This is a genomic window from Flavobacterium bomense (assembly GCF_003970355.1).
In genome coordinates, this window is record NZ_RYDJ01000018.1 from 1 (window position 1) to 55,182 (window position 55,182).

At 36.3% G+C, this 55,182-nt stretch carries 47 protein-coding genes, 5 pseudogenes and 1 riboswitch; of the genes and pseudogenes, 11 read left to right on the forward strand and 41 right to left on the reverse strand.

Going from position 1 to position 55,182, the window contains the following annotated elements; all coding sequences use genetic code 11:
- Nucleotides 1-292: 292 nt before the first annotated feature.
- Nucleotides 293-1,528, reverse strand: coding sequence for an ABC transporter permease (locus EKL98_RS13285; RefSeq protein ID WP_126457400.1), 1,236 nt, complete (start codon nucleotides 1,526-1,528; stop codon nucleotides 293-295).
- A gap of 78 nt (nucleotides 1,529-1,606) precedes the next feature.
- Between EKL98_RS13285 and EKL98_RS13290 the strand changes: the two genes are divergently transcribed.
- Complete coding sequence (locus EKL98_RS13290) at nucleotides 1,607-2,842, forward strand: exo-beta-N-acetylmuramidase NamZ family protein (RefSeq protein ID WP_126562854.1); 1,236 nt, start codon at nucleotides 1,607-1,609, stop codon at nucleotides 2,840-2,842.
- 74 nt (nucleotides 2,843-2,916) lie between these two features.
- Here EKL98_RS13290 and EKL98_RS13295 read toward each other — a convergent pair whose 3' ends face one another.
- Nucleotides 2,917-3,411, reverse strand: a complete 495-nt coding sequence (locus EKL98_RS13295; protein WP_126555029.1) for a YkgJ family cysteine cluster protein — start codon at nucleotides 3,409-3,411, stop codon at nucleotides 2,917-2,919.
- Between the two features lie 74 nt (nucleotides 3,412-3,485).
- On the opposite strand from EKL98_RS13295, the gene EKL98_RS13300 reads away from it, so the two are divergent.
- Both EKL98_RS13300 and EKL98_RS13305 read left to right on the forward strand, forming a co-directional pair.
- A complete protein-coding gene (locus EKL98_RS13300; RefSeq protein ID WP_126457402.1) occupies nucleotides 3,486-4,193 on the forward strand; it encodes a class I SAM-dependent methyltransferase in 708 nt (235 codons plus the stop codon).
- Nucleotides 4,194-4,215: 22 nt separating this feature from the next.
- Nucleotides 4,216-4,758, forward strand: a complete 543-nt coding sequence (locus EKL98_RS13305; RefSeq protein ID WP_126562855.1) for a YfiT family bacillithiol transferase — start codon at nucleotides 4,216-4,218, stop codon at nucleotides 4,756-4,758.
- A 185-nt stretch (nucleotides 4,759-4,943) separates the two neighbouring features.
- Here the strand turns inward: EKL98_RS13305 and EKL98_RS13310 are convergent, their stop codons facing one another.
- The 7 genes from EKL98_RS13310 to EKL98_RS13345 all read right to left on the reverse strand — a co-directional run bounded on the left by EKL98_RS13310 (nucleotide 4,944) and on the right by EKL98_RS13345 (nucleotide 11,545).
- Nucleotides 4,944-5,576, reverse strand: a complete 633-nt coding sequence (locus EKL98_RS13310; protein WP_126562856.1) for a 7-carboxy-7-deazaguanine synthase QueE — start codon at nucleotides 5,574-5,576, stop codon at nucleotides 4,944-4,946.
- 210 nt (nucleotides 5,577-5,786) lie between these two features.
- Nucleotides 5,787-7,463: a tetratricopeptide repeat protein gene (locus tag EKL98_RS13315; protein WP_126459001.1), complete on the reverse strand. Its 1,677-nt coding sequence runs from the start codon at nucleotides 7,461-7,463 to the stop codon at nucleotides 5,787-5,789.
- 16 nt (nucleotides 7,464-7,479) lie between these two features.
- Nucleotides 7,480-8,400 carry a PstS family phosphate ABC transporter substrate-binding protein gene (locus EKL98_RS13320; protein ID WP_126562857.1) on the reverse strand — a complete coding sequence of 307 codons (921 nt, stop codon included), beginning with the start codon at nucleotides 8,398-8,400 and terminating at the stop codon, nucleotides 7,480-7,482.
- A 233-nt stretch (nucleotides 8,401-8,633) separates the two neighbouring features.
- Nucleotides 8,634-9,431, reverse strand: a complete 798-nt coding sequence (locus tag EKL98_RS13330) for an energy transducer TonB (protein ID WP_126562859.1) — start codon at nucleotides 9,429-9,431, stop codon at nucleotides 8,634-8,636.
- 38 nt (nucleotides 9,432-9,469) lie between these two features.
- Nucleotides 9,470-10,018, reverse strand: coding sequence for an ExbD/TolR family protein (locus EKL98_RS13335; protein ID WP_126562860.1), 549 nt, complete (start codon nucleotides 10,016-10,018; stop codon nucleotides 9,470-9,472).
- 19 nt (nucleotides 10,019-10,037) lie between these two features.
- Nucleotides 10,038-10,637 carry an ExbD/TolR family protein gene (locus EKL98_RS13340; protein WP_233589439.1) on the reverse strand — a complete coding sequence of 200 codons (600 nt, stop codon included), beginning with the start codon at nucleotides 10,635-10,637 and terminating at the stop codon, nucleotides 10,038-10,040.
- A gap of 89 nt (nucleotides 10,638-10,726) precedes the next feature.
- The gene (locus EKL98_RS13345) at nucleotides 10,727-11,545 is read right to left on the reverse strand and encodes a MotA/TolQ/ExbB proton channel family protein (RefSeq protein WP_126562862.1); all 819 of its coding nucleotides are present in this window, start codon (nucleotides 11,543-11,545) and stop codon (nucleotides 10,727-10,729) included.
- A gap of 372 nt (nucleotides 11,546-11,917) precedes the next feature.
- Between EKL98_RS13345 and EKL98_RS13350 the strand changes: the two are divergent.
- From EKL98_RS13350 to EKL98_RS13355, 3 genes and pseudogenes are all read left to right on the forward strand, one after another.
- A pseudogene (locus EKL98_RS13350) lies at nucleotides 11,918-12,198 on the forward strand (helicase HerA-like domain-containing protein); the annotation flags it as partial.
- 6 nt (nucleotides 12,199-12,204) lie between these two features.
- A pseudogene (locus EKL98_RS18605) lies at nucleotides 12,205-12,372 on the forward strand (cupin domain-containing protein); the annotation flags it as partial.
- Between the two features lie 42 nt (nucleotides 12,373-12,414).
- Nucleotides 12,415-13,674: an NAD(P)/FAD-dependent oxidoreductase gene (locus tag EKL98_RS13355; RefSeq protein WP_126457408.1), complete on the forward strand. Its 1,260-nt coding sequence runs from the start codon at nucleotides 12,415-12,417 to the stop codon at nucleotides 13,672-13,674.
- Between the two features lie 32 nt (nucleotides 13,675-13,706).
- On the opposite strand, the gene EKL98_RS13360 is transcribed toward EKL98_RS13355, so the two are convergent.
- Together EKL98_RS13360 and EKL98_RS13365 are read right to left on the reverse strand one after the other, a co-directional pair.
- A complete protein-coding gene (locus EKL98_RS13360; protein WP_126457409.1) occupies nucleotides 13,707-15,044 on the reverse strand; it encodes an FAD-dependent oxidoreductase in 1,338 nt (445 codons plus the stop codon).
- A 63-nt stretch (nucleotides 15,045-15,107) separates the two neighbouring features.
- Nucleotides 15,108-17,498, reverse strand: coding sequence for a penicillin acylase family protein (locus tag EKL98_RS13365; RefSeq protein ID WP_126562863.1), 2,391 nt, complete (start codon nucleotides 17,496-17,498; stop codon nucleotides 15,108-15,110).
- Between the two features lie 174 nt (nucleotides 17,499-17,672).
- On the opposite strand from EKL98_RS13365, the gene EKL98_RS13370 reads away from it, so the two are divergent.
- Together EKL98_RS13370 and EKL98_RS13375 are read left to right on the forward strand one after the other, a co-directional pair.
- Nucleotides 17,673-18,314, forward strand: a complete 642-nt coding sequence (locus EKL98_RS13370) for a flavin reductase family protein (RefSeq protein ID WP_126453105.1) — start codon at nucleotides 17,673-17,675, stop codon at nucleotides 18,312-18,314.
- A 2-nt stretch (nucleotides 18,315-18,316) separates the two neighbouring features.
- Nucleotides 18,317-19,849: a cryptochrome/photolyase family protein gene (locus EKL98_RS13375; RefSeq protein ID WP_126562864.1), complete on the forward strand. Its 1,533-nt coding sequence runs from the start codon at nucleotides 18,317-18,319 to the stop codon at nucleotides 19,847-19,849.
- Between the two features lie 78 nt (nucleotides 19,850-19,927).
- Here the strand turns inward: EKL98_RS13375 and EKL98_RS13380 are convergent, their stop codons facing one another.
- Nucleotides 19,928-20,335, reverse strand: a complete 408-nt coding sequence (locus tag EKL98_RS13380; protein WP_126457412.1) for a glycine zipper family protein — start codon at nucleotides 20,333-20,335, stop codon at nucleotides 19,928-19,930.
- A 101-nt stretch (nucleotides 20,336-20,436) separates the two neighbouring features.
- Entirely contained in the window at nucleotides 20,437-21,723 is a 1,287-nt protein-coding gene (kynU, locus tag EKL98_RS13385) for a kynureninase (RefSeq protein ID WP_126562865.1), read from the reverse strand.
- Nucleotides 21,724-21,765: 42 nt separating this feature from the next.
- Here kynU and EKL98_RS13390 point away from each other — a divergent pair, with 42 nt between their 5' ends.
- On the forward strand, nucleotides 21,766-22,002 hold the full coding sequence (locus EKL98_RS13390) for a hypothetical protein (RefSeq protein WP_126562866.1): 237 nt from the start codon (nucleotides 21,766-21,768) through the stop codon (nucleotides 22,000-22,002).
- Nucleotides 22,003-22,529: 527 nt separating this feature from the next.
- Here EKL98_RS13390 and queA read toward each other — a convergent pair.
- The 12 genes from queA to EKL98_RS13450 form a co-directional block, all read right to left on the reverse strand.
- Nucleotides 22,530-23,579: a tRNA preQ1(34) S-adenosylmethionine ribosyltransferase-isomerase QueA gene (queA, locus tag EKL98_RS13395; RefSeq protein ID WP_126453091.1), complete on the reverse strand. Its 1,050-nt coding sequence runs from the start codon at nucleotides 23,577-23,579 to the stop codon at nucleotides 22,530-22,532.
- Nucleotides 23,580-23,778: 199 nt separating this feature from the next.
- Nucleotides 23,779-24,996, reverse strand: a complete 1,218-nt coding sequence (gene aroA, locus EKL98_RS13400) for a 3-phosphoshikimate 1-carboxyvinyltransferase (RefSeq protein WP_126562867.1) — start codon at nucleotides 24,994-24,996, stop codon at nucleotides 23,779-23,781.
- 120 nt (nucleotides 24,997-25,116) lie between these two features.
- On the reverse strand, nucleotides 25,117-25,443 hold the full coding sequence (locus EKL98_RS13405) for a nucleotide pyrophosphohydrolase (RefSeq protein WP_126453086.1): 327 nt from the start codon (nucleotides 25,441-25,443) through the stop codon (nucleotides 25,117-25,119).
- Nucleotides 25,440-26,429, reverse strand: coding sequence for a virulence RhuM family protein (locus EKL98_RS13410; protein ID WP_126562868.1), 990 nt, complete (start codon nucleotides 26,427-26,429; stop codon nucleotides 25,440-25,442). Before EKL98_RS13410 ends, EKL98_RS13405 begins: the two co-directional genes overlap by 4 nt.
- 2 nt (nucleotides 26,430-26,431) lie before the next feature.
- The gene (locus tag EKL98_RS13415; protein ID WP_126562869.1) at nucleotides 26,432-30,238 is read right to left on the reverse strand and encodes a type ISP restriction/modification enzyme; all 3,807 of its coding nucleotides are present in this window, start codon (nucleotides 30,236-30,238) and stop codon (nucleotides 26,432-26,434) included.
- Nucleotides 30,239-30,355: 117 nt separating this feature from the next.
- Nucleotides 30,356-30,808 carry a D-aminoacyl-tRNA deacylase gene (gene dtd / locus EKL98_RS13420; RefSeq protein WP_126562870.1) on the reverse strand — a complete coding sequence of 151 codons (453 nt, stop codon included), beginning with the start codon at nucleotides 30,806-30,808 and terminating at the stop codon, nucleotides 30,356-30,358.
- 45 nt (nucleotides 30,809-30,853) lie between these two features.
- Nucleotides 30,854-31,831, reverse strand: a complete 978-nt coding sequence (gene rsgA, locus EKL98_RS13425) for a ribosome small subunit-dependent GTPase A (protein WP_126562871.1) — start codon at nucleotides 31,829-31,831, stop codon at nucleotides 30,854-30,856.
- 201 nt (nucleotides 31,832-32,032) lie between these two features.
- The gene (locus tag EKL98_RS13430; RefSeq protein WP_126457419.1) at nucleotides 32,033-33,115 is read right to left on the reverse strand and encodes a bifunctional 3-deoxy-7-phosphoheptulonate synthase/chorismate mutase type II; all 1,083 of its coding nucleotides are present in this window, start codon (nucleotides 33,113-33,115) and stop codon (nucleotides 32,033-32,035) included.
- 85 nt (nucleotides 33,116-33,200) lie between these two features.
- On the reverse strand, nucleotides 33,201-34,058 hold the full coding sequence (locus EKL98_RS13435) for a prephenate dehydrogenase (protein WP_126562872.1): 858 nt from the start codon (nucleotides 34,056-34,058) through the stop codon (nucleotides 33,201-33,203).
- A 3-nt stretch (nucleotides 34,059-34,061) separates the two neighbouring features.
- Nucleotides 34,062-35,207: a pyridoxal phosphate-dependent aminotransferase gene (locus EKL98_RS13440; RefSeq protein WP_126457421.1), complete on the reverse strand. Its 1,146-nt coding sequence runs from the start codon at nucleotides 35,205-35,207 to the stop codon at nucleotides 34,062-34,064.
- 70 nt (nucleotides 35,208-35,277) lie between these two features.
- Nucleotides 35,278-36,105, reverse strand: coding sequence for a prephenate dehydratase (locus EKL98_RS13445; protein ID WP_126555003.1), 828 nt, complete (start codon nucleotides 36,103-36,105; stop codon nucleotides 35,278-35,280).
- A 373-nt stretch (nucleotides 36,106-36,478) separates the two neighbouring features.
- A complete protein-coding gene (locus EKL98_RS13450) occupies nucleotides 36,479-37,732 on the reverse strand; it encodes a dicarboxylate/amino acid:cation symporter (RefSeq protein WP_126516157.1) in 1,254 nt (417 codons plus the stop codon).
- A 145-nt stretch (nucleotides 37,733-37,877) separates the two neighbouring features.
- Here EKL98_RS13450 and gldA point away from each other — a divergent pair, with 145 nt between their 5' ends.
- Complete coding sequence (gene gldA, locus EKL98_RS13455) at nucleotides 37,878-38,777, forward strand: gliding motility-associated ABC transporter ATP-binding subunit GldA (RefSeq protein ID WP_126457424.1); 900 nt, start codon at nucleotides 37,878-37,880, stop codon at nucleotides 38,775-38,777.
- Nucleotides 38,778-39,038: 261 nt separating this feature from the next.
- On the opposite strand, the gene metF is transcribed toward gldA, so the two are convergent.
- Nucleotides 39,039-39,995, reverse strand: a complete 957-nt coding sequence (gene metF, locus EKL98_RS13460) for a methylenetetrahydrofolate reductase [NAD(P)H] (protein ID WP_126554996.1) — start codon at nucleotides 39,993-39,995, stop codon at nucleotides 39,039-39,041.
- Nucleotides 39,996-40,105: 110 nt separating this feature from the next.
- Nucleotides 40,106-42,787 carry a methionine synthase gene (gene metH, locus EKL98_RS13465; RefSeq protein WP_126562873.1) on the reverse strand — a complete coding sequence of 894 codons (2,682 nt, stop codon included), beginning with the start codon at nucleotides 42,785-42,787 and terminating at the stop codon, nucleotides 40,106-40,108.
- Nucleotides 42,788-43,043: 256 nt separating this feature from the next.
- Here metH and EKL98_RS18435 point away from each other — a divergent pair, with 256 nt between their 5' ends.
- Nucleotides 43,044-43,169: a hypothetical protein gene (locus EKL98_RS18435; RefSeq protein WP_255416337.1), complete on the forward strand. Its 126-nt coding sequence runs from the start codon at nucleotides 43,044-43,046 to the stop codon at nucleotides 43,167-43,169.
- 319 nt (nucleotides 43,170-43,488) lie between these two features.
- Here EKL98_RS18435 and EKL98_RS13470 read toward each other — a convergent pair whose 3' ends face one another.
- The 14 genes and pseudogenes from EKL98_RS13470 to EKL98_RS13535 form a co-directional block, all read right to left on the reverse strand.
- Nucleotides 43,489-44,490: a homocysteine S-methyltransferase family protein gene (locus EKL98_RS13470; protein WP_126554994.1), complete on the reverse strand. Its 1,002-nt coding sequence runs from the start codon at nucleotides 44,488-44,490 to the stop codon at nucleotides 43,489-43,491.
- Between the two features lie 265 nt (nucleotides 44,491-44,755).
- Nucleotides 44,756-44,875, reverse strand: a riboswitch (SAM riboswitch).
- A gap of 92 nt (nucleotides 44,876-44,967) precedes the next feature.
- Complete coding sequence (locus EKL98_RS13475) at nucleotides 44,968-46,020, reverse strand: NAD(P)/FAD-dependent oxidoreductase (RefSeq protein WP_091204228.1); 1,053 nt, start codon at nucleotides 46,018-46,020, stop codon at nucleotides 44,968-44,970.
- Between the two features lie 107 nt (nucleotides 46,021-46,127).
- Nucleotides 46,128-46,709 (reverse strand): precorrin-2 dehydrogenase/sirohydrochlorin ferrochelatase family protein, encoded by a 582-nt coding sequence (locus EKL98_RS13480; RefSeq protein WP_126554992.1) that lies wholly within the window; start codon nucleotides 46,707-46,709, stop codon nucleotides 46,128-46,130.
- Nucleotides 46,710-46,783: 74 nt separating this feature from the next.
- Nucleotides 46,784-47,557 carry a uroporphyrinogen-III C-methyltransferase gene (gene cobA / locus EKL98_RS13485; RefSeq protein ID WP_126562874.1) on the reverse strand — a complete coding sequence of 258 codons (774 nt, stop codon included), beginning with the start codon at nucleotides 47,555-47,557 and terminating at the stop codon, nucleotides 46,784-46,786.
- Nucleotides 47,550-49,640: a HEPN domain-containing protein gene (locus EKL98_RS13490; RefSeq protein ID WP_126457431.1), complete on the reverse strand. Its 2,091-nt coding sequence runs from the start codon at nucleotides 49,638-49,640 to the stop codon at nucleotides 47,550-47,552. Before EKL98_RS13490 ends, cobA begins: the two co-directional genes overlap by 8 nt.
- 187 nt (nucleotides 49,641-49,827) lie before the next feature.
- Nucleotides 49,828-51,072, reverse strand: coding sequence for a sulfate adenylyltransferase subunit 1 (locus EKL98_RS13495; protein ID WP_126562875.1), 1,245 nt, complete (start codon nucleotides 51,070-51,072; stop codon nucleotides 49,828-49,830).
- A 152-nt stretch (nucleotides 51,073-51,224) separates the two neighbouring features.
- The gene (cysD, locus tag EKL98_RS13500; protein ID WP_126453028.1) at nucleotides 51,225-52,124 is read right to left on the reverse strand and encodes a sulfate adenylyltransferase subunit CysD; all 900 of its coding nucleotides are present in this window, start codon (nucleotides 52,122-52,124) and stop codon (nucleotides 51,225-51,227) included.
- Between the two features lie 65 nt (nucleotides 52,125-52,189).
- Nucleotides 52,190-52,891, reverse strand: coding sequence for a phosphoadenylyl-sulfate reductase (locus EKL98_RS13505; protein WP_126516148.1), 702 nt, complete (start codon nucleotides 52,889-52,891; stop codon nucleotides 52,190-52,192).
- A 15-nt stretch (nucleotides 52,892-52,906) separates the two neighbouring features.
- Entirely contained in the window at nucleotides 52,907-53,812 is a 906-nt protein-coding gene (locus EKL98_RS13510; protein ID WP_231507414.1) for a sulfite exporter TauE/SafE family protein, read from the reverse strand.
- Nucleotides 53,813-53,927: 115 nt separating this feature from the next.
- Entirely contained in the window at nucleotides 53,928-54,338 is a 411-nt protein-coding gene (locus EKL98_RS13515; protein ID WP_126516147.1) for an RrF2 family transcriptional regulator, read from the reverse strand.
- A 168-nt stretch (nucleotides 54,339-54,506) separates the two neighbouring features.
- Nucleotides 54,507-54,608, reverse strand: a pseudogene (locus EKL98_RS13520) (PLP-dependent transferase); the annotation flags it as partial.
- 66 nt (nucleotides 54,609-54,674) lie between these two features.
- Nucleotides 54,675-54,770, reverse strand: a complete 96-nt coding sequence (locus EKL98_RS13525) for a PLP-dependent transferase (RefSeq protein ID WP_126516146.1) — start codon at nucleotides 54,768-54,770, stop codon at nucleotides 54,675-54,677.
- Between the two features lie 72 nt (nucleotides 54,771-54,842).
- Nucleotides 54,843-54,944, reverse strand: a pseudogene (locus EKL98_RS13530) (PLP-dependent transferase); the annotation flags it as partial.
- Nucleotides 54,945-55,010: 66 nt separating this feature from the next.
- Nucleotides 55,011-55,112 (reverse strand): annotated as a pseudogene (locus EKL98_RS13535) (PLP-dependent transferase); the annotation flags it as partial.
- Between the last annotated feature and the right edge of the window lie 70 nt (nucleotides 55,113-55,182).

The window sequence follows — 55,182 nt, forward strand, 5'->3', positions numbered from 1 at the left end:
GCTCAAAAATGACTCTTAAAATACAGATTTACAATAATTTCAAAGAACTTGTTTTATTTTTTAGTGGACACTAGTGATCCTATATATAAGGTGTCATGAGAAACAACTAAATATTCTGGTTTTATTATCTTCGCGTTAGGGATAGTAGTGGAAAGCCCGCAAGAAAGTGGAGTGAAACACAACTTTATGAGGACTTGTAGCGGATAGCCCGACCGTTTATAAAAAAGAGAGGCTACTATCGATATTGATAATAGCCTCTCTTTTTTATAAATGGGAACGCACTAATGATAATCTAATCGAAACGTATGGCTTTGACTGGAGAAATTTTAGTTATTATATAGGACGGAATTAATAATACAAAAAAACAAACGGTCACAGTAAGTAGGTTTAGCACTAGGATATATCCCCAATTTAAATAAACTGGTGCTTGGTTTACATAATAGTTTTCTGGATTCAACTGGATCACGCCAAATTGTTGCTGGAGTAACAATAGTGCTATTCCGATTAAGTTTCCCCAGAAAAGCCCTCTTACGATAAGATAGAAGGCATTATATAGAAATATTTTCCGGACGGACCAATTATTGGCTCCCAACGCTTTTAGGATTCCTATCATTTGGGTTCGTTCGAGAATTAATACTAATAGTGCAACCACCATGTTGATTGTGGCCACAAGAATCATGACAACTAATATAACGATGATATTAAAATCGAATAGCTGAAGCCATTCAAATATATAGCTGTATTTTTCTAGTATGGTTTTACTATCTAATGTAGAAGCTGTTTGTGCATAGACTTGTTCTCCGGTAGCTTCGATAGTATTAAAATCGTCAACAAAAACTTCGAAAGCACCAATTTGATCTGGAGTCCATTTATTGATACGCTGCATGTGACGAATATCTCCTATTATATAGGTTGCATCGAATTCCTGAAAACCGGAATTGAAGATTCCTGTAATTTTAAATCTCCGAATATTGGGCAACTGATTTTGATTTTCTTTGATGAAGAATGTATTGAACAGATCTCCTACTTTCAAATTCAACCTATTGGCAAGGAATTGAGACAATAACACTTCTTGATTCACATTTTTTGAATAATCAGGTAATTTGCCTGAAACCAGATACTCTTTTATATTATCCCATTTGTAATCATTGCCCACTCCCTTGAAAATAATTCCTTCGAAAGCGGTTTCGGTTCTAATAATTCCTGCTTTACTGGCAATGGCTTGAATATGCTCCACTTCAGGAACAGCAGTAAATTTTGGATAAAAATCTTGTTTTTTAGAAATTGGAACTACCGTGACTTCGGATTGATTGTTGTCATAATTGGAAATAACGATGTGTCCGTTGAAAGCCGCAACCTTCTCTCGGATTTTTTGTTGCAGTCCAATTCCTGTCGCTACCGAAATAATCATCATAATCATACCAATTGCAATTGCTGAAATAGCAATTTTTATAATTGGAGCAGATATGCTACTTTTATAATCTTTAGCAGTTATGAGTCTTTTGGCTATGAAATATTCTAAATTCAAAATTTATAGTTTGCAACAAAGATACATAAAGTTTTTTGCCACAGATTAAACAGATTTAAACAGATCAAAAATAGTACTATGAAATATTTTAGCTATACTTACCTCTTATTATTGACATTAGTTGTACAATCCTCTTGTGGAAGTTCTACAAAAAACAATCAGTATAGCAGCAGTACGGATAGCTTGCCAAAAATCCATTTCCAACCATTTTTTAGACCACATCAAATACCAATATTTAAAACGGGAGCCGATAATTACGAAAAATATATTTCTCTGTTAGAAAATAAAACAACAGGAATTGTAACCAACCAAACGGGAATTCTATCTGACAAAACCCATTTTGTTGATTTTTTACTTTCCAAAAATATCAATGTGCAAACTATTTTTGCTCCAGAACATGGTTTTCGTGGCACTGCTGATGCGGGAGAACATGTGGTTGATGGAAAAGATTCTAAAACCGGGCTGCCAATTATTTCTCTATACGGTGATAATAAAAAACCAAAACAAGAACACCTCGCTGGAATCGATATCATGATTTTCGACTTGCAAGATGTAGGCGCACGGTTTTATACTTACATCTCCTCGTTACATTACATCATGGAAGCTTGCGCTGAAAACAACATTCCGCTTTTAGTTCTTGACAGACCAAATCCGAATGGAAGTATAGTCGACGGTCCAATTCTTGAGCCAGAATTTACCAGTTTTGTAGGCATGCATCCAATTCCTTTGTTTCATGGAATGACAATTGGCGAGTATGCTAAAATGATTAATGGAGAGAAATGGCTGAAAAATGGCATTCAATGCAAATTGACCGTTATTCCGTGTATTAATTACAACCGAAAAATGAATTATAGTTTACCTGTAAAACCTTCACCGAATCTTCCAAATGATCAAGCCGTGAATCTTTATGCAAGTTTGTGTCTGTTTGAAGGCACAAATGTAAGTGTGGGTCGTGGAACTGAAAAACAATTTCAGATTTATGGTTCTCCGTATCTACCAAAAAGTGATTTTAGTTTTATACCCAAACCAAATTTTGGCGCACAAAATCCAGTTTACAATGGCGTGAAATGTTATGGGGAAGATTTATCAACACATACAAAGGTCAGTAAACTAGAATTAAAATGGTTGATTCAAGCCTATCAAAGCACAACGGAAAAATCGAAATTCTTCAATCCTTTTTTTACCAAACTTGCAGGAACTAAAAAACTGCAACAGCAAATAGAAAATGGAATTTCCGAAAATGAAATCAGAAAAAGCTGGCAGAAAGGACTTATTGAGTTTAAAGCAATGAGAATGAAATATTTGATATACTAATTCTCACCCCCCTTCCGATCCCGAAGTTTCGGGACGGGACTCTACAAAGCAGAGGGAGACAAAATAGAAAATTTTTAAAGCGGCATTTTCTTTTTCATTTCCTCTACAATATTAAACGCTGCCGGGCATATCGCTACGTTTTTCAGGGTTAAGTCTGTAATTTGTTGGAATTTTTTTCGATCCGTATGCGGGAATTCTCTACACGCTTTTGGACGTACGTCATATATCATGCACGCATTTTCATCATCGAGAAAAGTACAGGGTACACTTTGCAAAACATAATCTCGGTCTTCATCGATTTGAAGGTATTGCTGGATAAACTGTTGTGGCTTTTGGCGTAGGTATTTTGAAACACGCTCAATGTCGGCATCCGTAAATAATGGTCCCGTAGTTTTACAACAATTAGCACACTTTAAACAATCCGTTTTCTTGAATTCAGCATCATGCAAATCTTGCATCACGTAATCCAAATTCTTTGGTGTCTTTTTTTTCAGCTTATCAAAATACTTTTTGTTTTCGATATGCTTATCTTTGGCTTCCTTAGGGAGATTGTTTAAAATATGTTTCAAATTTAAAGTTTAAAGTTGGAACCACAAAAGTAACAAACTTGAATCCTTTAACCTTAAACTTTAAACAAAAAAAGATGAAAGACCTTTTTGGCAAAGCCATACTTGATTTTCAAACCAATAATTCACCCGAAGATTTAATTACGGAAACTACAATATCTGAAGAAGATGAAATGAGCGTTGCCTACTTGTTTCGTTCTTATGATGAAATGCCCCAAATGGAACAAAAAGCGTTACAACTTGCCAAAGGTAAAATCCTGGATGTTGGCTGTGGCGCAGGAAGCCATAGTTTATCTTTGCAAAACGAACGCAATCTAGACGTAACCTCTATTGATATTTCAGCAAATGCTATCCAGGCATGTACCTTGCGTGGATTGAAAAAAGCAAAAGTTCAAGATGTACTGACATTAGAAAATGAAAAGTACGACACCATACTCCTATTGATGAATGGTGCGGGAATGTGCGGTAAACTTAAAAACATCCCGAATTTCCTTTTAAAACTAAAATCATTATTGAATCCCGGCGGACAAATTCTATTAGACAGTTCTGATATAATTTATATGTTTGATGACGATGAAGATGGCGGAAAGTGGATTCCTTCCCAAAAGGAATATTATGGAGAAATCGTTTTTAATATCTCCTACAAAGGCGAGAAAGAAAAACCATTTGACTGGATGTTCATTGATTACAACACTTTGCAAAATGCAGCTTTAGATAATGGACTAAAATGCGAGTTGATTCTTGAAGGCGAACATTTTGATTATTTAGCAAAACTTTCCATTTAGAAAACACATAAAACTACTTAGTATGAGAAATTTAGCGGTGGAAAAATTACGTTATCCTATTGGGAAATTTATCAGACCCGAGATCTATTCAAGTGAATATCTCCATAATAAAATAAAAGAAATCGCAAGTTTTCCAGAACGATTGAAAAACGAAGTCATTCATTTGACAGAGGAACAACTCGAGACACCATACCGTCAGGATGGCTGGACGATTCGTCAAGTCATTCACCATTGCGCCGATAGTCACATGAATTGTTTCGTTAGAATTAAATGGACATTAACTGAAAATAAACCGCTAATAAAAGCGTATCACGAAGATTGTTGGGCAGAATTACATGATAATTTAACGATGCCCATTCAACCCACACTTTCATTTCTTGACGGATTGCATTTTCGTTTGGCATATATAATGAACAGTCTTTCTGAAGCAGATCTTGAAAAATCTTTTATACATCCCGAACATAATACCGTTATTCAATTGAAGGAAATAATTGGAACCTATGCTTGGCATGGAAACCACCACTTAGCGCATATTACCGAATTGAAAAAAGAAAAAGGCTGGTAGTATAAGGAGCTATTTCCAGCTATTCGCTATATCTTTTTTTCTCATTAAAAAAATGAGAAAAAAAGGATGTCGCTACTATCTGGGCTAGGGAATCTGCTAACAAGAAGTAAGCCTTCCGAAAATTAATCAGTATCTGTTTTAATTCAAAACCCCAAACAGCACTTGCTATATGAGGTTTTTAAGTATTAAGGAATATTCAAATATTTATGTGTTTGCAACGAGACACGCCATTTTGGGTTGTTCATTACATAATCAACAATTAACGGAGTCATTTCTTCTTTTTTACTCCATTCCGGTTGAAGAAATAAAATAGCATTCTCATTTACCTTATCAGCTTGCTCTTCGGCAAAAATAAAATCATGTTTATTGTAAATAATCACTTTTAATTCCTGTGCGTTATCATACACCGTTTGAGTTGGTAATTTGTTTTTCTTTGGCGACAAACAAATCCAATCCCAAGTTCCTGTAAGCGGATAAGCCCCAGAAGTTTCTATGTGCACTTTTCTATCACTATCTTTTAGCTTTTGTGTTAGCAAGCTCATGTCCCACATCAATGGTTCACCACCAGTAACCACAACAGTTTCTGAATATTTACTTGCATTGGCAACAATTTGATCAATACTAGTTGGCGGGTGTAGCTCCGCATTCCAGCTTTCTTTAACATCACACCAATGACAACCTACATCACATCCGCCAATTCTAATAAAGTACGCAGCTGTTCCGGTATGGTATCCTTCCCCTTGAATGGTGTAAAATTCTTCCATTAAAGGAAGCATTGCACCTTTATTAACTTCTAACTGTATTTCTTTTGATAACATTCTTTAATTTTAAAGTGCAAAGATAGTTAATTAGAAAAGGAGTCCATTTGCAAACACAGACTAAAATGATAAACTTTCAATAAGCCAAAAAAGGCGTGTATTAAACCGTTTTGAAATAATTAATCCAACTCTGAATACAACGATCCTAAAATAGGAGCACAAAAAAACCGATAGCCAAAGACTATCGGTTTTTGATATTGAGACAAATTCTTATTGTTTCAAAATTTTTATTGACTCTGTCGCATAATTATTAGCAGGGTCTAATGCTAATGTTTTTTTAAAATATTCAATAGCTTTAGGCTTGTCTGTATTAGCAAAACTGGCTGCCATATTATTGTAACATTCAATAAACTTAGTTTTTACTGCAGGTTTTGCTATTTCCTCAGCACCTAATTCCATTGTTTTTAAAAGATAATCTTCATAATTTTTCACCATCAAGTCATCTTTTTCAAGTAATCTATTGGTTCTTGCTTTATACAAGTATGCTTCTAAATAAGTAGGAGAAGCAACTAATACTTTATCAAAAGCAGCATCTGCTTTTGATAAAGCAATTGCATCTACTTTTTCGCCTTCCTTTTTGTTAATATTGGCATAGTAATTCGCTAGACCAAAATAGACGTTGTCATCCAGATAATTAGTAGACTCAGGAGAACTGGCTCCAGATTCAAATACAGCTGCAGATTCTTTGTATAGTTTTTGAGAAAATAATTTTTTACCAATATCACTCAAATCTTGAACCGCTAATGGCTCCATTTCGATTGCTTTTTTAAGACCTTTCATTCCTGAATCAAAAGCAACGGAGTCTATAGCTAATCCATCTTCGCTAGTCCCTTTTTTTATTTTAGTCAAACCTAAATACAAATAATCTTTAGCGATTACTTTATTAGTTGGGGAAGCGATAAAACTTTCCAATGATTTCAATGCTAAATCAACATTTCCATTTTCATAAGCCGCATATCCTAAATAACGATAGATTCTTGGATTAACTTTGTCCAATTCGATCATTTTGTTAGCTTCCGCTTCCAGTGCAACATAATCCTCTATCAAGATTAGAAAATCAGCTCGACGCATTCTAGAGTTAATCGAGTAATCGGTTAAAGCCATATATTTATCGTAATAGCCAATTGCTTTTTTATAATTCACAGCCGCTTGAGAAGGTTTATTACGTGCAATTTTATAATAAGTCTCCGCTAATTCTCTATACACTGGTCCATAGTTAGGATTAATAGCAATAACCTCTTCATAAGCTTTTAAAGCTTCGTCATACGATTTTGCTCCTTTAAGCAAAACACCCAGTTGCATTTTTGCTCTTAGCAAAGAATTATCTGCTTGAAAAGCACTTCTATAAGCTACATAAGCTTCATTTTGTTTGCTATCACCATAGTAAGCATCACCAAGGGCAAGCTGTAACTGTGCATCATCTGCATTTTTTATGGCAGCGCGATTCAAAATAGCGATTGCATTTTTATAATCGGGCTTTTCAGCATTCATATAGGCTCTTGCTTGGTAAACGTACTCTGCAAAATCCTTTCTTTTCATGTCTTTGGTGGCCAATACAAATTTTGCTTGAGCTGCCGCAACATCATTGTTATCTAAATCCATTTGACCTAAGCCAATGTAATTCAAATTAGCTTCATCAGAAGCTGTTAATCCTTTTTGGAAATAAATTTTGGCGGAATCTTCTACATTTTGAGTAAGATATACATTCCCTAAAGTAAAAAAAGCAGCTCCATTAGATGGATTCTCCTTAATAATTGATTTTAAAATTGCCTTCGCACTTTCGAACTGTTCTGCATCGATCGCTTTTTTTGCTTGATCAATATCTTGCGCTTGACTTGCAAATGCCGATGCTAATAATGCAACACTAAACGTTTTTAATTTATTCATTTTCATTGTAGTTAATTTAATTTTTATCATTTTGGCTTTTAGTTATTGTAAATTTCCTCGCAGGAATACGTATAGGTAACAACCCGGATTTTAAAATTATTCTTTGTCCTACATCTCCACCAACGAATGAAGCGAACCCCATTCCTAGGCCAGAATAACCTTGACAATTAATTATATACAAATCACGTGCCAAAGGGTATTTTTTTTCTGCTATATTATTTTGCGATGGCAAGTAGGATTCATTCCCTGCGAGACCCGTTACTCTTAAAGCATTCACATTATCAACATACTTTTGCATCGCTGGCTGTGGCTGAGATAGCCAATTGACACCAACAACACCAATCATATCTGAATTTTCTGAAACATATTTTATCACTTCATCATTCGTTTTAAAGGAGAAAACCCCACTTTTAGGAATACTCTCAATCTCTGCCAGAGATTTCATATAGCGCACCGTACTTGAATTCAAATTGTCAAAAACCAATCCTTTAATTGATGGAGTAGACTTTCCTTGCATAAAACTTACGACCTCTTCAAGAGAGATTATCGAGTCTTGCATATTCTTATTAGCAATAAACGCAATGGCATCTGTAGCAAATGGCGTTATTTTAGGGTTAATTTTTCTGGATTTAAAAATTTTCAATTCCTCCGCTGTCAAATTTCTAGACAAAATCGCTATAGCTCCTTTTTCATTAAATAAAGAGTTTAGGACTTCAGACTCCGATTTTGAAACAAGCTTTATCTTAGCCTCATAATTATTCTCAAATACTGCTACCTGATCTTCTATTATAGGAGACAACGTTTCATCAACAAAGATCGTTGCAGTACCTTTCAAAATAGTCTCCTCTTCCTTTGACGTATTGGATTGATTACAAGAGTAACCTAACACTAGCACTAAGAAAAAAATAAAATATGGAAGTTTAACAAATTTTTTCATAAACTAATTATTATTATCATTAATAATTCGGAAGAATCTAAATGAAGCATAAGCTATAAGTAAGATTCCGAATGCGATTCTATAAGCTGGAGACATATCTAAAGGAAAATTCTTCATGAAGATAATGAATAAACCTAATACCAGATATACCAGAAAAAACAAAATTCCTAAAACGAGAAGAAATCGCTCTTTGAGCGATTTCTTCTGAATATTAATACGTATGCTCTTTAACATTAATTTGCCGTTTGAATTGTAATTGGTAAAGAATACAGCACTCTGACTTTTTTACCGTTTTGTTCACCCGGACTCCATCTAGGAGACTTTTTCAAAACACGAATCGCCTCTTTCCCTGTACCATAACCAATATCTCTAATTACTTTAATATCGGTTAAAGAACCATCTTTCTCTACTACGAAAGTAACATATACTTTACCATTCAACCCGTCTTCTTCAGGAGTTTGATAATTATTACCCACATACTTGTAAAATTTCTCTATCCCACCTGGAAAATCAGGTTTAACCTCAATCCCGGCAGTGTTGTAAATTTGGTTATCTACTTCTTCTACTACTGCAGCAGTTCCAGTGCCTACTGGCTCTACAGTCAATACTGCATCTGGATCTCCTTTGATAGTAACTGCACCTAATTTTTTATCTTTTATTTCGACAGTTTTAGGTGGTTCCTCTGTAACTTCCTCCGCTTTAGCCACGACTGGTTTTACAAACTTCACTTGATCCACTTTTGGAGGTGGCGGTGGAGGTGGTGGGATATTCTTCTTTATCTCTTCCTTTTTAGGGGGCAATTTAATTGTAACAATTTTATTATCTAAAGTTTCATCTGCTTCGGTAGAATCAGGTAGTAAATTTAAAATAAGCGGCATACTGACTGCTAGCGCAAAAACAATTGCACCAAAAATAAGCGCTCTAACTGCAGTCTTGTTATTTGATTTTCTCAGTTCGTAAGCGCCATACGCCTTATTACGTCCCTCGAATACAATATCAAGCCATTGGTTTGTGAATATATCTAATTTCATTTTTCTTAATTATTAGGTTATTGAGTAGTAAGAAAATCTTATTTATCTTCTAACAATTTTAATTCCTCTGGAGAGAAATCATTTACAATTGCATTTGAAGGTACTCCCACAATATTCATCTCATCTAGTATATCTACTAAATTACGGTAGCTTGACTTTTTACTTGGTTTAATAATTACGATTAACCCTTTGTCTTTGTTACCCGTGTATTCAACTACTGATATTTTTCTTTTCAATAATTCTTTACGAATACCCTCTTTACCATAAGATATATCTTTAGGACCAGCAATTGGAGTTGCCAATAAACCCATATAATAAACCATTTTGTCATTATCACCTAACATCACCGTCAACGTACGATTTTCGTCAACTTTAATAGGCTTTTCTTTGATTTTATCATCTTCCTTATCTGGCAAACCCAAGCTCATAGATTGAGGTTTAGACAGGGTCGTGGTAAGCATAAAGAACGTAATCAATAAGAATGCCAAATCCACCATAGCAGTTAAATCTACTTTAGAATTTGCTTTTTTACTTCTTACTTTTCCACCTTTTTTGCCTCCACCGTCGCCGGTATTTAATTCAGCCATTTTAGTGTATGTGTTTTAATTATTTTTCTGTTGCTCTTAGACCAGTAACTAAACTAAAGTTATTGATTTTTTGATCCTGTAAAATATCCATTACTTGTTTAATAGCAGGATACTCTTCTTTTGCATCTCCTTTAATGGCAATTTGCAATTCTTTGTCGTTAACGTCAATATTTGCTATGCGAGAATTGTAGATCCAATCTTTCAGCTGATTGTCCAATGAATCTTTAGGGATCCCAGGTTGCAGCCCCGCTTTATTGCGTTCCGAGGTTTTCATTCCAATCAACTGCTTTAGATTTGTAATTGGAACTCCTACACCTTCCATTAAAGCAAAAGTTTTAGTTTCCTCCTCTGTAAAGGTAACTCCGTATTTTTGACCCATTAATTCAAGTGCTTTTATACGAACTTCTCTTCCTTTTAGGTCAAAGAATACTTTCCCTTTCCCGATAGTTATTGTAGCCAAATCAGTATCTGGCAGCTTGGTTTGAGTAACTGAAGCGGGCGTATCTACTGGCAATGCTTCCGGTATCTTTGCTGTAGCTGTCATTACAAAGAACGACAACAAAAGGAAAGCGACATCACACATTGCAGTCATATCAGTAGACCCTGCTTTCTTTTTCATTTTTATAGCCATTAATATATTTTTTAATATTTACAAGAAAATAGATTCCGTTTTCCAACTATCTATTTTCTTGTAAATTAAATTATTAATTATTTTTGTGTACTTCTGTAGTGTCTGTAAGTATTAACAATTGTGTTACCTGCCTCATCAATAGAGTAAGTCAAATCATCAATTTTAGAAGTAAAAAAGTTGTAAGCTACAATTGCTAAAGCAGAAGTAGAAATACCTGTTGCAGTGTTGATAAGTGCTTCAGAAATACCATTTGCAAGAGCAGCTTGATCCGGTGTACCAGCAGCAGATAATGCACTAAATGCTTTAATCATTCCTGTTACTGTACCTAACAAACCTGCAAGTGTACCCAATGAAACCATTGTAGAAAGCACAGTCATGTGTTTCTCTAACATTGGCATCTCTAATGAGGTAACCTCTTCAATTTCTTTGTGAATAGTTTCTGCAGCAGCTTCGCTATCAAAGCCTTCTCTTTTAACTTCTTGATATTTCAATAAAGCTGATTTTATTGGATTTGCAACAGAACCTTTTTGTTTGTCACATGCAGCGATAGCCGCTTCAATATTACCACTTTTAATATCGTTTTGTACATTTTTCATAAAAAGATCAAGATTTCCTGTACCTGCCGCTTTTGATATTACAGCATAACGTTCAAATGAGAACACAACAACCATTAACAACAAACCTAATAATACTGGTACAATAGGACCTCCTTTGTATACCATTGCCAACATATTACCTGGTAGTGGATGACCTGTATTAACGCCGCCTTCAAAATTAGCACCATTACCCATTATAAAATTCCAAATCAACCATCCTACAAATACACATGCCACAATAATGATTCCTGAAATCATTCCTCCTCCGTTTGCCGCTTTTTCTTTTTTAACGTTTGCCATTTTTTTAATTTTAATAGTTTTAAATAATTTATTTTAGTTATAATAAACTTGTAGTGGAGCAAATTTATATTTTTAGTTCAAATAAAAAAACTTTTTTTAATTTTATTGTCATTAATTTTATTTCAAACAAACATTTAGCAATTTACTCATTGCATATATATCAAAATCTACAAAGAAATCATCCGTTTTACAAAAAAAAAAATACATTTTTAAGAAATATTAACATAAATTTTCAATAACCGTTTAAAAGCAGTCAAAAATATATATTTTTATTATTAAGAGGCAAAAAGCAGGAAAACTGCATTATACCCCATAATTTCCTATTTTAGGATACTAATAGCAGCTTACAAATCCTTTTAATTCAAACTTATCATGACCAGAAAAGAAGATTTTATACAAGACATAACGCGTGGGTACCTTTCAAAAGGAGAGAGTATGACTTTGGAGGAGTACTATTAGGCGGAGAAGCTCTAGCAAATGCACCCATAAAAATTCCCTTAAAAACCTTAAACCGTCATGGGTTAATTGCCGGAGCTACTGGAACGGGGAAAACCAAAACGATCCAAGTTCTTTCATAACAACTATCCTCTTTTGGGATTCCTGTTTTAATGATCGACATAAAAGGCGATTTTAGTGGTATTGCTAAAGAAGGGAAATAAAAACCATTTATAATTGAAGGCGAGACCGTGGTTCTTACAGCAGGACAGTCCATAAAAATAGAGAAGAATACCCGTGTGCACTATTCCGATCCTTTTGATGAAGTCTGTGAATATTTAGCTATTTGCAAACCTGCATTTTCTTTAGAAAAAGTTAATAGAGCAGACTAACCCTTATATAATTTGTATCTTTATACTTTCCATAAAAAAAGTATGAAAGTTCAAAAAAAAATTATAATAGTTGGCGCTGGCTTTGCTGGATTGCGTTTGGCTCAAGATTTAGAAAATACAGATTTTGATGTTTTACTGATTGACAAAAACAACTACCATCAATTTCAACCCTTGATGTACCAGGTAGCCACAGCAAGGCTTGAACCTGCCAGTATCTCATTTCCGTTACGAAAAGTATTTCAGCATTCGAAAAATGTCCGCATTCGAATAGCTGATGTGCTTCGTATTGATCCAGAGCACAAAATAGTACAAACCTCTATTGCTGATTTTGAGTACGACCATTTGATAATTGCCTTTGGATGCACGACTAATTATTTTGGAAATGCTGAAATAGAAAAATTTGCATTTCCCATGAAATCGGTGCCGGAAGCGATCCAACTTCGCAACCAAATTCTACAAACTTTTGAAGATGCCTTAATTGCTTCACCAGAAGAGCTACAATCGCTAATGAACTTTGTGATTGTTGGCGGAGGCCCTACCGGAGTAGAACTTGCAGGAGCTTTGGCAGAAATGAAAAAAAATATTTTGCCAAAAGATTATCCGGATAAAGATTTTTCGAAACTCACCATTTATATTCTTGAAGGATCTCCGAACGTATTGAACCCAATGAGTGAAGATTCCCAAAAAACGTCTCGTAAATATCTGGAGGAACTAGGTGTCATTGTAAAAACGGATACTATTGTAAGCCATTACAACGGTAAGACCGTAAGCCTGCAAAACGGAGACACGATTGCATCCAGAAATGTGATCTGGGCAGCAGGAATTACAGGAAACACCCTGGAAGGCATTCCCAAAGAAAGTATTACCAGAGGAAATCGCTATCTTGTTGACCGATTTAATAAAATAGAAAATCTCGAAGACGTGTATGCCCTTGGTGATATTTCATTCATGGCTACTCCTAAATATCCCAATGGTCATCCGCAAGTAGCCAGTGTTGCTATAGAACAAGGAAAAGTATTAGCCACAAACTTCAAACTAAGTCTAAAAAACAAACCTCAAATCGAATACGAGTATCATGATAAGGGTTCTATGGCTACAGTAGGAAAACGAAAAGCGGTGGTCGATTTACCAAAATTTAGTTTCCAAGGAAGATTGGCTTGGTTTACCTGGATGTTTATCCACCTTATGTTGATTTTGAGCGTCAAAAACAAACTTTCTATTTTTATCAATTGGACGTTCAGCTATTTCAATAATGACAGCACCTTACGAGTCCTACTGAAACCGGCAACAAAAGATAAATAACACCAAAAAGGACTCTGAATAGAGTCCTTTTTTTATTTTAATAATTCTAAAATGGTCTTTTCAACTACTTCTGAATCCCAGATTTCTTTGATATTTTCCATTTTTAAAATTTCTTCCATAATTGCATTTTGATAATCACCTATAGCCAACGCTTCTGTATAAGGCCGATCACTAAATGTTACACGACTGTATAGCGGAATCCATTTTTCAGGGTGCTTGTCTGAAAATGATTTTTCAATTTTCTTTTGCAAAAGGAAGTTTTCATCTGCAGTCTTAGAGCTCATTTCTAAAAAATTTCGATAGGAAAGCTCTGCAATAGCATCGGCATTTTGTTTACGGGATTTTTGATATTCGGAAAAAATAGATTTCCAATCATCTCCGTACTTTTCAATCATTTCATACAGCACTGAAATATCTTCAAAACCGGCATTCATTCCTTGTCCGTAAAAAGGTACAATGGCATGACTCGCATCCCCAATCAAGGCAACCTTATCCTCATACGTCCAAGGAAAACACTTCATGGTTACTAATGTACTGGTTGGGTTCCGGAAAAAATCTTCTGCTAATTTTGGAATAACATCAACCGTATCCGGTAAATTTTTTTCAAAAAAAGCTTCTACTGACTTCCTGTCCTTTAAGGAATCAAAGGAATTTTCTCCTTCAAAGGGCATGAATAAAGTACAGGTAAAGCTTCCGTCTAAATTGGGCAAGGCAATCAACATATATTCTCCTCGTGGCCAGATATGAAACGAATTTTTATCCAATTTATGTGATCCATCCCCGTTTGCCGGAATATTTAATTCTTTATATCCAATAGGTAGAAATTCTTGCGAATAATCGAACATACTCTGGCGCTGCATGCGGTGACGAATTCTTGAAAAAGCACCATCAGCGCCAAAAACCATATCGTATTTTTTATCTTCCCATGCACCTCTTTCGGTTTCGCCTATATGAAGCGTGGCATTTTCTAGAGTTACATCCCAAATTTTGTGCTCAAAAAAGAACTCTGCTCCTGCGGCTTCCGCCAAATCGATCATTTTTCGGTTTAAAATTCCTCTCGAAATTGAATCAATGGATTCGCCTTCCTGACCATAATTTTGAAAATTAAGCTTATCCACTAAATGAATTGCCCGTTTTTTCATGGGGATTGCGATCGCTCGAACAGCATCACCTACTCCAACTCCATCTAAGGCTTTCCAGCCGCGATTAGACATCGCTAAGTTGATAGAACGTCCTGAAAATTGTATCTTCCTGATATCTGGACTTCTATCGTAAATATGAACAGTATGACCTGCTTTACGAAGGTAAATAGCTAGTAAAGATCCGACTAGTCCAGAGCCTACAACTGCTATTTTTCGGGGAGTTTGCATTAATTTTTTATAAAAAGTTAGGCAAAATTACTGATTTAAAGTTTTAATAACTTTAAAAAACAATCATTTTTTATAGGGAATAAACACCAATTTTGTAGAAGTCCTAACAATCTCCTTTTCGTTCAGTTTCATTCTTCTGAATTTTCCTGAATTATACAATTCCGCCTGATCGTTATAATGTGCACTGAATGGATTTCCGGATTGTCCCGTTGGCAAAATGGCCCAGCTATTTTCAATGTCTGAGAAATCAATAATTCTTCGTGTTGAAGGCCCGCCTTTTACTTGATACTGACCCGTTTCGGTATAATCAAAAAACAAATTATTAATCACTTCCGTTGAACCTGAAACTTCAAATGGACCAACATTAAATATAGTTCTTAAAGCTGCAATTTTACCCAACGGATGCTGATGTTCCAGAGTATGTACTTTGTTCCAGGTCCAAGCTGATACGGAATTGCCCAATTGTTTTTCTAAAGCAGCAATCGATTCCTTGAACGATAGCGACACGATTTCTCGCCTTGTTTCCGAATGGTTTTTTGTATTGATATTATCCCACCACAGTGAGTTTTTGTTTTCAAGTTGTCTGGCGATCATTTGCTTCATGATATGCGTGCCTAAAAACTGCTTGAAATTAGCAGCTCCCAGTTCGTCCTCAAAAGTATTTTTTAAATAATTAAAAATCCATTTATTATAGATTGTGGGTGCTACATCATCCAGATTATTAGAACCTTTCCATTTTTTCAAAACAGCAAAGGCTTCTTTTTCATTATTTGAAAGCGTAGTGTAATCCAGATTCGAAATTAAACGTGCTACAACGTCAGGCGCAACTGGTGATGTATTATCAAAAATCATGCTGCCCACAGTTGCCTTATTCCATTTTGTTTTTTTATTCAATAATTGCGTGATTCGTTTGGCTCTGTCTTCAGGAAGGTAATAGCCCGGATACAAAAATCCGTCTATTGCCTCTGGTTGATTATTGGCTGAATACACGTAATTCCATTTTGGATTCACCGCTGAAGGATTTTTGGAGAAATCCAAATATTCCTTGATATCGTCTTTCCCGCTCGCCCCATCCAAAATAAAATTCGGATTCACGCCTTCATTATGCTTGTATAATTTTCCTGTTGCCCACCATGCAATATTTCCTTTGGAGTCACCATACATAACATTCAGTCCCGGTGCGGCTATCAGAGCCACTCCTTTTAGAAAATCTTCCTTGCTTTCAGCGTGCGAAAGCCTATACACTGCGTCCAGAATTCGTATGGGTTGTTGGGTATAAATCCAAGACATTGCCACTGGTTTGTCCTTATCCAGCCCTACAATTAAGTCATTCATGATAGGCCCGTGACGACTCACTTTTACATTCAAAACCACATCAGTAGAATCTTTTATTTTTATAATTTTTCGGCGAATTTCATAATTCCTATACCCCGTTGGCGTTTTGTAAGAGGTCGCATTTCCAGGACTATTTTCTTCTTGGTACAAATCAATATCATCATTTTCAAACATGGTTAATCCGTACGCATAGTTACGGTTATGTCCCAATAATGGGAATGGAGTACCTGCTAAATAGCAACCGTACAATTCAAAATCCGGAGTTACTAAGTGCGCTTCATACCAAGTTGCGGGTTGCGAAAACCCAATATGTGGGTCATTGGCAAAAATCACTTTTCCTTTTTTAGTTTTCTTTGGAGAAAGAACCCAGCTGTTGCTTCCTATAAAGGGTGGGATAGGGGATTGGTCTAAAAGTGAGGCTACTGATTTTGAAATAGCAGCATATTCCTGTGGCTTATGTTTTGCATTTTTTATTTTTGTGGTATTAAATGAACCGTCAATGCCAAAATCCTTGAGATAGTCCATTCCGTACTTGTTCCGAATATCCGTCAACAAAGGATCTGACTTATGGGCCATAGCAAAACTAAAAGACATGTATCCAAAAATATTGTAGACGTCTTTTATGGTAAACTTTTCTTTTTTGACACCAACTAAACTGAATTCTATTGGCGTAGTTCCCTCTGCCATATATTGGTTTATCCCGTCTAAATAGTCCATTGTCAATAGATAACTGGAACTTTTCTTATCTAAAGCTGCGATTGCTTTTGCGGAAGCTTCTTCGATTCCTAATCCGGCAAAAAACAGATCACTTTTCAATCCAACTGGTCCAAAAATTTCTGACAATCGTCCCGGAGCAATACGCCGCATCAATTCCATTTGCCACAATCGTTCTTGCGCATGTACGTAACCCAACACAACCATAGCGTCCCTTGAACTTGCCGCATAAATATGAGGCACTCCAAATTCATCAAAATAAACTGTGGTTTCCTTTCCAATATTTTTAAGTTTTAGTTCCCCTTCATAGGTTGGCTTTAAATAAAACCCATAAATCAGCACAACTATTGCTGAAAGAAACAATAAAGAAAGTAAAACCAGAAGGACCTTTTTAAGTGTTTGCATCTTTACATAAATTGGCAACAAATATATAAGATTTATAAGTCAATTAGAACAATTTACTTATAATGTGTTTGTTCAAAATTAATTCAAAATAAATAATTGAGCCTTATTTATTATTTTGTTTGATTTATTTCCATTTTAATTAAACAAAAAGTATATTTGTTCAAAAGTAAAAAGATGAAACATATTTCTCAAGAAGCTATTTCCAAAATGGAAAAAATTGAAAGACTGAATTTAATCAATTCGTGCACGGGTTATAAATCAGCGAATCTTCTTGCTACAAAATCATTGGACGGAAACACTAACGTAGCAATTTTTAGCAGTATCACACATTTAGGTAGTAATCCTGCCATAATTGGATTCATTATGCGACCCACAACCGTTCCCAGAGACACCTACAAAAATATAAAAGAGACTGGTTATTTTACGGTAAATCACATCACTGCTGACATGATTGCCGATGCGCATCATACCTCCGCAAATTATGATTTAGGCGTTTCTGAATTTGATAAAACAAGCCTGGAAGAAGAATACAAGACCAACATTGAAACTCCTTTTGTAAAAGGAAGCCCTGTGCAGTTGCATTGCAAATATCTAAATGAATATTACATCCAGGAAAACAATACAATTCATGTAATTGCAGCTATCGAAAATTTATTTTTTGAGGAGAAATTAATACATAAAGATGGGTGGTTACAAATTGATAAAGGCAATGTTGTGGCGCTAAACGGCCTTGATGGCTATTGTTTACCCAAACTTATCGACCGTTTTGAATATGCCCGAAAAGAAGTTTCTACTGTTTCCTTTTACAAAAAATAAAAATGAAAAAACTACGATTAATCCTTGGAGATCAACTCAATTTAAAACACTCCTGGTTGGTGGAGAAAGATCATAACACTATTTATGTGCTGGCCGAAATGCGTCAGGAATCAGCGTATGTAAAACATCACATCCAAAAAGTGGTGGCCTTTTTTATGGCGATGAGAAATTTTTACACAGCCCTACAATCACGAGGACATCAAGCCTTATATTTTCAAATTACTGATGGCGATAATCCTCAGGATCTAGAAAAAATTATTGCTTTCTGTATCGAAAAATATAAAATCGAAAAATTTGAATATCAATTCCCTGATGAATACCGATTGGACCAACAACTAAAAACAATTTGTTCCAATCTAAAAATAGAATCAGAAGCTTTTGACTCCGAGCATTTTTACACTACGCGTCATGACCTTTCCGATTTTTTTGAGGGTAAAAAGCTGTTGCTGATGGAAAATTTTTATCGCAGCATGCGTAAAAAACATCATTTGTTAATGAATGGGTCAACTCCTGTGGGAAATCAATGGAATTTTGATGCCGATAATCGCAAAAAATACAAAGGAGAAGTTCCTGTGCCTTCTGAAAAGAATTTTCACACCAATGTTTCTAAAGTTGTTGCCCAAATTAAAGAAGCTGGGATCATCACTTTTGGAAACATCGATTTAGATAATTTCAGTTGGCCTACTTCGCGCGAGCAATCGTTCGAGGTTTTAGATTATTTCTGTAAAAATCTGTTAAAACATTTCGGTGATTACGAAGATGCAATGCATACCGATGAAAAATTCCTTTTCCATTCTCGTTTGTCTTTTGCCATGAATAGCAAAATGCTTTCTCCAAAGGAAGTCCTCGAGACCGTGATTGCTTTTTATCATGACAATGAAATAGAAATAACTATCTCACAAGTAGAAGGATTTGTGCGTCAAATTTTAGGGTGGCGCGAATATATAAGAGGAATATACTGGAAAGAAATGCCTGATTATGCTAAAATGAATGTCTTGCAAAACAAAAACAAGCTTCCTGATTTTTTCTGGACAGGTAAAACCAAAATGAATTGCATGAGCCACGCGATTAATCAAAGTTTAGATGAAGCCTACGCGCACCACATCCAGAGACTTATGATTATTGGGAATTTTACACTACTGACACAAATTCATCCTGACGAAGTAGACGCTTGGTATCTGGGTGTGTATATTGATGCGATTGAATGGGTTGAAATGCCCAACACACGCGGGATGTCACAATATGCCGATGGCGGAATAATTGCCACAAAACCCTATGTTTCCTCTGGAAGTTACATCAACAAAATGAGTAATAATTGCTCTAAATGCCACTACAATGTCAAAGAGAAATTTGGCGACAAAGCCTGTCCCTTCAATACGCTGTATTGGAATTTCCTAGATGAGAAAAAAGAGTATTTCAAAGGGAACCAACGCATGGCAATGATGATGAATTTATTGAACAAAATGAATCCGGAAGAAATGTATAAAATCAAAGTTAAGGCGAACGAAATTATAACTAATATGGATTCCTATTAAACTAGATAGCGCTAAATAAAAAGGGGTGTTTAAATTCTTTTTGAACTTAAACACTCCAAGCTATATTGAAAAATCTATTTACTGTTTTTTACTATCTAAAATAGCGCCTGTACCTGCCCCTACTCCCGCACCGGCTAAACCACCTATTATAGCACCTTGTCCTTTTTTCTTACTGATGATTGCCCCTGTGGCAGCACCAACGCCGGCACCAATTACGGCTCCTTTTGCAGCACCACTCCAACCTTTATTTTTTGTAGTAGTCCCCGCTGTTTGTTGATCCACAACAACTACTTCTTTTTGAGTTTCTACTTTAGCTTCCTGGATTTTAACCATTTCTACCTGCATGGAGTCGATCACTCTTTGTTTTTCGATTTCAACTTTCATGGAGTCTACAGTAGCCTGTTTGGCTTTTTGAATGTCCATTTTTCCTTGATTTTGACAAGAAACAATACCTGCAGCTATTAGTATAAAATATAATGCTTTCATAATTTTAATTTTCATAATTAGTACCAATACAAAGAAAGGCTTAACCCTGTTAATTACGTTTATAAAATTAAAACTATTTTTTGTGTTATTTAATGCCCGTTTTAAGACTGAATTCCTGCTTTCAAAATTTGCCCAAATTGATATATATCCTCAAAAGAAGTATACAGAGGCACTGGCGCTAAGCGGATAACATTAGGTTCACGCCAATCCGTGATTACTCCATTTTGCATTAAATAATCAAACAAACTGCGGCCTTCCCCATGAAGCAATACGGACAATTGTGACGCTCTTTCTGTGGGATTTGACGGTGTTATAATTTCGAAACTACTATCCACTTCTTTGTCTATTTCGTGCAGAATGAATTCTAAATAAGAAGTGATCGCATCTCTTTTTTGGATCAAAGCATCCATCCCAATTTCATCAAACATGTCTACAGATGCTAAATAAGGCGCCAGAGAAAGTATTGAAAGATTACTAATTTGCCAGCCATCAGCGCCTTGAATAGGATCAAAGGTTTGTTCCATCTTGAAACGACGTTCTTTATTATGTCCCCACCATCCGGCAAATCTGGGTAACGCTGCATTGTTGTGGTGCTTTTTATGAATAAAACATCCAGAAGCATTTCCTGGCCCTGAATTCATGTATTTATAACTGCACCAAGCGGCAAAATCCGCATTCCAATCGTGCAATTCCAGCTTAATATTTCCTGCGGCGTGCGCTAAATCCCAGCCTACGTAGGCTCCCACTTTATGACCTGCAGCGGTAATAGTTTTCATATCAAATACCTGTCCTGTGTAATAATTGACTCCCCCAATTAAGACCAAAGCTAACTCATCACCTACTTCCTCAATTTTTGCCAACACATCTTCTAAGCGAATGTTGTGTTCGCCATCGCGACGCTTAATCTCAACAATTGCATCCTCGAGTTGTATCCCCAGGTTTTGGGAGTGAAAATCGACCTGACTTTGAAACATATATTGATCCGAAGGAAATGCTTTTTCTTCGCAAATAATTTTATATCTGGTTTGTGTAGGTTGGTAAAAGGAAACCATCAGTAAATGAAGATTTACCGTTAATGTATTCATCACGGTAACTTCGCTTGGTAAAGCACCAACAATTTTACTCAACGGATCTGCGAATCGTTCGTGGTAATCCCACCATGGTTTTTCACTGTAAAAATGTCCTTCAACAGCTAGATTTGCCCAATCATTCATGACTTCATCTACATACGCTTTGGTGCGTTTCGGCTGCAATCCTAAAGAATTTCCAGTAAAATAAATTACTTTTTTTCCTTGTACCTTCGGGAAAATAAATTCGTCTTGGTATTTGTGTAAAGGATCTTGTAAATCGAGGTGTTTTGCAAATTCAAGGGTGTTTTCGAAAATCATGATTTGTATTTTGTTTTGTAAAAGTAGTGAAAAAGCACCACTTTGAAAAAGGCCAACGTCGCATTGGATGAGGACAGAGAGAAAAGAAAAAACTATTTATCCGGCAAAAGAGTTATTGCCTATGAAATGATATTCTCTGCGGGAAATTTCAATAAAGATTTTGAAACTACTTATAACAAAAACGGAACTACGAGACAGCAAATTTTTACTGGATTCACGTTAACTCAAAGTGTGAGTATCCAATCTAAGGAAGTAAACAAAATTGAAGAATTATCGTGACAATCCCGTGAATTGATTAATTCTGGCGTGGAATATTAGTACATCAAACTGGCCGAACTAAAAATAAAATGATTGCTCAGGCAACTAAAGATGCAAGTATACGAGCCACGAGTATTGCTGAGAATGCAGACTCTGACTTACGAAATCTAAAAAAAAGCAGGTATCAGTGTTTTCAAATTACAATTTAAGGCTTCAGAATATATATTAAGTCGAGCGCAGTCAAAACTCAACGCGGTATCTCGACTGCGCTCGACTTGACAAAAAAATAGCTGTAACAAATTTATTCAGACACAAAATTGAGATGCCGTTTTAAAATTCTTTCTTTTACAAAAAAAGTCCTCACATATTCCAAACGTTTTGTGTGAGGGATGGAAGCGGCATCCTTTATTTTCTTTCTTTAAGAAAATAAAGATACAGCGTACAGCGCGACCCTTGGGGCACACTCTTATAAAACTGTGCTCGGAATAAACCAAAAAATCTCGCCATTGCTGACGAGATTTTGTTATTTAGACTGAAATGAATTCAGATTAGATGATCATCATTGCATCACCGTAAGAATAGAATTTGTATTCTTTTTCGATTGCTTCTGCGTATGCTTTTTTCATTAAATCGTGGCCACAAAAAGCGGAAACCATCATTAATAAAGTTGATTTTGGCGTGTGAAAATTAGTAATCATACAGGTGGGAATCGTAAATTCATGAGGTGGAAACACAAATTTATTTGTCCATCCGTCAAAAGGATTCAGCGTATTATGTGACGAAACTGAACTTTCTACGGCACGCATAGATGTTGTTCCTACGGTACAGATTCTTTTTTTATGAACTTTTGCGTTATTTACAATATCACATGCTTCTTGAGTGATTTTTAATTCCTCGGAATCCATTTTGTGTTTTGATAAATCCTCAACCTCAACCGGATTAAAAGTTCCCAAACCTACGTGAAGGGTTACTTCGGCAAATTTGATTCCTTTGATTTCCAGTTTTTTCATTAAATGTTTAGAGAAATGCAATCCTGCAGTTGGCGCTGCAACAGATCCTTCTTCTTTGGCATAAATAGTTTGGTAACGTTCCGCATCTTCCGGAGTTACGTCTCTAGAAATGTATTTTGGGATTGGAGTTTCTCCAAGTTCCGTTAATTTATTTCTGAATTCTTCATAAGAACCGTCGTAAAGAAAACGCAATGTTCTTCCACGAGACGTAGTATTATCTATCACCTCAGCGACTAAGGAATCATCATCTCCAAAATACAATTTGTTACCAATTCTGATTTTTCGGGCCGGATCTACTAAAACGTCCCAAAGTCTTTGCTCTGCATTTAATTCTCTAAGTAAAAAAACTTCGATTCTTGCGCCTGTTTTTTCCTTGTTACCATACAAACGTGCCGGAAAAACTTTAGTATTATTGAGAATTAAAACATCGCCTTCGTCAAAATAATCAATAACATCTTTGAACATTTTATGCTCTATAGTCCCTTTCTTACGATCTATAACCATTAGACGTGCTTCGTCTCTGTTTTCAGCTGGATATTCAGCAAGAAGTTCTTTTGGCAAATCGAATTGAAAATGTGATAGTTTCATCTTAAAAAGTTATAAGTTATGAATTATGAGTTATGTCCTTCGTCTGCGCTCAGGATGACAATCTTAATTCGAGTGTGCAAATATACGATTGTGAGATAGGCGTTGTCAAGTGTTTTGCAATTTATTTTTCCTCACACCAGCCCTCTCCAAAGGAGAGGGAAAAGGGAAACATCTTTTCGCCCAATGAATTGAGGGTTTTTTACGAAATTTCGAAACCTAAACTTTTTAAATCTTCCCAAAAATCCGGATATGATTTTGAAACGACTTCGGCATTTTCGATGATTATGGGTACTTTCAACGCTAATGGTGCAAATGCCATTGCCATTCTGTGGTCGTTGTAAGTTGCAATTTTAATGTTGTGATTGATTTCACTTGAAGCCAAAAGCGTCAAGCTATCATTGGTAACGGATATGCTCGCTCCGAGTTTTGTTAGCTCAATTCGTAGTGCTTCCAGTCTATCGGTTTCTTTAATTTTCAGGGTATGAAGACCTGTAAGATGGCAACCAATTCCTAATCCAAGGCAGGTAACTACTATCGTTTGGGCAATATCCGGCGTGTTATTTAGTTCAAGATTTAGAGTTTGAGGAATGAAATTCCCTTGTTTGGTAAGCGTCATTTTATTTCCTTCAAAATGCGTTTCGACGCCCATTTGTTTATAGATTTCTACCAAAGCCGAATCGCCTTGTAAACTGGTTTCTGTATAACTGGTCAATGAAATAGTAACATTTTCAGCCAAAGCAACCAAACTAAAAAAGTAGGAAGCCGAACTCCAATCGGATTCAACAGTCATTACTTTCGATTCCACTTCTTGTTTTGGATAAATAGTAATTACATTCCCTTCAAAACTGGTTTTAATGTCCAAATCATTCAACAAAGCCAGGGTCATTTTGATATAAGGAACTGAAGTGATTTCACCAACCAAAGTGATTTCAATACCGTTTTCCAGTTTTGGCGCCACTAATAATAAGGCCGATATGTATTGACTGCTCACATTGGCAGGAATGTTCACTTTAGAAGCTGTTATTTTTTGTCCTTTGATACGAATGGGCGGATATCCTGGTTCTTTCTCGTACGTTATTTTCGCACCTAATTGTTCCAAGGCTTCCACCAAAACTTTTATAGGGCGCTCCGTCATTCTTTGCGAACCAGTCAAAACTACTTCGCGGCTTTCGTTCACAGCAAAATAAGCGGTCAGGAAACGCATGGCTGTTCCTGCATGATGAATGTCAACTATTTCCTCGTTTCCTAGCAATGCTTTTTGCATGACTTCACTATCATCAGAGTTCGAAGTATTTGCCAAAGTAATGTTTGGGAATAAGGCCTGTAACAATAACAAGCGGTTTGTTTCGCTTTTTGAGCCAGTAACTGCAATTTGAGCTTGTAAATTGGATTGGGAAGTTTGTAACAGTAAATTCATTTTTGTAATTATGGGTTGTGAGTTATGAGATATGAATTATACTTTCATTTTTAACTCAAATAATTTTTGAGTCGCAATTTACCACTCCGCATTTATAATTCATAATTTATACTTCACAAATTATTTGAGTTTTTCATTGTTTTTGTGACGGTCTTTGTCTCGAATGGATTTTAGATCCATTTTTTTATCAAAGGCGGCTTGTAAATCAATTCCGGTTTGGTTGGCTAAACACAATACCACAAAAACTACATCGGCTAATTCCTCACCAAGGTCTTTGTCTTTATCGCTTTCTTTTTCGGATTGTTCGCCGTAACGACGGGCGATGATTCGGGCCACTTCCCCTACTTCTTCGGTAAGCTGCGCCATATTGGTCAATTCGTTAAAGTAACGAACGCCGTGTTCTTTGATCCAAGTATCTACGTCGAGTTGGGAATTTTTTAGGTTCATTTTTTTAGTTTTTTTATTTCTTTATCAAAATCAGAAATTATTTTCTGTGTTTTATTAAAGGCTTCATAGGCAGCGATTGCTTTTTTATCAGCTTGTATTTTAGAAATTTTCCCTTTACCATCCAAAACCTTATAATCATTAAAGTTTAGAAATTTATTCACACTTGTTGCCAATTGACTCATCGTAAAAGTATTCTCTCGCTCTATCAATCCTTCTATGTAATCAAAGTAACCCGTTACGGTGCGCTCCAATTGTTTAATTTCTTTTTCTTGTAAATAATTTTTGGCAACTACCACATCCGATTTCAAAACCCTTCCACTTGGACTGTTTTTCCAAGTCGTTAATCCCATATTTTCCTTTTCGGCGTCGGCAGTTTTGGCTATTATTTCGGCAGCAGTATTACCGGTTATAGCAAAATGAAATTTATTTTGAACTGTGGCATAGAAATTTTTTGTGATATCGGCATTGCTGTCATAGTCAATACTGCACTCAGCAAAAACATCCGTTACTTGCTGGTAAATTCTTCTTTCATTTGCGCGAATCGAACGAACTCTTTGCAATAATTCTTTAAAATAATCTTTTCCAAAAATTGCTTGACCCTGTTTTAAACGATTGTCGTCAAGCACAAACCCTTTTATAATATATTCTTTTAAAGTCTGGGTTGCCCAAATCCTGAATTGTGTAGCTTTGGTAGAGTTTACTCTATAACCAACAGAAATTATTGCGTCAAGACTGTAATGTTTTACTTTGTAGGTTTTACCATCTGATGCAGTTGCCGAGAAAACCTCGGTAACTGCATTTTCTTCTAATTCCTTACTTTCAAAAATATTTTTTAAGTGTAATGAAACATTGTCTGCACTGCAGTCAAACAATAACGCCATTGCTTTTTGCGAAAGCCATACCGATTCGTTTTGCAGTAAAACATCAACACGTATTTCTCCGCTTGGTGCGGTGTATAAAATAAATTTTTTTACGTTTTCTTCCATAACTATTCTATTGCTATTGTATCAATTACTTTCATTAATCTATCCGTTTCACTTAGTGCTACAATGATTTTTTGATAATGGGCAATATCGTCAAATTCCAGTTTGCGTTCCTTACGGTCTTTGAGCCATTTTTGAGCGGGTTGATAACCACCAATGTAGAAATTCCAAGCCACATCGGGAACGTTGTCGAAATATTGGGTTTCGTTGATATATACTCTTCCGCATGAACCCGTTTTTAAATTCCCCTCCACTGGAGGGGTGCCCGAAGGATGGGGTGGTTCTTCTTTTTTATGCAATGACGACTCTGATGGTTTTCCATATTCCTTGATTATAAAAAGCTCTAAGTTTTTCATTACGACTTTCATATTCTGTAGTACTTCAACAACGGGAATATGATATACTTTTAATCCTAATGAAATCAAATAGGCTTCTCTAACAGCATCATATTTTTCTTTGCTATCGTGACTTGCTCCATCGATTTCGATTACTAAACCAAATTTTTTGACGTAAAAATCAACTATATAATTTCCTATAATGCGTTGTCTGTCAAAATCTATTTTATGAAATCCTCCTTTGGTTACTTGCATCCAAAAAAGTACTTCGGATAGATTTTCGGCTTGGCGAAGTTCTCTGGCTCTTTCTTTTAATTTGGGATTATAAGGGAGTTCTAAAATGGGGTTTTGTTGAATAGGGGTTTTATTAATGAAGTGTATTTGTTGGGTAAGATTATTTACCACCCCGTCCTGCGGACACCCCTCCGGAGGAGGGGAATTTTCAAATCGTGGTTTGTTTACCACACAGTCGCCATCAATATTAAATTCTGTAATAAATTCTTCTACTGTTGCGCTTTCCAGCAAATGAATTTCTCGGATTTTCGAACCTAATTCGACCAATTCCCAGAAGGTTTTGGTGTCTTTTGGATATGGGATTTTTGGAAAATCAATTTTCAGGAATTCTTTGTATTTCTCTCGGTAGGTTGGCGAATGCAAAACGGCATAAATATAATCTAGCATATCAATTGGCGCAAACGTTTCTCTGAATTCAGGACGAACTTCGGAATTATTTGCCATACAAACATTGCCTTCTGGTTCTTTTTCAGCAACAAAAGTCAAGCCTAATTGTTTGGCGATTTGACTGACGATTTCTGCGTTAAGATTGGGAATTCTTTTTGAAATTTCGGTAGGTTCGTTCAAACCTGTCAGGGATTCGAACCCTGACAGGGATTGTTGTTGTCCGTTCGTTTCGGGGTAGAGATATAATGGCGCAATACTTTCTGCACCCTGCATGCCTGACCTTGACCATCCACGTCTATCAGAAATTATATTTGTAATAAAGACTGGTGCAGAATTTATTTCATCAAAACCTCTTTTTATTATTAAACCTAAACTACCTTTTACTATATGTTTAAAAGTTTCAAAGCTTGCTCTTCTTTGTAGTTTTGTATCATAATAAGTATATCTTATATCAAAAGGTCTGTAGTTTATTCTCTTTATGCTTTTAGAATTAAAGACAGAATTATTTAAATTATTTTCAAATTGAAAACTTCCAGAATTCTTAATTCCAAATTTCATTTTAATTTCTTGTGAATCCTTATTATTAAAAACAATTTCTAACTTTTCGTTTAAATCGTTTAAATTATAATCAATAAAAAAATCATCTCTTCCACTTTCAACTCCTGGATTTAAATTTTTCATAAGTTCTGAAACTGAAAACCCATTTTCATATTCCTTTTCTCCTTCAAAGTTTTTGTTGGTAAAATAATAATTAGGCCCTTTATTTTCTATAATATTCCATTCAAATGATTTTAAAGAATTCTCGTTTAAAATATCATATTTAAAATCCCGTTTTCCTTGTAAATCATAATGAAATAATTTACCTAATTCATTTTTCTTTTTCTTTCCCGTTTTTACAAAGACATTAATAGAAACACCTTGCATAATATCAAAAACATTTTGGTCGGCAGAACCATCAAGACAAACTTCTTTCTTTTTTGCATTTCCGTGTAAATCGAGAATGTAAATTTTATCAAAACTTTCCAATAAATTTTTTCGCATTTGTCTATGTGTAATCCCATCAATAAAACTATTGTTTGATATGTAGGCTAAAATTCCACTTCCATTTTTATCAACAAAATGCTGACCATATCTAATAAATTTGACATAATCGTCAGAAAGAGAATTATAACTTTTCTCTTTTAAATCTTTTTTATAATCAGCGGTTAAACTTTCTATCCACTTTCCTTTATTTGTACTACTTGAAGCATAAGGAGGATTCCCAATAATACACATGACTGGCGTGTCACGTTTGATGAAATTGGCTTCATTGGCTTCGGAACTCAACCAATTGGCAAATAATGTTCCAGTATCAGGATGACTTTCTTCAAGAGAGTTGGTTAAGTAAATCTTTAAACGCTGAGAAGAACCACCCCGCCCGTTGGGCACCCCTCCAGTTGGCGGGGAATATCCGGTTTCAGTCAGCAGTAAATCCATTTGCAAATGCGCCATAGCGTAACTCGCCATCAATAACTCAAATCCGTTCAATCGGGGCAATAAATGCGTTTCTACATAATTGCTCCAAACGCCTTGTTGTCCTTTGAATTTTTTGTGAACGTGTTTGACTACTTCAGCCAGAAAAGTTCCGGTTCCTGTTGCTGGATCCAGAATTTGAACGCGATGCACTTCTTGATCTACTTTTTTACCTTGAAGGTCAATTTTTATCTTTGTTTTGCTCGTGTCTGCCAAACCTTGCGGCAAATCGAATTCCGTTTTCAAGATATCATCAACGGCACGAACGATAAAATTCACTACAGGTTTTGGCGTATACCAAACGCCACGTGCTTTTCGTAATTTCGGATCGTATTCACTTAGGAACGTTTCATAAAAATGGATTATTGGATCTTCCATTTTGGTGCTTTTGCCGTAATTTTTCAAGATTTGTTCCACATTACATGCCAAGAAAATATCTATTAAAGAATCTACAATCCATTTGATCCGGTCGTCAAGATCCGGTCCTGCGATGTAGCCAAAGAGTTTTCGCAAAAACGGATTGGATTTTGGGATTAGTTCGGCGGCTTCTTGTCTGGAAAAAGTAGGTAACGTTGGGTCGTGCAATCTCGCGGCAAACATACCGTATGCGATGGTTTGTGCATAGACATCGGCAAAACCTTTGGGTGTAATATCGTGAATTAGGATTTCTTTGAAAGCGTTCATTTGGTCTTTCAACGTACTGTCTTCACTATTATTTTCGTCAGAAGTCAAAGCTTGTTCAATCACATCTGATAACAATCGGGCTTTTCCCGCCATCATTTCTGCCAGTTTCTTGGAACTTTTTATAGATTGACTACTGTGAATACAAAAATCTTTAATAAGGTTGGTGAAAGCTGCGAAGTTTTCCGGTAAAGGAATGATTTCTATTTTATTGTCATCCTGAGCTTGTCGAAGGACGGCAATGGCGATCTTTGTTATAAAAACACCATCGATATAAAGATGAAAATCTAAGTAATCGGTAAAAATTAAATTGTTTAGCGAGTTTTTATAACGGTCAAATTGTTCTTTGTTTCCCGTTTTCTTTGCACCCGATAAATCTTTGTCGCCAATATCTTTAGCCTCAATAAACCCAATTGGAATATCTTTTTTGGTGATAATATAATCTGGAGCTCCGCATTGTTGTCGTTTGGGTTCATTGGTTGCGGCAACATCCGGAACAATACTTTCGATAAGTTGCTTCAAATCGCCACGATAGGTGTGTTCTGTTGCATTACCTCTTTTGTAGGCGGAATTTATATTTTGAATGTATTGTTCTAAAGTCATCTCAGTAGTATTTGAACAAATGTAAAGAATTGGAACCTAAAAAAACACCTTCAGTGAGGTGTTTCTTATAACAATTTCCGGTATTTACTTTTTATGTTTGTAGAACTCTACGGAAACCTACTCTCTATTTTTACTGTCAATTACTATCGTTACAGGACCATCATTCAGCAAAAGTACTTTCATATCTGCACCAAAAACGCCAGTTTGTACTTTTTTACCCAATTCTTTCTCCAACTGAAGCACAAAATTCTCGTATAATGGAATAGCTATTTCTGGTTTTGAAGCTTTGATATAGGAAGGGCGATTGCCTTTTTTAGTAGCGGCGTGCAAAGTAAATTGACTTACCACAATAACATCGCCATCTGTATCCTTGACAGATAGATTCATAACGTCATTTTCATCTCCAAAAATACGGATATTGACTGTTTTTGAAGCTAACCAATTGATATCTTCTTGATTGTCTAAATCTTCAATCCCAACCAAAACCAACAATCCTTTCTGGATATCGGCTACGACTTTATTATCGATGGTTACGGAGGCTTGGGAAACTCTTTGAAGGACGATTTTCATTATTTTATATTCTATGTAAAATAGACGCGATAAATCGCATCTCTACTATTCCCTTGTTTTGTCACTGATTATTCGATCCTCGTTATGAATATCAGTACGGTAATTTTCATCGTCTCCTTCCAGAATTTTAAGGTAACTTCTATAACGGGACCAAGCGATTTCATCTTTTTCTAAAGCCCCTTTAATAGCGCAATGCGGCTCATCTTTATGCAAGCAATTATTGAATTTACATTGCTCTTTCAACTTAAAAAATTCAGGAAAATAACCACTGATTTCTGCTGCATCCATGTCTACGATTCCAAAACCTTTGATCCCGGGCGTATCGATAATTCTGGCATCAAAAGACAAATCATACATTTCGGCAAAAGTCGTCGTGTGTTGCCCTTGTTTACTTGCTTCAGAAATTGTCTTTGTTTTTAAATGTAAAGAAGGCTCCATCGCATTTACCAAAGTCGATTTCCCAACTCCGGAATGTCCAGAGAACATGCTCACTTTCCCAATCATCATTTCTTTCAATTCCTCTATTCCTTTCATTTCAGTCGAAGAAACGCGCAAACATTTATATCCAATTTCCTGATACACATGCTGCATGTACAATTGTTCATCAAGCGTGGCGTCATCGAAAGTGTCAATTTTATTAAAAACCAGTATGGTTTCAATTCCATACGCTTCGGCAGTAACCAGAAAACGGTCAATAAAGTTAAAAGTCGTTGGCGGATTATTGATGGTTACCAGCAAGAAAACCCTGTCAATATTAGACGCAATAATATGCATCTGATGGGATAAATTCACTGATTTCCGAACGATATAATTCTTTCTGTCATGAATGTTATGAATGGTTCCCGTAACAGTATCGGATGATTCTTCTAGTTCATAATCCACTAGATCGCCTACAGCAATAGGATTGGTGCTTTTGATTCCTTTAATTCGGAATTTCCCTTTCATACGGCATTCGATAAAATCCCCTTGTTCGGATTTTACGGTGTACCAACTTCCTGTAGATTTGTAAACGAGTCCTGTCATAAAGGATTATTTGATTGAAGATTAACTATTTTAGATTTCTGATTTAAAATCTAAGACTTTGCAAAGATAATTCTTTGTTTTAGGTTTAAAGTTTAAAAGTTTAAAGTTTTTCACTTTGAGCAACTTTACATACAATTAAAAATAGAAAATCCCCACAACTTTTGACAAAAGCTGCAGGGATTTATATTTAAAAAATACGGACTAAGCGTTTAGTACTTTTTCTTGGTGACCAATACTTTCCTGGTGAATCGCTTTGAACATTTTTAGTACAAACTCTTCTGTCAACCCTTTCTTCTCGCCTTCCAAAATCATTTTTCCTAAAATTTCGTTCCAACGATTGTTTTGCAATACAGCAACGTTAGCGTCTTTTTTCACTTGACCAATTTCGTCAGCCACTTTCATTCTTTTGCCTAACAATTCCAATAAATTCGAATCCAGAACATCAATATTCGCTCTCAATTTTGTCATTTTATTAGCAAACTCGTCCGTATCACCACTTACTTTTCTCACTTTCAAATCTTTGAAAATCTGTTTCAAAGCATCTGGCGTCACTTGTTGCGCTGCATCACTCCAGGCATTATCCGGATCAGTATGCGTCTCGATAATCATACCGTCGTAATTCAGATCTAATGCTTCTTGAGTCACTTCAAGAATCATCTCACGGTTTCCTGTAATATGGGAGGGATCAATGATCAAAGGCAAATCAGGGAATTTATTTTGCAATTCAATAGCTATCTGCCATTCAGGAATGTTTCTGTATTTCGTTTTTTCATACGTAGAAAAACCTCTGTGAATAACGCCTAAATTCTTAATTCCTGCCGCATGCAAACGTTCCACACCACCCAGCCACAAAGCCATATCTGGATTTACTGGATTCTTGACCAATACAATTTTATCGGTTCCTTTTAATGTATCAGCAATTTCTTGCACCGCAAACGGATTTGCAGTTGTACGGGCTCCAACCCATAATACATCAATATCATGCTCTAAAGCCAATTTACAATGCGCTGCAGTCGCTACTTCGGTTCCCATAAGCAAGCCGGTTTCTGCCTTTGCTTTTTGCAACCATTTAAGTCCTATTGCTCCTACTCCTTCAAATCCTCCCGGACGCGTTCTTGGTTTCCAAATTCCTGCTCTAAAAACACTTACGTCAGAGTCTTTCAATTCATGTGCAATTTTCAATACTTGCTCTTCTGTTTCAGCACTACAAGGTCCTGCGATCACAAATGGATGAGTCAAATTGAATTCATTCAACCAATTTCTCATTTCTTTCTTGTTTTCCATCTTTTCTAATTTTAGTTTTTTTATTTTATTCTGTGTTGTTTACTTTAACTGTAACCTGCTCCTGAAGCTTCTGAAAAAATGCTGGTTACTTTTTTATATTTATTCCGTTTAATATTTCTTTTATTTTATTCACACTTTGCATTTCATGGTAAATCGCATCATAATCTTCCTTCTCTAATAATTCCTTAAACTTTGACAAATTAGAAATATACTCCTCTAATGTTTTCACAACCTGCTTCCTGTTCTGTTTAAAAATTGGTGTCCACATTGCCGGTGAACTCTTGGCCAAACGAACCGTACTTTCAAAACCAGAACCCGCCATATCAAAAATATCCTGCTCGTCTTTCTCTTTGTCAATTACCGTTTTTCCAAGCATAAATGCACTGATATGGGATAAATGCGACACATAAGCAATATGTTTGTCATGTGATTTTGGATCCATATACCGAATCCGCATTCCCATTGCCTTAAACAAATCCAACGCTTTTTCCTGCAATTTAAACGTTGTTTTTTCGACCTCACAAATGATATTCGTTTTCCCTTGAAACAATCCTTTTATCGCTGCCGATGGTCCTGAAAACTCCGTTCCTGCAATAGGATGCGTTGCAATAAAATTCCTTCTCTTAGGATGATTAGCAACCGCTTCACAAATAGGCGTTTTTGTCGAACCTACTTCAAAAACAATCGTATTTTCACCAATAACATCCAGTACTTTTGGTAAAACACTTAATGCAACGTCAACCGGAACAGAAACGATTACAAAATCTGCATCAACTAAATCATCAAATGTCGCACCAGCATCAACAACTCCCAAAGTTATTGCTTCCTGCAAATGATTTTCATCAGTATCGATTCCATAAATTTTGGCTTCCGGATGCAGTGCTTTAATGTCCAATACCATTGAACCGCCTATCAATCCTATTCCTATTACGTGTATATTCATCTATTAAAATCTATCAATTGCTTCCTGTACTTTTTCTTCTTTTACACACAATGCAAATCGGATGTAACCTTCTCCATTAGAACCAAAAATGGTTCCCGGTGTAATAAAAATAGATTTGTCATATAAAATTTCATCTATGAATTTCTCCGCCGATGTGATTCCGTCCGGCAATTTTGCCCAAACAAATAATCCAACTCCTTCTTTATAAACTTTACAGCCTAATTTCTCAGCCAGTTGTTCGGTAAGAATTCTGCGTTTTCTATAAATCGCATTCATCGAATCAAACCAAGTTTTGTCACTTTTTAAAGCTTCAATTGCTCCTTTTTGAATCCCGTAAAACATACCGCTATCCATGTTGCTTTTCACTTTCAAAACGGCATCAATGCAAGCTGCATTTCCCAGAAGCATTCCCACTCTCCAGCCCGCCATGTTAAAAGTCTTACTCAAAGAATTCAATTCTAAAACCACGTCTTTTGCACCTGCTACTTGCAACAAACTCATCGGATTGTCGTTCAAAACAAAACTATACGGATTGTCGTTGACTAATAAAATGTTATGCTTTTTGGCAAAAGTCACTAATTTTTCAAACAATGCCAGACTTCCTCTGGCTCCAGTTGGCATGTGCGGATACCCAATCCACATGATTTTCACTTTCGACAAATCCAATTTTTCCAAAGCTTCAAAATCCGGCTCCCAGTTATTGTTTTCTTTTAAGTCATAATAAACCGGAACTGCTCCCACTAAATTTGTCACCGAAGTATAGGTTGGATATCCTGGATTTGGGATCAGTACCTGATCGCCTTCATTCAAAAAAGCCAGTGAAATATGCATAATTCCCTCTTTGGAACCCATCAAAGGCAAAATTTCGTTAGCCGGATTCAACGCAACTCCGTAATTGTTTTTGTAAAAATCAGCCATACCTTGCCGCAACTCTGGCAACCCCTGATAACTTTGGTATTGATGTGCATTCTCCTCTTGCATTGCCAGAACCACTGCATCAATTACCGCCTGTGACGGCTGTAAATCCGGACTTCCAATTCCCATATTGATAATGGGTTTCCCTTCAGAAGCCAGTTGCCTTACTTCTCTCAACTTTGAGGAGAAATAGTATTCTTCAATTATTTCGAGACGTTTCGCTATAGTAATCATTCTTCTATTTTAAATTTCTTGTAAATCGATCTTAATCTAATTCCCACTTCGGGGGTTGGGGTTAAGGGCTTTATAATTTTGTGTTTTTATATTCGCCTAACACTTTGAAATATTCTGCCATAATGATCAATAGCGACTTTGCTTTCGCATAATCTTCGTATTTTTCAAAAGTGACATCGACAAAAAACGAATATTTCCAAGGCGTTTCTATTTTTGGTAACGATTGTATTTTTGTTAAATTCAATTTGCAATCGCTCATCACATTCAAAACTGCCGCTAAACTTCCCCGTTTGTGATCCAATTCAAATTTGATGGACGCTCTGTTAATTTCGTTTTCCGGAACAAATGAATTTTCCTTTTTGATAATCACAAAACGTGTCATATTATTTTTAATCGTTTGAATCTCCGGAGCCAAAATTTCTAAATCATACATTCTCGACGCCGTAATACTGGCAATTGCAGCAATCCCTTTCAACTGATTTCCCTGAATTCTACGTGCCGTTTCGGCAGTATCTTTATCTTCGACTAATTTTATATTTGGATATTTTTTAAGGAATTCCATACATTGCAAAATGGCCATAGGATGCGAATGTACTTCCAAAATATCTTCTATTTTCTGCCCTTTTAAGGCCATTAAATTTTGATGAATTATTAAATAATGCTCCCCAATAATGTGTAAATTATTCTTGTCAATCAATGCGTAATTCGGAATAATTGGGCCCGCAATAGAATTTTCTATAGCCATAACTGCCTGATCTGATTTACCGGAGAGTAGGTTATCCACTAACTCTTCAAAGGACAAACATTCATCTAAAGCAACCGCCTGATGAAAATATTCTTGCGCCACCTGATGGTGAAAAGAACCCGTTATGCCTTGTATTCCAATTATTTCATTCATTTTACACCTTTTTAAGCAAAAAAAAATCCCGATTTACATCGGGATTGTATATTTATAGTATCAATTTAATTTTATAATCAAATAACCATACAACAATCCCTTTCGACCTTCCAGAAGAAATAATAAGAGTTGCTAAAATAAAATCGGCTATTCAACATGCTGTTGTTTTTTGTATTAATTACTCTGCGAATGTATACATAATTTCCAGCTATCCAAAAAAAAAGGCTGATTTTATTGAACAAAAAAAGAATTCGCTAAAAAACTGGTTATTAATTATGTAATAATTAAAAAAAGGTCTTTAAAACACCAATAAGTCGTTGCTATTTTACTGTTTTTAAAACTATACCATTGAAACCGGCTAAAAAAAGTGGTTTTATACAACTACTTTTTCAGCAAGCCATTTTTTTCCTTCCGAAATTCGGGCAACCATCATCGCCGACACTAAATCACCATTCGCATTTAGCAATGTCGCCATTGGATCTACTAAAGTCCCCACAATCATTGCAGCTGGAAGAGCTTGTTCCATTGGGAAACCATAAACGGTAATCGCCAAAATTTCTCCTATATAACCTCCATTAGGAATTCCACCTTCAACTACCGAAACAATTACTGTAATTCCTAACGCCACTAATAAGGTATTTGGGTCCGTTAAATCTTTTCCGAACATGGCGAAAATTACCGCAATTTTCACAATAGATGACATACTGGATCCGTCTTTATGCAAAGGCGCACCCAGTGGAATAACTACATTTCTGATGTGAGCCGGAATATTCATTTTTTCGGCACCTTCCAGATTGGCAGGAATAGTGGCAATGCTGCTGCAAGTTCCCAATGCGGTTAAGGAAGGCGTAATATTATTTTTCCAAAATACTTTAAATCCTAATTTCCCTCCAGCGATAAAAGCGTACAAACTAAAAAACACAATAAAGTAGAAAGCACAAACCGCATAATAAAGCCCCAAAGGTTTTGCATAAGCTCCAAATAATTGCGGTCCAAAAATTCCAACCTGATACGCGAAATAAGCCCCCAAACCTATTGGAGCCGTTTTCATGATGATGTGTAACAATTGTTTCATCACTTCATTGCCTGAATTCAAAAACCTGCTGAAATCTTTTCCTTTTTCTCCGGAACGCAGGGCGGCAAACCCTATTAGAAAGGAAAAAATGATTAAGGCCAACATGCTTTTTCGAGAAAGCAGTTCATAAAAATCCCCCGCTGTAAGCAATTGGGTAATTTGTGAACCTGTATTTGTACTTTGTATACTTTCTAACGGTATTTTTGAAATAATGATGTCTTGATGAATGGGAAATAACAGGACACCAACCAGCATCAAAATGGCAGAAATTAATACGGTGCTTAAAAACACTCCCATAACAATTACAAATAATCTTCCCAGTTTCTCTGATTTTTCTAAATTGGCAATCGAAGATGCAATCGTAAAAAACACCAAAGGGATAATGGCGGTAAACAATAAATTCAGAAATATATCGCCCAATGGTTTAATCACTTCTACTTCCTTTCCAAAAACTAAACCCAATATACTTCCTGCCAAAATTCCGCCAAGCAGCAATAAAATACTTTTGTAGTTTTTCAAGAAACTCCCTGATTGTGTATTTTTCAAATTCATGTTCATATAGTTTATGGTAAATATATAAATCTAAAAGAGAATATCCTCTTGCTCAATAAACTTTGACGAAGGTCTTTTATTTATTGAGTTACAAAAACAATAAATCAATACTTTTTCTGTTTACTTTTGCAACAAATAAAATTCCATGTCAATAGAAGTAAATAACATATCCAAAAGTTACGGTACTCAAAAAGCCTTAGACAACATTACATTTTCTGTCAAAAAAGGAGAAATAGTTGGTTTCTTAGGTCCAAATGGAGCCGGAAAATCAACTTTGATGAAAATATTGACCACTTACATCAATGCTGATGAAGGATCCGCAATAGTAAACGGAAATGATGTAAACACCAACCAAAAGGCAGTACAACTTTCAATTGGTTATTTACCGGAACACAATCCGCTGTATTTGGATTTGTATGTACGCGAATATTTAGCCTTTAACGCTGATGTGTATAAAGTAGCTAAATCCCGTATCGACGAAGTAATTCAACTTACTGGTTTAACTACCGAAAGTCATAAAAAAATAGGCCAATTGTCTAAAGGATATCGGCAACGTGTGGGCCTTGCCAATGCGTTATTGCACAATCCCGATGTTTTGATTTTGGATGAACCAACCACTGGTTTAGATCCAAACCAATTAATCGAAATTCGTAATGTGATTAAAAATGTGGGAAAAGACAAAACTGTTTTCCTTTCGACGCACATTATGCAGGAAGTAGAAGCGATTTGTGACCGTGTTATTATCATCAATAATGGAAAAATTGTTGCCGATAAAAAACTGGACAACTTAATTTCTGAAGATAAGGAACAAGTGATTGAAGTAGAATTTGACTATAAAATCGAAGAACAAGCCATTGCTAAAATCGAAAATCTTGTTTCTTATAAAAATACGCACGACATGATTTGGGAGTTGACTTTCAAAGCGGATAAAGACATGCGTCCGGCAGTTTTTGATTTTGCCAATGCCAATGGTTTGAAAACATTGCAACTGAATCAGAAAAATAAAAATTTAGAGGCTGTTTTTAGAGAGATTACGAAAAAATAGTAATCAGTGTTCAGTCGCAGTTTGCAGATGAAAAATACTAGCCATTCATAATACTTATACCGTTTGATTTGTCATTCCGACGAAGGAGGAATCCCATGCCGTGAAATTCCTCCTTCGTCGGAATGACAAAATTATGAGAATTTGGAATGAATAACGACATTTATAACCGTTAAATCCCTAGCCCAGATAGCAGTAAAAATCCTTTTCTTGTCTCGTTTTTTTAGACAAGAAAAGATTGTAACGAATAGCTGGAAATAGCTCCTAAAAAACCTTACTCGCTATTTGTCGAATATTTTCTGATTTTCCCATAGAATAATAGTGCAACACGGGAACACCGGCTGCTTTCAACTCCAATGATTGTTGGATAGCCCATTCGATTCCTACTTGTCTGATATCTGCGTTGTTTTTGCACTGATCAACCGCATGAATTAAATCTTCCGGCAGATCGATTCGGAAAATTTGTGGCAAAACTTGTAAGTGTCTTTGCACGGCAATAGGCTTAATTCCCGGAATAATAGGAACGGTGATCCCAATTTCTCTGGCTTTGGCAACAAATTCGAAGTATTTAGCATTATCAAAAAACATTTGCGTCACCACATAATCCGCACCGGCATCTACTTTTTCTTTGAGTCTTTTCAAATCTGAAATTAAAGACGGTGATTCTAAATGTTTCTCCGGATATCCCGCAACTCCAATACAAAAATTGGCTTTATCATCAACATCCATGAGGTCATGCAAGTACTTCCCGCAATTTAATTGGTTAATTTGTTTGACCAAATCAACTGCAAAATCATTTCCTCCTAATTTAGGAACAAAAGACTGCTCGTCTTTCATGGCATCGCCACGCAAAGCCATCACATTATCAATTCCCAGATAATGACAATCAACTAATAGATATTCCGTTTCTTCTTTGGTAAAACCACCACAAAGCACATGAGGAACGGTATCTACATTGTATTTATGCTTGATCGAAGCGCAAATCCCAAGTGTTCCTGGACGCATTCTGGTTAGTTTTTTTTCCAATAAACCATTTCCTTTATCCATATAGATAAATTCTTCGCGAGAGGTGGTTACGTCTATGAATGGCGGTTTGAACTCCATCAACGGATCAATATTATTGTATAATTCCTGAATACTTTTGCCTTTTTGAGGCGGAATAATTTCAAAGGAGAATAACGTTTCTCCTTTGGCTGCTTCTATATGTTGTGTTACTTTCATGATCCTCCCCCGACCCCTCCAAAGGAGGGGAGAACTCGGGTAATTTTAATTGAACAATATTTTTTTCTTCCTTTTCGACTCCTCCCCTTCGGGGAGGCTGGGTGGGGATTTTAATCTGCTACATTCGGGTTCAACCATTTCATTGCTATATCGGTTGGAATGCTTCTGCGTTTGGCATAATCAATGACTTGGTCTTCTTTTATTTTTCCAAGTCCGAAATACTTGCTTTCCGGATTTCCAAAGTAATACCCAGAAACCGATGAAGCGGGCCACATCGCCATACTTTCGGTTAGCGTCACTCCAATTTCTTGTTCTACATTTAGTAATTTCCAAATCGTAGGTTTTTCTAAATGGTCGGGACAAGCCGGATATCCTGGAGCCGGACGGATTCCTTTGTAATCTTCAGCGATCATAGCCTCTGTACTTAAAGCTTCATCTGATGAATAGCCCCAAATTTCTTTACGGATTTTTTCGTGTAAATATTCCGCAAAAGCTTCCGCAAAACGATCTGCTAATGCTTTGACCATAATCGAATTGTAATCGTCTAAATCTCTTTCGAATTCAGCCGCCCACTCATCAACACCAAAACCAGTCGTGACACAAAATGCGCCCATATAATCCGTTTTACCGCTATCTTTTGGAGCAATAAAATCAGACAAAGCAATGTTTGGAGCACCTTTTGTTTTTTGTGATTGCTGACGTAACGTCAAGAATGTCTGCAATGGTTTTCCGTTTTCATCACTTATCTCAATGTCATCATCGTTCACTTGATTGGCAGGGAAAATTCCATAAATTCCTTTAGCAGTCAGTTTCTTTTCTCTCAAAATAACTTCTAACATTTCCTGCGCATCTGCAAAAACCGAAGTGGCTTGTTCGCCCACTACCGCATCCGTTAAAATTGCCGGATATTTCCCGAACAATTCCCAGGTTCTAAAAAACGGTGTCCAGTCAATATACGGAACCAAAACATCCAAATCCACTTCGATCACTTGTTCGCCTATGATTTTTGGCTTTACAGGAGTAAAATTCTCCCAATCCAACTGCAATTTATTCTTGCGCGCTTGCTCAATAGTTAAGAAATTTTTGTCGCGTGAACGATTCAAAAACGTCTCTCTAAAGGCATCATACTCCGCTCTAATGTCGCTTGCATATATTTTTTTATCCTTGTTCAATAAACTTCCCGCCACCGTTACGGCTCTCGAAGCATCATTCACATGAATAACCGTTTCTCTGTATTGTGGTGCAATTTTCACGGCTGTATGTGCTCGCGAAGTTGTTGCCCCACCAATCATTATTGGAATTTTAAGTCCTCTTTTGTCTAATTCTTTAGCAAGAAAAACCATTTCGTCCAGTGACGGCGTGATCAATCCGCTCAATCCAATAATATCTACGTTATGCTCAATGGCCGCTGCGATAATTTTTTCGGGAGGCACCATTACGCCTAAATCTACAATCTCATAATTATTACACGCCAGCACCACGCTTACAATGTTTTTACCAATATCGTGTACATCGCCTTTTACGGTTGCCATCAGGATTTTTCCATTCCCTTGTTTGTCTCCGGCTTGTTTGCTGGCTTCAATAAACGGCAACAAATAAGCCACTGCTTTTTTCATTACCCGAGCCGATTTTACCACTTGCGGCAAAAACATTTTACCCGAACCAAATAAATCCCCAACCACATTCATTCCTGTCATTAAGTTAATTTCAATAACTTCAATTGGTTTTTTTGCTGCCAGTCGAGCTTCTTCAATATCCAAAAGAATAAATTCATCCACTCCCTTCACTAAGGAATGTGTCAATCGTTCCTGAATCGTTCCAGAGCGCCATTCCTGAATCGCTTTTTCATTGCTCTTTACATCTCCTTTTACATTTTCGGCAAAATCCAGTAATCGCTCTGTGGCATCCTCTCGCCTGTTCAGAATTACGTCTTCAACGCGTTCTAAAAGATCTTTTGGAATTTCGTCATAAATAGACAACATTTCAGGATTCACGATTCCCATCGTCATTCCATGTTGGATGGCGTGGTACAAAAACACGGAGTGCATCGCCTCCCGAACCGTATCATTTCCTCTAAAAGAGAACGAAACATTACTTACACCTCCACTAATGTGTGCGTGAGGTAAATTTTCTCTAACCCATTTTGTTCCTCTAAAGAAATCCAAAGCATTCAAGCGGTGTTCTTCCATTCCTGTCGCTACTGGAAATATATTCAAATCGAAAATAATATCCTGTGGAGGAAAACCAACTTTGGCAACTAATATATCATACGAACGTTGGCAAATTTCTACCCGGCGCTCGTAATTATCTGCTTGTCCAGTTTCATCAAAAGCCATAATAATTGCCGCAGCACCGTAACGCTTAATCAATTTAGCGTGATGAATAAATTGTTCTTCGCCTTCTTTCAAGGAAATCGAATTTACCACACTCTTACCTTGCACCACTTTTAGTCCAGCCTCAATGATATCCCATTTCGAGCTATCAATCATGATTGGAACTCTGGAAATATCCGGTTCAGCAGCAATCAAATTCAGGAATTTCGTCATGGCATATTCGCCATCAAGCATTCCTTCATCCATATTTATATCGATGATTTGCGCGCCACCTTCCACTTGCTCTTTGGCAATACTGAGTGCTTCCTCGTATTTTTCTTCCTTGATTAATCGAAGGAACTTTCTAGAACCGGTAACATTCGTTCGTTCACCAATATTTACAAATACGCTGTTAGGCGTAATGATTAAAGGCTCTAATCCTGATAATACCAAGTTTCTTCTAGTTTCTGCTTGTGCCATTTTTTATCTTTATTTGTCCTGCACGGTTTTAGAAACGGTACAAGTTTATGCTTTTGTTGTTTATTTCTACTTTTTTTTAACGTGTAGTTCGTTTTGTTTCTTATTATTTTGGGCGTGACCACAAGGGTCGGGCTATTCGTTACAAGTCCTCGACTAATTCCGTCCCGATAGCTATCGGGACTTCATTTGTCTGTGGGCTTTTCACTGCTATCCCTCACGCGGATATTGGTACTAAATCATCTATTATCAACAGAATATGCTCGTAATCCTAATTTTTATTTCATTCAACGGAATAAATTCCGTTGCTACAAAATATATCGTTCCTACGGAACTCGTACTTCGCTATCGCGAGCGTCCCGCTCGTGCCTATTCTAAATTATAATTCTATATTTCAAAATCTATTTATCCTGCCTTTGTTAATGGGCACGAGCTAGAAGCTCGCGCTAGCGGGGGAACCTAGCCACCCAGTTTGTCATTCCGACGAAGGAGGAATCTCATCAAACTATATCCGTAATGTGATTCCTCCTTCGTCCGAATGACAAAATCACACTTTATGTTTTTATTCTCTTTGTGGGCACGGATTACAAATCCGCGCTATCTAGTGTTATCAGTTCCGGCGCTGGCACTAACTTGGATTCAACTAAAAAAATCCATTTTCAAACATCACTACACAGTTTAAAAAAACCATGCAGGAAATTTAATTACATCGTTGCTGTTGAAACTCTAGGTTTATACTCCTTTGCGATATCAGCAATCAACTTAATGTGTTCTGGGGTTGTTCCGCAACAGCCACCTATGATATTTACTAAATTATCGTCTAAATATTCTTTGATAAAGGCTTGCATCTGTTCTGGCGTTTCATCGTACTCTCCAAAAGCGTTGGGTAATCCTGCATTAGGATGTGCCGAAACATTGAACGAAGTATTATGCGCTAAGGTTTGGAGATACGGTTTAAGCAAATCGGCACCCAAGGCGCAATTGAATCCTACACTCAACAACGGAATGTGTGAAACCGAAACTAAGAAAGCTTCCACGGTTTGACCTGAAAGTGTTCTTCCTGATGCATCGGTAATTGTCCCGGAAACCATGATTGGAATATCAATATTACGTTCGTCTTTGACTTCTTCAATAGCGAAAAGAGCCGCTTTGGCGTTTAACGTATCGAAAATAGTTTCCACCAACAGTAAATCACTTCCTCCGTCTATCAATGCTTCTACTTGTTGTTTGTAAGCAATGCGCAAATCATCAAAAGTTACCGCTCTGTAACCTGGATCATTTACATCTGGAGACATACTCGCTGTTCTGTTTGTTGGTCCAACTGAACCGGCTACAAAACGAGGTTTATCTGGATTTTTGGCTGTAAATTCATCGGCTACTTCACGGGCAATTCGTGCCGATTCGTAGTTAAGTTCGTAAACAATATCTTCGAGATGGTAATCTGCCATTCCGATGGTGGTTCCAGAAAAAGTATTGGTTTCAACGATATCTGCTCCTGCTTCAAAATAGGCGGCGTGTACCGCACGAATCGCTTGTGGTTGCGTAAGTGACAATAAATCATTGTTCCCTTTTAAGGAATGTGGAAAATCTTTGAAACGTTCTCCTCGAAAGTCTTCTTCAGAGAAATTGTAGCGTTGCAACATGGTTCCCATAGCTCCATCGAGTATGAGTATGTTTTTTTTAATGGCTTCTTGAATGCTTGACATATCTTGTTATTTCTTGTAAATCACGATCCATTTCGGGATTTACACTTTTGATTATTAATTACAAAAGTTCACTATATGAACTCTTTAGCCCCGATTGAAGCGATATCATATTTTTCTGGCGTTCAGAAAAAAAGATATAGCGGAAAGCGGGAACAGTATTGGCAAAAAAACACCAATTGTTCGCTCCTGATACCGAAATTAATTCAGAAGGCTAAAAATATATGTTGTCAAGAAAAGGTTTGAGAAATACTGAGTGAGTATTCGTGTGTTATCTATCTTAAATACTGAAACTGGTTCTGTATAAAGTAGAATGTAGCACCTTCTTTAAAGATAAAGGGTTGCTAAGGTTTCATTGGGTCTTTCCCTCCGCCTTTCGTGATAACTTTCAATAAATATAGGAACAGTGCAAAGTAAAGACATAGCGCCTATACTTGCAAGTATTAGCGCTATATTTTTTAACTAGTTTGTATTAAGTTGTTAAACTATGGCTTTAACCACGGCTTTTGGAGCTTCTTTACGAGTTCCGTCAAATCCGTCAACACCAGAAACTGTAGTATATTTCAGCACATATTTCTTACCCGGATTGATTATTTGGTAGGCTGCCTGACACATCATAGTTGCTTCGTGGAATCCACAAAGAATCAATTTCAGTTTTCCTGGATAAGTGTTTACGTCACCAATGGCAAAAATTCCGGGAATATTCGTTTGATAATCCAAAGCATTATTTACTTTTATGGCATTTTTTTCAATGTCTAATCCCCAGTCTCCAATAGGACCTAACTTTGGAGTTAATCCAAAAAGCGGAATAAAATAATCTGTAGGAATGGTTCTGTGGGCACCATTTTCTTCAATATCAATTGATTCTAAATGTTCGGCTCCATTTAAACCAACTACTTCTGCCGGCGTGATCATTTTTATTTTTCCGGAATCTTTTAACTCCTGCACTTTTTCGACCGAATCCAAGGCTCCTCTGAATTCATTTCTACGGTGAATTAAAGTCACTTCGGAAGCAATATTCGACAAGAAAATACTCCAATCTAAAGCGGAATCACCACCTCCTGCAATTACTACTCTTTTGTCTCTGAATTTTTCCGGATTTTTAATGAAATACTTGATTCCTTTATCTTCGTAAAATTCGATGTCTTCGATCAATGGTTTTCTGGGTTCAAAACTTCCTAATCCACCGGCAATCGCCACAACTGGTGCATGGAATTTTTTTCCTTTATTTGAGGTGACAATAAAACTTCCGTCTTCTTGTTTTTCAATCGTTTCTGCACGCTCGCCAAGGGTGAATCCTGGCTCGAACTGCTTGATTTGTTCCATTAAATTATCCACTAAATCCCCCGCTAATACTTCTGGAAACCCTGGAATGTCATAAATAGGTTTTTTAGGATATAATTCTGAAAGCTGTCCGCCCGCTTGTGGCAAAGCATCTAAAATATGGCATTTTAATTTCAATAATCCTGCTTCAAAAACGGCAAATAAACCAGTTGGTCCGGCTCCTATTATAAGTATGTCTGTTTTAATCATTTTTTTATTCTTTATGTAATGTAATTATAATAAACTATTTAGTACAAATTAACGATTGATTTTTACAACTTTAAATGATAAATATCATTCGTTAATTTGCAATGCTTTTATTCTTTGTTTTTTAATGCTTCTGTGATTTCGTTCATTTTTTGTACTTTTTCTTCGAAATTCCCTTTAAGCGTTTTGCGATATTCATTGAGGTTTTCGACCATTTTATTGATGTCATCCGGAATTATTTCTTCGAAAAACTCCCGTAATCTTTTGGCAGTTGTCGGTGATTTACCGTTGGTTGAAATGGCTATTTTCACATTTCCTTTGGTTACGATTCCGCCCAAATAATAATCACATAAATCCGGTGTATCGGCAATGTTGCAAATCAAATGTCTTTTTCGACACAAGTCGAATACCCGTTTATTTACTTTCAAATCATCGGTGCAGGCAATTACCATGTGGCGTTTGCGAAGCATCCAGCGATTGAACTTTTTATAGGTCAATATTACCGAAGGATGTTTTGCTGCCAGGCCTTCCAATTCTGGAAGAAACCTTGGCGCCACCACTTCAACATTGGCATTTGGACTGGATTTCAACATGAAAGATAACTTTTCTAAACCCACATTTCCTCCACCTACAATAAGTACATTGAGGTTGTGTAGTTTTAAAAAAACAGGATATAGTTCGTTTCTTTCCATTACTATCTTATTTTCCTCTCCCAACCCTCTCCGAAGGAGAGGGAGCCTGAGCTTGAATAATTTATACTTATTTTTTATGCAATGTTACTTAAAATGAATTCTTCGTGAAATCCTTTTAACTTGATACTTTCTTTGACCACTTCTCCAATAACAATTATAGCTGGTGAACTTAACTTTTTCTCCGCCACAACTCCTTGGATAGTGTTAATCGTTCCAACTCCAATTTTTTCCTGTGGAGTAGTTCCGTTTTGAATAATTGCAACAGGAGTTTCTCCTTTGGATTCCTTCTGGAATAATGACACAATTTGTGATAGTTTACTCATTCCCATCAAAATCACAACTGTTGCTGATGATTGCGCTGCGAGAGCTACATCATTCGACAAATTCCTGTCGGAAGTAGTGCCTGTGATTACCCAAAAACTTTCTGAAACACCTCTTTTTGTCAAAGAAATTCCTTGATAAGCCGGAACTGCAATCGAAGATGAAATTCCGGGGACTACAAATGTAGGGATTCCAAAACTTTCTGCAAATTCAATTTCTTCGCTTCCACGACCAAAAATAAATGGATCTCCACCCTTCAACCGAACGACATTTCCATAGGTAAGCGCATTATCAACAATCAACTGATTGATTTGGTCTTGCGTATATTCATGACAGCCTTTTCGTTTCCCTACAAATATTTTTATGGCATCTTTGGGTGCATGAATCATTATTTCCTCATTGGCTAGTGCATCATACAAAACCACATTCGCTTCTGCCAGCGCCTTTACTCCTTTCAGAGTAAGCAAATCCGGATCGCCAGGACCAGCGCCTACTAAAGTTACTTTGGGTTGTATTGTATTATGCATCAGCTAGGTCTTTGGCTCTGTATTTCTCTATTGTATCAAAAAACGCAACTCCTTGTTGGATGTATTTTTGTGCAAATTCGGCAGAAGGCTCATTCGCTTTGATTTGATAAACCAAATCTTTAAAGCTTGAATCCAATTCTATTTTTTTGCTTTCGATAAAAACAGTATCAAATAAATCGATAATTCCAGCGTGGTGATTTGTTTTTTGGTTTTCGGCCAATAAAATTGCTTTGGCTCCGTTTACAAAACCTGCGTAGGCCAAGTAAATCGCATCTGCCCATTTTTCTTCTTCGAAAGCTTCTTGTGCAAAAGTCATTTTATCTTTGGCTTCTAATATTAAAGTAGCCACTAAATCAATTACTACACCTGCACATTCTCCTACTCCAACTGCTTTTACGTAGTTATCAGCATTTCCCCAATCTACAAAATCAGCCTCGGTAAGGTTTGTTATATCCGCTAATGGTTTCAAGAATTCATAGAAATATTTCTCTCCTTTGGCGTCGTAATAATTCAAGAACGATTGTCCGTTTCCGTTTGCTTCAAAATCATTTAAGATATAACGCAACGCATCGGGTCCTCTTCTGCTTGGAATTTTAATCACTTTGTCAGAAAATCTTCCGTTTCCGTTTCCTAAATTCCCGCCACCTAATAAAACTTGAAGAGCCGGAGCTACCAACTTTCCTGCATTAATAGACATTCCTTGGAAACCAATTTCGGACATATTGTGTTGTCCACAAGCATTCATACAACCGCTAATTTTTATGGCGATTTGTTGATTGTTGCTGTATTGTGGGTATTCTGTTTTTAATACTCTTTCTAATTCATCCGCAATACCAGTACTACTTGCAATACCTAAATTACACGTATCCGTTCCCGGACAAGCCGTGATATCTCCGATAGTATCATATCCTAAAGCAACAAAATCCAATTTGGCTAATTCTTGGTAAAAGAACGCTAGATTTTCTTCTTTAATATTACGTAAAACGATGTTTTGTCGTAATGAAAAACGCAATTCATTCGCACCGTAATTTTTAATCAAATCGGCTAACAATCTTGCTTTGTCCGTATAAAAATCTCCTAAAAGTACTTTGATACCAATAGCTACATATCCTGCTTGTTTTTGTACAATCACGTTCGATTTTTTCCAAGCTTCAAAAGCTTCAACATCCTCGATCGTTACTGCTGGTACTGCCAATAAAGGTTCAGTAATTGGTCCTTCAAAAGCGGTAGTGTCTATTTCGTAAGTATGAAACGGAAGAGCTTTTTTCTCTTCGTCAACCAAACGCAAAAACTCTTCACGACCCAAGTCCTTGATTAAAAACTTCATACGTGCTTTCAAACGTTTTGCTCTTTCTCCGTAACGGTCAAAAACTCTGATTATACCTTCGGCAGTTGGAATAATTTGGTTCACCGGTACAAATTCTGAAAGCAATTCAGCGTGACTTGGTTGAGAACCTAAACCACCCGCAAACATTATTTTGAACCCTTTTTCGCCATTTACAATTTTTGGAATAAATCCTAAATCATGCAAATAACTCAAAGCGGTATCTTTATCAGAAGAGGAGAATGATATTTTGAACTTACGTCCCATTTCCTGACAAATTGGGTTACGCAATAAATATTGAAACAAACCATGCGCATAAGGCGACACGTCAAAAGGTTCGTCAACATCAACACCCGCTAATTCGCTTCCAGTAATATTACGCACGGTGTTTCCACACGCTTCTCTCAAAGTGATATCATCTTTGGCCAACTCAGACCAAAGCTCAGGTGTTCTGTCTAAACTCACATAGTGAATTTGAATATCCTGACGGGTTGTAATGTGTAAACGTCCTGTAGAATATTTATCGGACACTTCCGTAATACGCTTCAATTGCTCGCTAGTCACTTTTCCGTATGGCAATTTAATACGAATCATTTGCACGCCTTCTTGACGTTGACCGTAAATACCACGTGCCAAACGAAGACTGCGAAAACGCTCATCGTCAATTTGTCCACTTCGGAAGGAATGAATTTTTTTCTCTAAATCGATAATCTCTTTTTGGACAATCGGATCTTCTATTTCTGTTCTAAAACTTTGCATCTTTTAGTTATATTTATCCCCTCCTCAACCCTCCCCTTCGGGGAGGGAGTCGAAATTGGAAATATTATTACATTTTCTTTTAACTCAATTATTATTATATTCTTATCGTAAAAGGCAAACGCCTTAACTACCGGCATACTTTTATCCAGGATGTCTCCCTCCCCTTCGGGGAGGGCTGGGGTGGGGGCTATTTTATAAACCCAACTCCTGCTGTTGTGTTGGTTGCAGCATCTATTAAAATGAAAGCTCCGTTAGATTTATTATCAGTATAAGCATCAAAATAAATGGCTTTGCTCAATTTGATAGTTACTTCTCCAATTTCATTTATAGCTAATTGAGTCGCTGGTGTTGTTCCAGAATAATCGGTTGCGATTACGTTTTTTACACTGTCAATTTTCGCCAAAACTCTATTGCTGTTGTGTTGCACATAATATTTTGCACCTGCCACTAATTTTTTACTGTCCATCCAACAAACAGTTGTTGTGATGTCTTTTTCAATTTTAGGAAGTTCATTCGATTTTACAATCATATCACCTCTGGTTACATTGATGTCATTATCTAATTCGATAGTGATAGAAGAACCAGCCATAGCTTCATCAAATTGTTTATCAAAAAAGTGAATATTCGTTACGGTAGATTCAGTTAAAGAAGGAAGCACCGTTACTGCATCTCCCACTTTAATAGTGTTACCGTATAATTTTCCGGCATATCCTCTAAAGTCGTGATACTCTTCCGTTTTTGGTCGGATTACTGTTTGAACAGGAAAACGTGCGATCCCGTTTTCGTAGATATCATTTGGTTCCAATGATTCCAAATGTTCCAAAACCGTCTGTCCGGTATACCAAGGCATGTTCTCCGATTTATCGGCAACATTCCCTCCATTGATTGCACTTAGCGGAATGTAACTTACATTTTGTTCTTTAAAAGCGCTTTTTGCATTTAATGCCTGAAAGTCTGCTTTGATTTTGTTGTATACTTCTTCTGAATAATCAACTAAATCCATTTTGTTTACCGCAACAATCACATCTTTTACTCTCAATAAATTATTGATAAAAAAGTGACGGTAGGTTTGCTCAATAACTCCTTTACGCGCATCAATCAAAATGATTGAAACTTGTGAAGTTGAAGCTCCGGTAACCATGTTTCGTGTATATTCAACGTGACCCGGAGTATCGGCAATAATGTAACTTTTTTTGGCTGTCGAAAAATAAATATGCGCCACATCAATCGTAATTCCTTGTTCTCTTTCAGCAACCAAACCATCGGTAGCCAATGAGAAATCTAAATAATCGTATCCTTTTTGCTTACTGCTTTTTTCTATTGCTTCAATCTTATCTGTAGTCAATGATTTTGTATCGTACAATAATCTCCCGATTAATGTACTTTTTCCGTCATCTACACTTCCTGCTGTTGCTATTTTTAAAACTTCCATCTGAATTTTGTTTAAAGTTTAAAAGTTTAAGGTTTTCAAAAACACCTTGTAAAAACTTCTAAATTTGATTTTTTTATTTTAAATGTTGAATTATAAATTTTAAATATCTCGGAACAATTCATAATTTATAATTCATAACTTATAATTGTTTTCTAAAAATAACCTTGTTGTTTTCTTTTTTCCATTGCAGCTTCAGAACGTTTATCATCAATTCTGGCTCCTCTTTCAGAAATAGTTGAAGATCTAATTTCACCCACCACTTCCTGAATAGTTGCTGCGTAAGAATCAACAGCTGCGGTACAACTCATATCTCCAACGGTTCTAAAACGAACAATTCTTTCTTCAATTTGCTCATCTTCTTCTTGGTAAACAAAAGGAGAATGAGACCAAATCATACCGTCTCTCAAGAATACCTTACGCTTGTGTGAAAAGTAAATCGATGGAATTTCGATTTGCTCTTGTTCGATATAACTCCAAACATCTAGCTCTGTCCAATTCGAAATTGGAAAAACACGAACGTTTTGACCGTTTTCAATTTTTCCGTTTAAAATATCAAATAATTCAGGACGCTGATTTTTTTCGTCCCATTGACCAAAATCATCACGAACCGAAAAAATACGTTCCTTCGCTCTCGCTTTTTCTTCATCTCTACGCGCACCACCGATGCAAGCATCAAATTTGAATTCTTCGATAGCATCCAAAAGTGTAGTCGTTTGCAAACTGTTTCTACTGGAGTACTTACCTGTTTCTTCTACAACTTTCCCTTCGTCAATAGCATCTTGCACATTACGAACGATTAATTCTAATCCCAATTCAGCAACTAATTTATCTCTAAAAGCAATAGTTTCAGGAAAGTTATGTCCCGTATCTACGTGCAACAATGGAAAAGGGATTTTCGCTGGAAAAAATGCTTTTTGAGCTAAACGTACCAAAGTAATCGAATCTTTTCCACCAGAGAAAAGCAATACCGGTTTGTCAAATTGAGAAATTACTTCTCTAAATATGTATATCGCTTCGCTTTCTAAAGCATTTGTTTTTAATATGGTACTCATTATATTTTTATTTATTCAAGGATTGAAAAATTCAAAAATTGAAAGATTGTTGTATTAATTTTTAATTATTTTTGGTGCAACCCACATTCTTTATGACTCGATTCCCATGACCATCTCCCTGCTCTGATATCTTCCCCTTCGGCTATGGCTCTCGTACATGGAGCACATCCTATACTTACAAACCCTTGTTTGTGTAATACATTTTGTGGCACATTATTTTTTTCTAAATAAGCTTCTACTTCTATCAAAGTCCATTTCAATAATGGATTGAATTTTATAATGTCGAACTTTTCATCGTATTCAAAAAGGTCTAAGTCATTTCTGTTTTCGGATTGTTCCGCACGTAAACCAGTAATCCAGATGTCATTCCCTTTTAATGCTTTAGTCAACGGTGCCACTTTTCGAATAAAACAACACTCTTTTCTATTCTCCACCGATTCATAGAAGCTGTTTGGACCTTTATGATTTAACAACTCTTCCACCGCAATTGCTTCCGGAAAATAGGTTTTAATGTCAATTTTATATTTTCTTAAAGTTTTATGAAAAACATCATACGTTTCCTGAAATAATCGTCCTGTATCCAATGTAAAAATGGTAATTGGCAAATCATTTTTCGCAATTAAAGCCGTAATCACCTGATCTTCCTGACCAAAAGAAGTAGAAAAAACTACGTTATCCTTATATTCGTTGGCTAAAAAACGAAGCGTTTCCTCAATGGAAAAATCTTTGGTTTTATGCAATAACGCTTGTACTATATCTGTGCTCATAATTCCGTTTATCTTTTACAACAATTTTGACAAGGTTCTTAAACTCAAAATAATAATTAAGATACCTACCAAAATCATCATTGGTTTTCTTTTGATTTTATTAACTAATAAAGCAGCAATTGGCGCAGCAATAACGCCTCCTAAAATTAAACCTATAATAACCTGCCATCCTTGGATTCCTCCAAAAATCATAAATGTAATACCACTAGCGAAAGAAACCGCAAATTCGGCTGCATTCACAGAACCAATTGTATATCTAGGATTTCTACCGCGTCCTAATAATGTAGAAGTTACAATTGGCCCCCAGCCTCCACCTCCAACGGAATCCATGAATCCCCCAAAAGAAGCCAGAATATTCAATCGTTTCGTTTTCTTTTTAATAATATTTTTTTGCATTGCCTTTCTGATAATTATAACCGCCAAAGCGATCATATACACGGCAATAAAAGGCTTTATTGCATCCCCATCAATTACATCCGATAACAAATAAGCTCCGGTAATCGAACCCAAAATTCCGGGTATCAACAAATGCCGGACTAGTTTTTTATTGATATTCCCAAAACGATGATGAGAAATTGCAGAAGCGCCGGTGGTAAACATTTCAGCAACGTGAACACCTGTACTGCTGATTGCTGGCGGGATTCCATATGCCAATAAAAAAGAGGTAGAGGTTGCTCCGTAGCCCATTCCTAAAGTTCCATCGACTAGTTGTGCAAAAACGCCAATACAAAAAAAGATTAAAAACTCCTGATCGAACCCTCCCACAAAACCATTCCAAGAAAATTCAGCATGATGGTTGTACACCAATGTAGAAATTAATCCAACTAATAAAACAACCGGAATAACAACCCACAAGCGTTCTTTAAATGTAATTTGGGATTTTATCATCCCTTTATTTTCTTCTACTACTTCTTTATTCATGCTTGCAAGGTAAAATAAATTTTATTTATTATCTATTACCCTATCGGCATTGTAGATTAAAGCGCAAAAATAGTACTTTTTGTTTAACTACAACACTAATTTTTAAGTTTATTTTTTAAAAGGCGATATCCGCTAGGGTATTGTTTTCCAATATCATCAGGGTATTGTCTCGCACTTCGGTCATTAATTTCCGAACGGCGCAAGTGGTTTCATCGGCACAGTCTTCACAAGGCTCATAAAAATTATGGCTGGCACATGGAAGTAATGCAATAGGTCCCTCTAGAATACGATACACATGGGCCATATTTATTTCCTTAGGATCTTTTATCAAATAATAGCCTCCGCCTTTTCCTTTTTTGGCTCCTAAAAAACCAGAATGACGCAGTAATAATAAAATACTTTCTAAAAACTTGATCGAGATAGTCTCGCTCTTGGCTATCTCCGCTATTTGCACCGGAAAATTGTTTTTTTGGCGTGCCAAAAAAGTAAGTGCTTTTATTCCGTATTTAGTTTTTTTTGAAAGCATTTTAAAAAAATATAATTGAAGATTAATTATTTTTGATTGTAGATTTCAAAGCTGTCTGAAATCAACATTCTTTTTATATTGAAACAACAAAAATATACTTTTTGATTTAAGAATAGTGAATGGAGATTGATGATTTTTAATTTGTAGTAAATCTACAATCAAAAATCCTTACAACAATGCCTGCTCTAAATCAGCAATCACATCTTTTACCGTTTCCAATCCTACTGAAACACGCACTAAACCATCGGTAATACTAACCGACAAACGTTCTTAAATAAACCACATTGACCACGGTTTAAACCGTGGACTATTGTATGGCTTCAATCGTCATGAACTTTACAACAATGCCTGCTCCAAATCAGCAATCTCATCTTTTACGGTTTCCAATCCTACTGAAACACGAACTAAACCATCGGGAATACTAACCGACAAACGTTCTTAAATAAACCACATTGCCCACGGTTTAAACCTTGAACTATTGTATGGCTTCAATCGTCATGAACTTTACGAAAGCGCCTGCTCCAAATCAGCAATCACATCCTTCACGGTTTCCAATCCTACTGAAACACGAACTAAACCATCGGTAATACTCACTGCTAAACGTTCTTAAATAAACCACATTGACCACGGTTTAAACCGTGGACTATTGTATGGCTTCAATCGTCATGAACTTTACGAAAGCGCCTGCTCTAAATCAGCGATTACATCTTTTACCGTTTCCAATCCTACTGAAACACGAACTAAACCATCGGTAATACTCACTGCTAAACGTTCTTAAATAAACCACATTGACCACGGTTTAAACCGTGGACTATTGTATGGTTTCAATCGTCATGAACTTTAC

Bases quoted from the DNA above. Each gene is read 5' to 3' on its own strand.
- EKL98_RS13335 (WP_126562860.1), bottom strand. From the start codon at position 10,018: ATGGCTGAATTAAATACCGGCGACGGTGGAGGCAAAAAAGGTGGAAAA.
- EKL98_RS13470 (WP_126554994.1), bottom strand. From the start codon at position 44,490: ATGTCAAGCATTCAAGAAGCCATTAAAAAAAACATACTCATACTCGAT.
- EKL98_RS13510 (WP_231507414.1), bottom strand. From the start codon at position 53,812: ATGAATAAAGAAGTAGTAGAAGAAAATAAAGGGATGATAAAATCCCAA.
- EKL98_RS13345 (WP_126562862.1), bottom strand. From the start codon at position 11,545: ATGGCAAACGTTAAAAAAGAAAAAGCGGCAAACGGAGGAGGAATGATT.
- EKL98_RS13365 (WP_126562863.1), bottom strand. From the start codon at position 17,498: ATGCAAACACTTAAAAAGGTCCTTCTGGTTTTACTTTCTTTATTGTTT.
- EKL98_RS13435 (WP_126562872.1), bottom strand. From the start codon at position 34,058: ATGAATATACACGTAATAGGAATAGGATTGATAGGCGGTTCAATGGTA.
- EKL98_RS13315 (WP_126459001.1), bottom strand. From the start codon at position 7,463: ATGAATAAATTAAAAACGTTTAGTGTTGCATTATTAGCATCGGCATTT.
- EKL98_RS13340 (WP_233589439.1), bottom strand. From the start codon at position 10,637: ATGAAAAAGAAAGCAGGGTCTACTGATATGACTGCAATGTGTGATGTC.
- EKL98_RS13370 (WP_126453105.1), top strand. From the start codon at position 17,673: ATGAAACATATTTCTCAAGAAGCTATTTCCAAAATGGAAAAAATTGAA.
- rsgA (WP_126562871.1), bottom strand. From the start codon at position 31,831: ATGACAGGACTCGTTTACAAATCTACAGGAAGTTGGTACACCGTAAAA.
- kynU (WP_126562865.1), bottom strand. From the start codon at position 21,723: ATGATTTTCGAAAACACCCTTGAATTTGCAAAACACCTCGATTTACAA.
- EKL98_RS13380 (WP_126457412.1), bottom strand. From the start codon at position 20,335: ATGAAAGCATTATATTTTATACTAATAGCTGCAGGTATTGTTTCTTGT.
- EKL98_RS13415 (WP_126562869.1), bottom strand. From the start codon at position 30,238: ATGACTTTAGAACAATACATTCAAAATATAAATTCCGCCTACAAAAGA.
- EKL98_RS13445 (WP_126555003.1), bottom strand. From the start codon at position 36,105: ATGAATGAAATAATTGGAATACAAGGCATAACGGGTTCTTTTCACCAT.
- EKL98_RS13430 (WP_126457419.1), bottom strand. From the start codon at position 33,115: ATGGAAAACAAGAAAGAAATGAGAAATTGGTTGAATGAATTCAATTTG.
- EKL98_RS18435 (WP_255416337.1), top strand. From the start codon at position 43,044: ATGCTCGTAATCCTAATTTTTATTTCATTCAACGGAATAAATTCCGTT.
- EKL98_RS13405 (WP_126453086.1), bottom strand. From the start codon at position 25,443: ATGAACCTAAAAAATTCCCAACTCGACGTAGATACTTGGATCAAAGAA.
- metF (WP_126554996.1), bottom strand. From the start codon at position 39,995: ATGAAAGTAACACAACATATAGAAGCAGCCAAAGGAGAAACGTTATTC.
- EKL98_RS13440 (WP_126457421.1), bottom strand. From the start codon at position 35,207: ATGATTACTATAGCGAAACGTCTCGAAATAATTGAAGAATACTATTTC.
- cobA (WP_126562874.1), bottom strand. From the start codon at position 47,557: ATGCATAATACAATACAACCCAAAGTAACTTTAGTAGGCGCTGGTCCT.
- EKL98_RS13305 (WP_126562855.1), top strand. From the start codon at position 4,216: ATGAGAAATTTAGCGGTGGAAAAATTACGTTATCCTATTGGGAAATTT.
- gldA (WP_126457424.1), top strand. From the start codon at position 37,878: ATGTCAATAGAAGTAAATAACATATCCAAAAGTTACGGTACTCAAAAA.
- EKL98_RS13515 (WP_126516147.1), bottom strand. From the start codon at position 54,338: ATGCTTTCAAAAAAAACTAAATACGGAATAAAAGCACTTACTTTTTTG.
- EKL98_RS13450 (WP_126516157.1), bottom strand. From the start codon at position 37,732: ATGAATTTGAAAAATACACAATCAGGGAGTTTCTTGAAAAACTACAAA.
- EKL98_RS13355 (WP_126457408.1), top strand. From the start codon at position 12,415: ATGAAAGTTCAAAAAAAAATTATAATAGTTGGCGCTGGCTTTGCTGGA.
- queA (WP_126453091.1), bottom strand. From the start codon at position 23,579: ATGAAACTATCACATTTTCAATTCGATTTGCCAAAAGAACTTCTTGCT.
- EKL98_RS13480 (WP_126554992.1), bottom strand. From the start codon at position 46,709: ATGGAAAGAAACGAACTATATCCTGTTTTTTTAAAACTACACAACCTC.
- EKL98_RS13290 (WP_126562854.1), top strand. From the start codon at position 1,607: ATGAAATATTTTAGCTATACTTACCTCTTATTATTGACATTAGTTGTA.
- EKL98_RS13475 (WP_091204228.1), bottom strand. From the start codon at position 46,020: ATGATTAAAACAGACATACTTATAATAGGAGCCGGACCAACTGGTTTA.
- EKL98_RS13505 (WP_126516148.1), bottom strand. From the start codon at position 52,891: ATGAGCACAGATATAGTACAAGCGTTATTGCATAAAACCAAAGATTTT.
- aroA (WP_126562867.1), bottom strand. From the start codon at position 24,996: ATGAATTTACTGTTACAAACTTCCCAATCCAATTTACAAGCTCAAATT.
- dtd (WP_126562870.1), bottom strand. From the start codon at position 30,808: ATGAAAATCGTCCTTCAAAGAGTTTCCCAAGCCTCCGTAACCATCGAT.
- EKL98_RS13375 (WP_126562864.1), top strand. From the start codon at position 18,317: ATGAAAAAACTACGATTAATCCTTGGAGATCAACTCAATTTAAAACAC.
- metH (WP_126562873.1), bottom strand. From the start codon at position 42,787: ATGGCACAAGCAGAAACTAGAAGAAACTTGGTATTATCAGGATTAGAG.
- EKL98_RS13490 (WP_126457431.1), bottom strand. From the start codon at position 49,640: ATGCAAAGTTTTAGAACAGAAATAGAAGATCCGATTGTCCAAAAAGAG.
- EKL98_RS13330 (WP_126562859.1), bottom strand. From the start codon at position 9,431: ATGAAATTAGATATATTCACAAACCAATGGCTTGATATTGTATTCGAG.
- EKL98_RS13310 (WP_126562856.1), bottom strand. From the start codon at position 5,576: ATGTTATCAAAAGAAATACAGTTAGAAGTTAATAAAGGTGCAATGCTT.
- EKL98_RS13320 (WP_126562857.1), bottom strand. From the start codon at position 8,400: ATGAAAAAATTTGTTAAACTTCCATATTTTATTTTTTTCTTAGTGCTA.
- EKL98_RS13410 (WP_126562868.1), bottom strand. From the start codon at position 26,429: ATGGAAGAAAACGTAAAAAAATTTATTTTATACACCGCACCAAGCGGA.
- EKL98_RS13300 (WP_126457402.1), top strand. From the start codon at position 3,486: ATGAAAGACCTTTTTGGCAAAGCCATACTTGATTTTCAAACCAATAAT.
- EKL98_RS13495 (WP_126562875.1), bottom strand. From the start codon at position 51,072: ATGGAAGTTTTAAAAATAGCAACAGCAGGAAGTGTAGATGACGGAAAA.
- EKL98_RS13360 (WP_126457409.1), bottom strand. From the start codon at position 15,044: ATGCAAACTCCCCGAAAAATAGCAGTTGTAGGCTCTGGACTAGTCGGA.
- cysD (WP_126453028.1), bottom strand. From the start codon at position 52,124: ATGAGTACCATATTAAAAACAAATGCTTTAGAAAGCGAAGCGATATAC.